The sequence below is a fragment of the Terriglobus sp. ADX1 genome, assembly GCF_036877645.1.
Classification (GTDB): Bacteria; Acidobacteriota; Terriglobia; order Terriglobales; family Acidobacteriaceae; genus Terriglobus.
Map to the genome: position 1 here is coordinate 57342 of NZ_JAEDXV010000009.1, position 57671 is coordinate 115012.

The window sequence follows — 57671 nt, forward strand, 5'->3', positions numbered from 1 at the left end:
ACGACCCAGCCGCTCTGCGCTGATCGGTTCCTCCTAACTCAGAAAAGGGGGTGCAATCGCACCCTTTTTTCTATGTTCATCGAGAGCGTTGTTCTGAGGAGATCGTTCTTCGGCTGGTCATTCTGAGCAGAGCGAAGAATCCCGACGAACCCTCATCATGCCACTACAGCCTGAAGCTTCAGCCAGAGAACCCAAACCAGCTTCGCAACAACGAAGCTCATACGGTTGAAAGACCGTAATCCTGAGCAGAGTCGACGGACACCAGCCTCTTACTCCATCCGCAGCGCCGTCATCGGCTCCACATTCGCCGCCTTCGCAGCCGGCACGGCACTCGCCACCAACGCACTCATGATCATCACGCCGCAAGCCGCCAACAATGCCCACACGTGGATGCCCTTCACTTCATACAACTGCGATTGCAGAAAGTGCCCCGCCAGCAACGCCAGCGGAATACCCACGGCAACACCAATCACTGTCTGAATCGCTGCACCGCGCAGAATCAGCCGAACCACGTTGCTGCGATCCGCACCCAACGCCATCCGTACGCCAATCTCCGGAATCCGACGCTCCACACCATACGCCGTCACGCCATACAGCCCAATCGAAGCCAGCAACAACGCCAGCGTGCCAAAGATCGTAGTCAACCGCACCATCAGCTTCTGCTGCGTGAAGTAGTTGCTTACCTGGTCGTCATATGTCGTCAACCGCGTCACCGCAATATCCGGATTGATCTGGTTCAGAATCCGCCGAATTGTCGCCGTCGCAATCGAAGGATCGCCGTCATACCGCGCAATCAGGTTTGACGCAAAGTGTTTGTACTGCTCGCCCTTCACCGCCTGCTCCAGTACCGCCGCCGGTGCATTCACATTGCTATAGTCCGATGTCTGACTCATCGGCGTGAAGAACATCGGCCGAGTCTCCCGCGAAGGATTCCCGTACTTCGAGTCATCCACCACGCCCACAATCTGGAACTCACCCGTCATCCTGCGGTCTTCACCAAACCGCTTTCCAAGCGGATACCCACCCTTCAAAATCTTCTTCACAAACTGTTGGTTCACAACAGCCACATGCGTGCTGGTCGCAGAATCATGTTCCGTAAACGTCCGGCCCAGCATCAGCTTTTGGCCCACCGCATCAAAGAAGTGCGGACTCACAGACGTATAGCTCACATTCAACTTGTCGTCGGGATTGCCGCCTTCCAAGGCAATATTCGTACCCCAGTTGTTGAACGCCATAGGCCCGTACGTTGCATAAGAAACATCGTGCAAGCCAGGTAGCCCTGCAAACGCCTGGTCCACCTGTCGATACAAACCATCAAGCTGTTCGTACTTGTACCCCGCCGCCGCCAGATCAATGAAGGCAATCACTCGGCCCTTCGTTTCAAAGCGGAAGTTCTGCGACTCCAGCTTGTTCAAACTCATGATCAGCAGGCCAGCCGTACTCAACAAAGCCACAGACAACGCCGCCTGCAACACCACCAGCGTCTTTTGCATGCCACCGCTGTGCCCCGTAGCCCGATTCGCACCACGCAATGCCTCCGCAGGATTCGTGCGTGAAGCAATCAGCGCGGGCGCAATCCCAAACAGCACCCCCGTCACGGTCGACAGCACCAATGCAAATCCCAGCACCGGCAGCGAAGGCGAAGCACTCACCGGAACAATCTCCGCGCCACGCATCGCTAGCGCCAGAATGCCTCTTACGCCCACATACGCCACCAACAGTCCCAGCGCACCGCCCGTTACGGCAAGCAACACAGACTCCACCAGCATCTCGCGAATCAGCCGACTCCGACTCGCTCCCAACGCCGACCGCACGCTCAACTCCTGCCGTCGCGCCACACCGCGTACCAACATCAGGTTCGCCAGATTCGCGCAGGCAATCAGCAAAACAAAGCCCGCAATCATCTGCAGCATCGTCAGGCTCTTCTCATAGTCACTGCGCAGATCGTTAATACCACCGCTCGCAGGTGCCAGCTCCGTGGTCTGCTTACGAATCTGTTCTACCGTATCGCGCGACTGCGGATCGCGATTCGCCAACAACCACTGCACCAGCGTCCCCCGCATCGCATTCTGAATCTGCGGCACCTTCGCAGCATCCGGAACCCTCACCAGCAGATCCATCCAATGCGAAGTTGGCTGCTTCGAAAGTGTTCGAACAGAAAAGACTGGCTCCTGCGCCACAGGAATCCATACACCCACCGGATCAGCAGAGTTGCGATCCCCAATGAATCCCTCCGCGGTAATGCCAACCACGGTGATCGGGTGCCCGGTCAGAATCAGCGTCTGCCCAACAATACTGGGATCTCCATGAAACTTCGTTTGCCACACCGGATAGCTCAACACCGTAACCGGCGCAGCGCCTTCATGATCATCATCCGGATGGATCAGCCGTCCGGCATACGGATGCACACGCAACACATCGAAATAATTCCCGGAAACCATGCGGACTTCCAACGGCTGTGTAGCCGTCTCATTCGCACGATGCGCAGACACAGTCGTCGATCCAGCCTGCACCGCCGCCATATCCTGCGCGTTCGGCACATGATCTCGGAAGGTGCGATACAAATCGGTGGAGAAGATGCGCCAGTCATCCTGAAGGCCGCCATCCACGCAGCACTCAATCTCCTTGCCCACCTTGTAAATCTGTTCCGGGTGCTCCACCGGCATGGAACGAAGGATGACCTGATAGATCAGTGTGAAGATGGCTGTCGTCGCACCAATACCCAAAGCCAACGTAAGCAACGCAGTCGCTGCAAACCCCGGTGAGCGCCGCAATCTCCTGATTCCGTAACGCACATCTTCCGCAAAAGCAGCCATCCGTCACTCTCCTGTTCGAGTGTTGCTACGCAAAATCACGCCACTTGGCACTACGCCATTTTCCGCCACTGTTTCTTTCATCTATGCTTCTCAACAATGACCAAATCGTTTGCACCAACCGTATCTGCCGTATTCAGCAAGGATTAAGCTTCTTTTCTGCAATCTGAATGCGTGATTGCAAAAGCCTTCATCCCCCCTTCCTTCCGTCAAAAGGAGCTCGTTCCCTCTTACCTGTCACTGGCGCTGCTCCTGACTTTTTCGGCCCAGGCTCATGGACAGGCCAGCGATATATTGCCCGATGCACCGTCCGCACAGTCGCAGCAAACGCAAGCGTCCGAGCACATCCCCTTGGAAGACCAACCACACCCCCAGGTCACACTTCTCGGTCTCCCCAGCAGCATGGCGTCCGACGCCGTGCACATCTTCACGTCTCCCGCATACATTCGCACGCGCGATCTAACGTGGTTACTCCCGCTCGCCGGCGCCTCAGGTGCAGCCTTTGCCACAGACACACACACCATGCGCGATGTGGTGAGCCGCAACCCTAGCCTCAATCAAACCGCAGTCAACGTCTCTGATGGCCTTCTGTACACCTCCATCGCCACACCTGTTGGCATGTACGCATGGGGCAAGATCAAGGGAGATGAGCGTTCCCGCGAAACAGGCATTCTCGGCTCCCAGGCTATAACGGAGGCGTATGCCGTAGGTGAACTCGTCAAAGTCATCACCTCCCGCGAACGCCCCAACATCGACAACGCAAATGGAAACTTCTTCTCCGCTCCCTCCAGGCTGGGTTCCTCTTTCATCTCCGGCCACAGTGTCATCGCATGGTCTTCCGCCGCAGTTATCGCAGGCGAATATCACAATCCCTGGGCTCAGCTCGGTGTCTATACCGCAGCAACCGGTGTCAGCCTCACCCGCGTCCTTGGCCAGGAACATTTCCCGTCTGACGTTCTGATCGGCTCCAGCGTAGGTTGGCTCATCGGGCATTACGTCTACCGCGCTCATCACCACGTACCGCGCAAAAGTAAGTAATGACAAAAGGCTCCTGACAACAGTGGGAGCCTTTTGAATCATGCACGCAAACACTTATTCCATTCGCAGTGCCTGCATGGGTTCTACATTTGCAGCTTTACCTGCAGGAACTGCACTCGCCACAATCGCGCTTAGCACCATCACACCGCACGCGACCAGCAGCGACGGCACATTCACGCCCTTCACTTCATACAGCTGCGACTGCAGCAGCTTGCCTGCAAGCAGAGCCAGAGGGATACCAATGCCCACGCCAATCGCTGTCTGAATCGCAGCGCCACGCAGAATCAACCGGACCACACTACCGCGATCTGCACCAAGCGCCATCCGCACTCCAATCTCAGGAATCCGGCGCTCCACACCATATGCAGTCACGCCATACAGCCCAATCGAAGCCAACAAGAGAGCCAGCACGCCAAAGATCGTCGTCAATCGCACCACCAGCCGATCCTGCGTGAAGTACTCGCTCACCTGCTCGTCGTAGGTCGTCAACTGCAGTATCGGAATCTGCGGTCCCACCTGGTTCAGTACACGTCGCATCGTCGCCGTGGCCGCGGCAGCATCGCCGTCGTAGCGAGCCACCACATTGTTGGCATAGTGCTTGTACTGTTCAGACTTAGTCGCCCTCTCAATCACCTCAGCCGGAGCATCGATATGGCTGTAATCAGTGGCCTGCGCTATCGGAGTAAAGAACATCGGCCGCATCTCTGCAGACGGATCGCCGTACTTTGTATCCTCCACCACACCCACAATCTGGAACTCGCTGGACATGCGCATATCTGGGCCAAAACGCATGCCTATCGGTTGCTTGCCATTCAACACCTTCTTCACAAACTGTTGGTTCACCACAGCCACATGCGTACTCGCAGCAGTGTCATGATCCGTAAGCTTGCGCCCCATCAAAAGCCGCGTACCCACTGCATCAAAGAAGTTCGGGGTCACAGACGTGTAGCTCACATTTTCATCGCTATTCTTGCTTGCACCTTCAATCGCAACACCGGTGCCCCAGTTATTGAATGACATCGGTGTGTACGTCGCATACGCCACGTCGTGCAGGCTTGGCGTTGCCGCAAACGCCTGGTCCATCTGCTTGTACAGGCCATCCAGTTGCGAGTATTTGTATCCCGCTGCTTCCAAATCGATGAACGCCAGCACGCGTCCCTTGGTCTCAAAGCGAAAGTTCTGGTGTTCGAGTCGATTCAGACTGAAGATCAGCAACGCAGCCGTACTTAACAACGCCACAGAGAGTGCCGCCTGCAACACAACCAGCGTCTTCTGCATGCCGCTACTGTGGCCCGTTGCACGATTTGCTCCACGCAGCGCTTCTGCTGGATTCGTGCGCGAAGCAATCATGGCCGGTGCAATCCCAAACAGCACACCCGTCACCGTCGAAAGAAGTAGCGCAAATCCCAGTACAGGCAGTGAAGGCGAAGTGCTCAGCGGAACAATCTTCGCGCCGTGCATGGCCAGCGCCAGAATCCCCTTCACGCCCAGGTTGGCTACGAGCAGCCCCAACACGCCACCAGCAATTGCCAGGAGCAGGGACTCCACCAACATCTCGCGGATGAGCCGGTTCCGGCTCGCTCCCAATGCCGACCGCACACTCAACTCTTGTCTGCGAGCCACACCACGTACCAGCATCAGGTTCGCCAGATTGGCGCACGCAATTAACAGAACAAAGCCGGCAATCAACTGCAGCATCGTCAGGCTTTTCTCATACTGATCGCGCAAATCGTTAATACCGCCGCTGGCGCTTGCAAGCTCCGTCGTCTGCTTTTTGATCTCCTCTACCGTCGTTTGCGATTTGGAATCACGATTGGCCAGCAGCCACTGCACCAGTGTTCCGTGCAGACCATTCTGAATCGCCGGAACCTTGCTCGCGTCCGGGATCCGAACCAGCAGATCCAGCCAGTGCGAGCTCGGCTGCTTGTACAAACCGCGCGTGGAGAACAGCGGCTCCTGCGCCAGCGGCAACCATACGCCCGCTGGATCGGCAGCGTTCCTATCACCCAGGAAACCTTGCGCCGTCACTCCCACAACCGTCACCGCATGCCCAGTCATAATGACCGTCTGCCCGATCAAGCTCGGATCGCCATGAAACTTTGTCTGCCATATCGGATAGCTCAACACCGCCACGGGCGCAGCGCTCTCACGGTCATCCTCGGGTCGTAACAACCTGCCCATGGCAGGCGTCACGCCCAACACCTCAAAGTAATTGCCCGAGACCATACGCAGATTCAACGGTTGCGATGCTGTCTCATTCTCACGATGGGCTGATGTCGTCAGCGTGCCCGCCTGCACCGCTGCCATCTGCTGAGCACCCGGTACGTTGTCCAGCAACGTGCGATACAGGTCGTAGGAGAACATTCTCCAATCACCCTGCAGTCCGCTGTCGACGCAGCACTCAATCTCTTTGCCCACCTTGTAAAGCTGTTCGGGATGCTCCACCGGCATGGACCGCAGAATTACCTGGTAGATCAGCGTGAAGATAGCGGTCGTTGCGCCAATACCCAGCGCCAGCGTCAGCAGTGCTGTCGTCGCAAATCCCGGCGACCGCCGCAGCCGCCTGATTCCGTACCGCACATCTTCCGCAAGTCCCGTCATCGATCTCACTCCAGCTTTGAATTAGTGTCAGGAACTATCCATGCAAGCCCAATACCATGCATGGATTCACACAATCATCTGAATTAACACCCCTTATCGGACTGCAAGAAGCAACGTATTCTGTCCGGTTCCGGAATCACCGTCCACAATCGAACATCGGCGTATCAGAAATGCTCATACCAAATAGAAAGGCCCTCGCCGAAGCGAGGGCCTTTCTGAAACCGCGATCGCGGCAGATTGCTTACGCAACCTTGAGGAAGATGATCACGAACGTGAACAGAGCCAGCGATTCGATGAAGGCCAGGCCGAGGATGAGGAACGTGAAGATGCCAGGACGTGCACCGGGGTTGCGAGCCAGAGCTTCAGCAGCCGAAGCGGTTGCCTTGCCCTGAGCCAGGCCGCAGAGGCCAGCAGCCAGAGCCATGCCCAGACCGGCAGCGATGTAATACAGGCCCTTCGACGATGCATCAGCACCCGTCTGCGCGAACACAGGAGATGCGATCAGCAACATGGCCAGCGTCATAAATACATACTTCATAACCTTCATGGTCGTACTCCAATGTCTCCAAAGTGCCGAATCAGTGGGTGGTTGAGGTTCACCGTGCTGACCCCCTCACGCTGATTCGGATGAAACCCATCGATAGCGGAGACTGCTCCATCGACGTCAAACTTAGAAACTTCGTGCTTCCACTTCACGGTAGCTCTGGGCTTTAGCCCAGAGTGATCCGCGTTAGCGGATCAATGCTCGTGGCTGACAGCCAGGCTCAGGTAAATCGTCGACAGCAGCATGAACACATAGGCCTGAATGATCGACACGCCAAGGTGAAGTCCCAGGAACACCAGCGGCACACCGATCGGCACCAGCGAGAAGAACGCCAGCGTCACCAGGTCACCCGCGAACATGTTCGCGTAAAGACGAACCGTCAGCGACAGAACACGTGCGCAGTGCGAAACGATTTCGATGATGAACATCAGCGGAGCCAGCCACCATACAGGTCCAAGGAACTGCTTGATGTAACCAGCGCCGTTCGAACGGATGCCGTGGTAGTGGTAGTACAGGAACGTCACCAGTGCAATGCCAAGTGGCACCACCGGGTTCGCCGTCGGCGACATCAGCCCCGGGATCAGTCCCAGCAGGTTCATCACCAGGATGAACAGCAGCAGCACAGACAGGTAGCCAACAAACTTTTCGTAGCCGTGGCCCACAATGCTCTCAGCCTGTCCTGAGACAAACTCGTGCACCATCTCAGCCGAGTGCGCAATGCCATTCGGCTTATCCACGCTCAGGCTGGCCCGCACCGCCACAAAGTATGCAATCAGCAGCAGTCCAACGATGATTTCCATCGCAACTGCGTTTGAAATCGGGGCCTCGGGGTAGACCACCTTCACGTGCACCGCACGCAACAGCGCATCCACCGGACCGGCGAAATGCGCATTCAAAAATCGAGTGAAAACGAGCTGTTCCGGCATGATTCTTTCTTGTCGGCCTGGGCCTTTGAAACGTTGTCTGAAATCCCTTAAATCGTACCGCTGCGCAACAGCCGCAAGCCTTCGATTGTCAGTGCAATTACACCCATCGCAAGACCCGCCGCCAGCGCCAGCGCGGAGCCATTCAGATACTTAAGGCTAACATATAGAACCGCAATTACGACGAATAAACGGAGAAAGAAACCCACCAGCGCGAACCCGATCGAAGGCCTCCGTGCACCCACAATGTGCTCACCCGGCAGCGGCTCCATTCGTGCCGTCAACGCGGCCATCAGACGCCGCCACTCCCACAGGCCACTTCCCGCAATCACCGCGCCAATCAGCAACAATAACGCCGACCGCCAACCGCCCTTAATCCACGCCGGCACCACTCCAATGACCGCCAGCACGGCCACAATCTTCACACTCCGCGCAATCACCGCGCGTGCATCCGCGTCCGTAAAGCCCGCGGGAATCTCTGTTGGTTCCACTTAATTGTTGTCCTTCATATACTTCTGCGCGGTCTGGAAAATCTTGATGAACCCGCCAATCGCCCCAATCACAATCCCGATCACGCCGCCATACCGCGTGCCATAGTGATGGTCCACCAGCGACCCCAGCAACCAGCCCACCACGCAGCCAATTGGCAGCGCAATCGCAAGCTGGATCATCGTCTCAGCCTTTACCAGATCGCCAAGTGCGCCCTTCGGTTTGCCCGGAATGTTGCTGTCTCCGCTCATCGCGACCTCCATTACATCACGCCGCCGCGCTACACCGCACAACCCGCAAAGTTGCTCACAACCTTCTGTAATCTTTGTGTCCTAACCGAGTGACGCAAAGGAGCGTTCCGCATGCCACTCGCCCGCACTGCCACCACTGCTTCCCTCGCCCTCGCGGCAATTGTTGCGCTCACCGGCTGCGCCAGCCAGCCACGTTACGTCGCAGTCGCCCCGCCGCCGCCACCCGCCTACGGCCCCAGCCCCATCGTTCAGGTCGCAGAGCAAAACGGCTTCCGCGACGGCCAGCACGACGGCGCCCGCGACCTCGTCCAACGCGCCGCCTACCGCCCGCAATACGACCGCCGTTACGCCACCACACCCGGCTACGACGGACGCCTCGGCCCCTATCCCGTCTACCGCGACACGTATCGCAACGCCTACCTCCGCGGCTACAACAGCGGCTTCCGCCGCGCCGAAGGTGCGTACTAACGCCAAAGAACCACGCGGCGCACGTTGCACCCCGCAGCGTGCGCCGATACGATGTTTCCCATGAGTACTGACACACCAAAACCCACCGCACCCCGCGTCACCGGCCTCGGCCCCAAGGCGCAGAAGCTGCAGGCACTCCGCGAAAAGCTGGAAGCCCAGAAGAACGGCGGAGGCAAGCAGAACTTCAACCACGGCAGCACCGGCGGCAGCAAGTCCGCCTCCGCTGGATTCAAGAAGACCAGCTTCCAGCGCAAAGCGACTTAACCTTGACAGGCGGATCGACGTTTTCGTGAGCCCAAGAACACGCGAAGCGTCGAGAACGGCACGAAGCACCTGATCAAAGCGAAGCATCCCGACGCACTCGACGAGTGCGTCGCGCTTTTTACCACCAGACTTTTGCCACCAAACCAGCGAAGCTCCTACGAACGAAGTTCGTCATCCTGAGCGAAGCCGAAGGACCTGCTTTCCTATCCCAATCTGCAACGCAACAGGAAAGCCACACCAACTATGGCAGCAAGAACCCGCACGGCATATGCGACAGGAAAGCCAGAACCACACATGCACACCACAACAATAAGCGCCAAAGGCGCGACCAGATATTAGCCTGGGCCGAAGGCCCAGGTAGAGCACAACAGAGCGCATAAGGGCCAAAGGCCCGCTCTATTCCGCCCCGCGAATTTATACTGAGCCTCGTAGAGAAAGAGGCTCACCGTTGTTGTTCGCATCCGACTTTGAAGAGCGCTTGTTCAAAGAGCGCCAGGAAAAACTCGACAAGATCGCCGAATTAGGCGCACAAGCAGGCTTGTCCCGGCTCGAAGCCACCTACCCCAACAGCTTCGCCTTCACCCACACCGCGCCGCAGATCATCGGCACTTACGCCGACACCACCGGCGAACTCCTCGAAGCCGACAAGCCTCACGTCGCCATCGCCGGCCGCGTCATGGCGCATCGCCGCCAGGGCAAGGCAGGCTTCGCGGTGCTGCAGAACAACGGCGCACGCATTCAGATCTACGTCCGCAAAGACGACGTCGGCGAACCGGCCTTTGAGCTCTACAAACTCCTCGACCTGGGCGACCACATCGGCGTCACCGGCTTTCTCTTCCGCACGCGCACGGGCGAACTCACCGTCCACGTCGAATCGCTGACCTTCCTCTCAAAGGCAATGGTCGCGCTCCCCGACAAGTTCCACGGCCTCACCGACATTGAACTGCGCTACCGCCAGCGCTACGTCGATCTCTTCATGGACAACGGTGAAGACGCCGCCGAGCCACCTGTAACCACCGACGAAACCACAGAGCCGGGTGCCCCACGTCTCGATTCTGAGACGTGGGATTCCAACAACGCCGAAGCCATAGCCGCAGCAACAGCACCCATGAAGCGCCTCCCCGCGCGCGAAGTCTTCGTCAAACGCGCCCAGATCCTAAAGGCCCTGCGCACCTTCTTTGACAGCCGTGGCTACATCGAAGTGGAAACGCCCATGATGCAGCCCGTCGCAGGCGGCGCCGCAGCACGCCCCTTCGTCACGCATCACAACACGCTGGACATGGAGCTCTTTCTACGCATCGCGCCAGAGCTCTACCTCAAGCGCCTCGTCGTAGGCGGCATGGACCGCGTCTACGAGATCAATCGCAACTTCCGCAACGAAGGCATCAGCACCCAGCACAACCCCGAATTCACCATGCTGGAGTTCTACCAGGCCTACGCCAACTACCACGACCTGATGAACCTCACAGAAGAGATCATCACGTTCGTAGCCAACGAAGTGAACGGCACCACCGTAGTCGACTTCCCACTCCCCAAGGGCCCACGCGCAGGCGAAATGGTTCAGATTGACCTCGGCAAGTGGACACGTCTTTCGATGAAGGAAGCGATCATCAAATGGTGGGATGATCGCTTTGGCTCGGCTCCGTCTGAAGAGGATTTTGCAGACTCCTCAAAATTTGCAAACTTCCTGCTGAATGCTCAGAGAGCATCCATAGCCTGGTGGCAAGCCAACAATCCCGAAGGGAGCAAGCCGGAACTGCGGTCCGAATTCAATTTCAGAGGCGGTGAATTTCTTGGCTGGCACGCCAATCTAATGAACGGTGGCAGCCTAGGAAAGGTGATTTCGGATTTGTTTGAGTTACTGGCAGAGCAGCACCTGATCCAGCCCCATATCATTTACGACTTCCCGCTAGCCGTCTCACCACTCAGCAAGGTAAAGCCAAACGAACCCGAATGGACCGAACGTTTCGAGTTCTACATCGGCGGCTTCGAAATCGGCAACGCCTTCTCCGAGTTGAATGACTCGGAAGACCAGCTCGCACGCTTCGAAGACCAGATGGCCCAGAAGAACGCAGGCGACGACGAAGCTAACGACATGGACGAGGACTACGTCAAAGCCCTCCGCTACGGCCTTCCGCCCACCGGCGGAGAAGGCATCGGCATCGACCGCCTCACCATGCTCCTCACCGGCTCACGCTCCATCCGCGACGTCATCCTCTTCCCCCTCCTGCGCCCCTCCAAGAAAGCGCAGGACAAGGAAGAAAAGCAAACAGAAGAGACAAAGTAGCGACAATCAAACGAACAAGAAAACGGCCTCGCAAGAGGCCGTTTCCTATCGCCCTCAAAAAACGGACGCCCACATCTCGATTCTGAGATGTCGTGTTCTGATCAACTGATCCTCTCCTGCGGTCTTCTCGAAGAAAGTCCATCACTTAAAACAATCGGGTAGGTAAATTCTTTTGTCATACGGCGAAGACACGGGACGTCTCATCTCACCGCAGAGGTCACACCATGCGGAAATCGACAATCTCGGATTTTGGAAGCAGCAGTGGCTTATCAGCGGCTGGCTCCTGGCTTGATTTGGAAGAGATTGCCACTGCGGAACTCTCATCCGAAGACCCACAGCATCCCTTTGAGCGGGCACTAAGAACGGGCACAGTGGAGGGATGGAGAGCCGCGGTTCCAGGACCACAACTGATACGGCTTCGCTTTGACAGCCCACAATCAGTTCGCCGTATCCGTCTCCAATTCCATGAAGAACAAGTAGGCCGCACCCAAGAGTGTGCATTGTTCGCAACGTCTAAGACATCAAGAAAGGAATTGGTCCGTCAACAGTGGATGTTCAGCCCCTCTGGCTCAACCAGCGAGGTCGAAGACTATTTCTTCGATCTGAAAGACGTGACATCAATTGAACTGGAAATTGACCCCGGACGCCACGATAAAACCGTGTTCGCATCTTTAAGCTCCATCCAGGTTGGATGAACGCAGCAAACAACCGCAAATCAAGTCTTCCCCGCTGCCCTCTACCTGCCCAGCTTAAAACGAGGCGTCCCACCATGGCTGTACACCTGATTAATCCCAGCGACAATTCTTTCGGAACTGCGGTCATTACGCCGCGTTGGCTGTTTGTTCTCGCTGCCGCAACACCGGCGTTTATGGGCGATCCGATTTTGGTCGATGAATCTTTGGAACCGCTCGATCCCACAACCATTCATGCCGGAGATGTCGTTGGAATCAGCGTGCATACAGGGAATGCCTTAAGAGGCTATGAAGTCGGCAGGCTCGCACATGACCGCGGTGCCACAGTCGTCTACGGTGGGATCCACGCCACACTGTTCCCGGAAGAGCCTTTTGAACGCGGCTGGGCAGATGTGGTTGTGAAAGGCGATGGGGATGTCGCATGGGGGAAGGTGCTGCTGGATCTGAATGCAGGCTGCGCGGGACGCATCTACGAAGGCGGAAAGCTTGAAGGGGACCAGTTCCTTGCGGCCCGATGGGATCTGATGCAGACCGATAAGTACATGTGGGCTTCCGTGCAAACAATTCGTGGATGTCCCAAGCACTGCTCGTTCTGTTCCGTATGGCGAACTGACGGGCAAAAGCCACGGCAAAGAACTTTCGAAAGCGTGATCGATGAAATCGTCGATTTAAGACGCAGAGGGTTTCGCTTCATCGCGCTCGCAGATGACAACTTCTATCCAGTCACGCTGACGGACTTAAAGCTGGCGCGTGAGCAGAACAACCCGGAACGAGTCGAGTCCCTTCTGCAGACGCGGAATGAACGGTTCTCGCTGATGGCAGAGCTCGCAAAGCTCCCCAAGGACATGGTCTTCTTCACCCAAATCACAATGGAGTCGGCAGAAGATCCCGAATACCTGGACGCCATGCGGAAGGCAAATATCAAGGGAGCTCTGGTAGGGGTGGAAGCCGTTACACCCGAGGGATTAAAGGCCGTATACAAGGACTTCAACTATTCGGGCGATCGCCTGGTGCAGCAGCTGCAGACGTTCCGAAAACATGGCTTACATGTTCTCGGGTCATTCATCTTCGGTCTCCCCACGGATAAGCAAGACACCTTCGGAGCTACGGTTGAACTTGCGCTCAAGGCGGATGTAACGTTTGCCCAGTTCGTTATGATGACTCCATTTCCCGGCACCGTTGACTTTGGCCGATGGGAAAAAGAGCAAGCCACAAAACCGGAAATGGTAGACGGCACTCCGATCACTCGCTACTGGCTGATCCCGACAGCGATCCGGCCCAAGATGTTCACGCCTCATCCTTCAATGTCTTCGGACGAGATCCGCGATCGGACACAGAGAGTATGGGATCGGTTCTATGAGTTCGGAGCCATTTGGAAAAGATCTGCCTGCACTCCCACGCTGCGCGCACGGCTCGCATTTGTGCTGCTCTCAAAGCTCTATCGGCAGATGTATGCAGGGACGGGAATTTCAACAGATAGTGCGCGCCGCAAGAAGGCGAAAACGTCTGCTCGATGGATCGCGCGGCAGACACGGAAGATCTTCCAGGCGAAGCCAATGCCCGAACTAACATCTCCGCTATGGGCACCACGTCCCACGCGTTCTGGACTCATTCAGCTCACAACGCAAGCTCCTGAGGCGTAGGGCCGTCGAGCAAACGCTGCCTCTTTAGATTCATGCCGTCCCGAACGAAGGTCTCCAGTTCGGGATGGCTACTTGAAAATCGATGCCGAGATAGTCGGGAATCCGGATCATCGCACAAAATGCGACCTCTTTAAGACGGGCAAAGCTTCTGCCTTGTCGTGAAACACACCCAAGGTAGGGCCCCCTCAGGACACCAAAAAGAGGTGCCCCTCAGGCGATATCCACCAAAACATCATCCCCATCCACCCGAACGGGAAACACATCCACATGCCCCTTCTCTTCCGGGCAATTCCCCGTAGTCACCTCAAAGCCCCACGCATGCCAGGGACAGACCACTCGATCTCCCTCAACCCAGCCTTCTCCAAGAGGTCCGCGCCGATGCGGGCACCAGTTATCCATGGCATGCAGTTCCCCACCAATATTCGCGAGACAAACATCCACACCCTGCGCCTCAAACTGTCCCACCTTACCCGGCTGTGGCACATCCCCCGCCGCACACAAACGAACCCATTGCGCCATCCAATACTCCTTCCTCCATCCTAGCGAAGCTGTGGGCGGGCACTCAAAGGCTGCTGCGCAGAAAACGTTGTCAATGCCTGAATCGCTCAACCCCAACAAATAAAACGACATAGAGCTGGCATGGTATTACGATGTAACCGCTAAAATAGAAACAGAGTGAAAAGGGCTGCGCAAACCGCGCGGCCCTAACTCTTTTAGAAAGAAGATTTTGCCCCTAACCCCAACAGATAGACGATTTTACAGCCACTAATCCGTAACCCCATTAGAAAGACGATTTTAGAAAAACAGGGGGAGGGGGGAGGGGTGTGGCTGGACACAAAAAAGAAGGCAAGCCCGAAAGCTTGCCTTCTCTTCAAACTAGCCGCGATCTAGCTACCGAAATCCACCTTCGGTGCAGACTTCGATCCGGGATCAGCCTGATAGTAAGTCGTCTTCGGCTTGAATCCCGCAATGGAAGCCCAAAGGCTGTTCGGGAACACCGCAATGGTGTTGTTGTAGTCCAGAATCGCATCGTTATAGCGCTTGCGCGTCACAGCAATGCGGTTTTCCGTACCGGAGAGTTCATCTTCCAGACGCATGAACTGCTGATTGCTCTTCAGGTCTGGATAAGCCTCCTGCATGCGCATGAGCGGCAGCAGCGAAACGGACAGACGATCGTTTGCCGCCAGCTTCTCATCCGGCGTGTGAGCCTGTAGCAGGCCGCTGCGAGCCTCAGCAATCTTGGTCAGGATGTCCGTCTCCACCTTGGCATAGCCCTTCACGCTGGCCACCAGGTTCGGAATCAGGTCCGCCCTGCGCTGCAGGTCCACATCAATGGCGCTGAACGCTGCGTCCACCTGGTTGCTCTTCACTGCCATGGAGTTGCGCGCGGAGATATAGCTCATACCTACCAGCGCAACCAGAACCACCAGCACAATGATGCCAATCAGTCCCTTCTTCATCGTTCCCCCGTTCGTTCCTGCTGTTGTACTACCTTCCAATGTCTTCGGCATATCGCTTCCCAGTTATCGTTCCTGTCCGAGTAAGTCGCCCATCGCTTCGTCTCAGTGGGTTGCCGATGACCGTGTCTCTGGCGCGTCGCCTACCAACTGCCACCAGCGCCGCCGCCACCCGAACTTCCACCGCCACCGCCGCTGAATCCGCCACCTCCTCCACCGCCCCAGCCGCCACCGCCACCGCCGCCCCAACCGGAGTCATCATCACCCCAGCCACCACGTCGACCGCCGCCCAGGATGTTGCCCAGGATCATCCCGGTAAGGAACCCTCCTCCGCCACCGCCGCCCCCATACCGCCCCCCACCACCGCCGCGCCCACCGCGCGAAGCCAGAAAGATGAAGAACAGAATGGCAAGGAAGATAAGAATGCCGGAAAACGGGCTGCCAGAACTGCGCTGTTTGCGGCGATTCGTCTGTAGCGGCTGCGAGGTGGTAAGTGTCACTCCCGCATCTTTGGCAATCACATCCGAGACTTCACCAACCGCCGTACGCAGCGCCCCGTTATAGTTTCCCGCCTTCAGGTCAGGAACCATATCGCGGCCAATGTCACCGGTCTTGCCGTCAGGCAGGATGCCCTCCAGCCCATACCCGATCTCGAACTGGTACTTGTGATCATCCACGGCAAGGACCAGTACCACCCCTCGGTCCTGCCCCTTCTGTCCCGGCTTCCACTTCGCCAGCAGTTCGTTTGCGAATTCAGCAGGCGAAGAAGCGCCTTCAATCTTGTGAATGATCGCAATGAACATCTGCGCATGCGCCTGCGTATCCAGCGCGCGCAGTTGGTCGTTCAGGTCAGATTTGGTGGAATCATTGAGAACGCCCGCGTAGTCGTTCACATATGCCGTGGGCATCGGCATATCTTTCACGGACTCCGCCACTGCGGGGAGTACCCACCCCAGCAGCACTACCGCAACGACAAAGCCCCAGTACCGCAGGATGCGTCTAGCCATCACGAATGATGATACGCCGACGCGCAGGAAATGGTTCCATAAACAAATAAACAAGAGGCGGACGCAGCTTATGCGTCCACCTCCGTCATAAATCAAAAGCGATCGCTTACTATCGCTTACTGCAATCCCATCTTGCCGGCAATCCCGTCGATCATCTTTGTGTGCTCGGCAATCACGGAAGAAGCATGTTCCGTTAGTCGTTTGATATCCGGGTTGTTCGTCGCCTGATTCTCCTGCTTCATCTTGTCCAGATCTTCGTGGTGATCGCTCACCATCGACTTCACGTAGCTCTTGTCGTAGGTCTCACCGGTAAGGACCTTCAACTTGGCATAGGTTGCATCTTCGCCAATGGACGGCGATGTTGGCAGAGTCACACCGGCCTTCGCCGCCACCGGCTTCATGCCGTTGTACAGTGCACGATGATCTGTGATCATCTTCTGTGCGAACTCCTTAACCTCCGGGTTCTTGGTCGTCTTTACCGTCAACTCGCCCATCTTGACTTCAGCCAGATTGGCTTCTGCGGCGTCCTTAAGGAAACTCTTGTCGTGATCGCTGAAGGCTTGCCCGAAAGCCGCTGGAACAGTACATGCGAACAGAGCTGCCGAAAGTGCAATAGTACGAATGGTCATGGTCGTTCTCCCTGCGGTCTGCTTATTGCAGTTTCCGCACAAATCTCAGCCCGTAGGGTGCATTCCATGACAAAGCAGTTGCCGCGCCACACCGCGCCGTTGTGTCTGATGGAAAGCACAAGCACTCGTTGCGTATCCTTGAAAGTGATGAGCAACCTCCTGAACGCCGCCCCGCAAGACGCCAAGCCTCCAATTACAAAGCGCATACCGCATCCCACGCACATTCACGACACCACACTGGAAGACGACTATTTCTGGCTGCGTGAAAAAGATGCGCCTGAAGTTCGCGAATATCTTGAAGCAGAGAATGCGTACACCGAAGCGGTGATGGCATCCACAAAGGATTTGCAGAAGACGCTGTATGACGAGATGCTCTCGCACATCAAGGAAACCGACACCTCTGTTCCCTATCGCGACGGCAATTATTACTACTACACACACACTGTCGAAGGCCTGCAGTACCCCATCTATTGCCGCCGCATCGCAGCAGCCGATCAGCGCCACGACGCAAATGCGACGGAAGAAGTGATTCTCGACGTCAATAAGCTAGCCGAAGGTCAACCGTTCATGTCGCTCGGTGGACTTAGCGTTAGCCCTTCTGGCACGTTACTCGCCTATACGACAGACAATACTGGTTTCCGTCAGTACACACTGCATATCCGCGACCTCAATACTGGCAATGATCTGCCGGATACTGCCCAACGCGTTGGCTCAATTTCATGGGCAGCCGATTCGAAAACCCTTTTCTACAGCACGGAAGACGAACAGACGAAACGCCAGGATCGTGTCTTTCGACACACGCTTGGCGAAGCGCAATCAAGTGACGTGCAAGTCTTCCACGAAGAAGATGAACGCTTCAATGTTGGTGTCGGTCGCACACGAGACCGCAAATATCTCTTTCTGGAATCTGGTTCACACACCACCAGCGAATGCCGCTTCGTAGATGCTTCCCAACCTACAGCGGAATTCACGCTGATCGCCCCGCGCATCAATGATCAGGAATACTATCCCGATCACCGTGATGGCTTCTTCTATATCCGCACCAACGACACAGGAAAGAACTTCCGCTTGGTCGTCACTCCAGTAGCAACGCCATCGCGCGAGCACTGGCAGGAGCTGCTACCTGAAGATAAAGACGTACCTTTGGAAGATTTCGACGTCTTCCAGAACTTCGCGATTGCATCGGAAACCGTTCTTGGCCTCGATCGTATGCGAGTCTTTCGCTTTGAAGGTGAACAGCTCGCGGCGAATCCTGTGACAGTTGCCTTCCCCGAACCGACGTATTCTGCGGGTCTCAGCGTAAATCGAATCTTTGATGCGAATAGCTTCCGCTACAGCTATACCTCACTCGTCACGCCTGCATCAGTCTACGAGTACAACGTAAACACCAACGAAAGCACGCTGCTGAAACAGCAGGAAGTGCCCGGCGGATTTGACCGCACACGTTACGCAGCGGAACGCATCTGGGCCACTGCAACCGATGGCGTGAAAGTTCCTATCTCACTCGTGTATCGCCGCGACACCTTCCACAAAAACGGCACCAATCCGCTTTACGTGTATGGCTATGGTTCGTACGGCTATGCACTGCCCGTGGGTTTTGGATCAAGCCGACTTTCATTGCTGGATCGTGGGATCGTGATGGCGTACGCACACATCCGTGGCGGTGGCGACCTGGGTGACACGTGGCATGACGCCGGCAAGATGATGCACAAGCGCAACACCTTCACCGACTTCATTGCGTGCACTGAACATCTGGTTGCAGAAGGCTACGGAGCCAAAGATAAAGTCATTATCGAAGGTGGCAGTGCAGGCGGCTTGTTAATGGGCGCGGTTGCGAATCTTCGGCCCGATCTTTTCCGCATCGTGCTTTCCCATGTTCCGTTTGTGGACGTGATGAATACGATGCTGGATGCATCGCTGCCGTTAACGGTGGGCGAATACGAAGAGTGGGGTAATCCCAATGAGTCCGATGCCTTTGCTTACATGCGCAGCTATTCGCCGTACGACAATCTGGCTGCAGGCGCATATCCAGCGACACTCATCAAGACCAGCCTGAACGATTCGCAGGTGATGTACTGGGAGCCTGCAAAGTTCACAGCGAAGCTGCGTACGTTGAAGACGAACCACGAAGCCCCGCTGCTGCTCCACATCAACATGGATGCAGGTCATGGCGGAGCTTCCGGTCGTTATGACTACCTGAAGGAAATCTCTATGGACTATGCCTTCGTTCTTCGCGAACTTGCTATCGAGTAATGCGGCGAATGCCTGTGTCGGCTACTCTACCGGCACAGGCTCCTCGCCAGGCGCAAGAAACAGATTTTGCTCCAGGCCATGCTGGCGGTCATATAACTCGCGATAACGGCCATGCAATGTATACAGCTCTGCATGCGTACCACGCTCCACGATGCGTCCCGCTTCAATCACAAGAATCTGATTTGCGTTGCGAATCGTGCTGAGACGATGCGCGATGACAAATGTTGTACGGCCCTGCATCAGGTGATTCAGTCCCTGCTGGATCATCGCTTCGCTCTCGGAATCCAGTGAGCTTGTCGCTTCATCCAGAATCAAAATGCGCGGATCAGCAAGGATGGCGCGTGCGATGGAGAGACGCTGCCGTTGACCACCGGACAGCTTCACGCCACGTTCACCAACGATCGTTTCGTAACCTTCTGCAAAGTTTTCCGCAAACTCGTCGACACGCGCAATACGGCAGGCTTCCAAGAACTGCTCTTCTGTAGCATCGGGGCGTGAAAACTTCACATTGTCACGAATCGTGCCATCGAACAGGAAGGTCTCCTGCAACACCACTCCCAACTGTGAACGGAAACTATCCAGGCGCACCGTCGACAGGTCTATGCCATCCACCAAAACCTGTCCTGATGTCGCATCATGAAACGCACATACCAGAGAGATGATGGTTGATTTACCAGAGCCGGACGATCCCACCAATGCTGTCACGGAACCAGCGGGCGCATCAAAGCTGATGCCGTGCAACACTTCTTTGCCCGGCTCATATTCAAAGTGAACATCCTGAAAGAGCACATCGCCGGTAATCGGCCCGAGTTCTATCGACCTGCGCGGTGACGCATCTTCATCACGTTCATTCAAAATTTCGGCAGTACGATCAAGGCCCGCCAACGCCTCTGTAAGCTGGGTACCAATGTTCACCATGCTCATCAGCGGAGCAACCATGAACGTCAGGAACATGGTGTATGTGACATAGCCACCAGTGGTGAGATGCCCTGAGGCTACCTGTCGCGCACCAAGATACATAATCAGTGCGCCCACAACGCCCATCATGACCTGCGATGTGAGAGCCATTACTGATTGCGCTGTCAGCGAACTGATCACATTCTTCAGCAAGCGTTCGGCACCCGAAGCAAACACCTTCGCTTCGGCCTCTTCCGCGTGATATCCCTTCACCACACGGACGCCGCCCAACGATTCGGTAAGACGTCCCGTCACCTCTGCGTTAATGGCACCGCGTTCACGAAAGATTGGCCGAATTACCTTAAATGCGCGGAAGATCACCAATCCAAACATACCCAGAATGGCAAAGCTCAAGAGCGTCATGCCGGTCGATAGCCGCATCAGGTACAGGAAGGAAAGCCCTGCCGTCAGCACCGCACCGACGAAGTCCACAAGGCCCGTGCCAATGATGTTGCGCACGCCTTCCACGTCGGTCATGATGCGTGCGACCAATGTACCCGAGCGGTTAGCATCGTAGTACTTCACCGGAAGTTTGCCGATGTGCGCCTGCACCTTCACGCGCATCTCTGCAATCAGTTTTTGCCCTTCCTTGGACAGCATCTGCGTCAGCGCATACGTCGTGATGCCCTGCAGGATCGTCGCACCTGCAACGGCTGCAACAATTTTTGGTAGCAGCGACATCTGGTGTTGCCGCATTACGTTATCGATAAGAAAGCGCGTAGAAGCGGGCAGAACCAATCCGCACACACGATTGATGATGAGAACCAGGAAGCTAAAGATCAGAAGCGGGAGCCGTGGCCTTACCAGCTTCATCACCTCCGGCATCACACGCTTCATGGGAGGCAACTTCTTTTTCTTTGTCATCTCCGCAGAGATGGCTCGAGAATGATTCCGGCTCGTGCGTTCCGCATTGTGAAGATGCCTTCCCCCGCCCAGCGATCCCATAGAACCCATGTGTTTGTGCCCCTCCCTCATGGGCTTTCTTGCGATCGTTGAAAAAACGCGCGTTACTTTGCAGTAAGCGCTTTCATCTTTGCGTAGACATCGGCAGGATCCCACTCATTACCAGGGAACCACTCCGCGATATGTCCGTCGCGATCAATCAGAACAGTCGAAAGCGAATGCGTCAGGCTACCGTTGCTTTCCGGAGTAGCACCCACGTTGAAGAACTGCTCCATTGCCTTCAGCTCTTTGTCATTCTTCGGACGAACAAACTGCCAGTGTGAAAAATCGTCGCTGCCAACATAGTTCTTTCCATACGCACGCAATACGCTCGACGTATCAAACGCAGGATCAAACGAAGCCGAAACAAAATCAGCATGGTCACGTACAGCAGCGTCGTTCTGCATCATGCTGCGAATCGCCTGAAAATTGCGGCTCATCTTCGGGCAGTAATCCCCAATGGGGCAGCGCGTATAGATGAACGTCAGCAACACTGCCTTGCCCTTCAACGAAGCAAAACGGAACGGCTTCCCATCCTGATCGGTCATTTCAAAATCAGGAATTGCATCACCCTTAGCGGGAACGTGATAGTTCGCCGTCGGAGTTACATCAAGATGCTTTTGCGCCAGAATAGCAATCTCATTCAGGCGCGTGTGCTGATACACGCCATCGGAGTCCTTCTCCGTCAGCAGACGTGCACGGATGATATCGCCGGGATGAAACTCCTTCGCCATCTCAGGTCGTTCCAACTTGTAGGGCATGGTCATGGCTTCCATGAAGCCGGGAATGGCTTCATGCTGAAGGGTGAGTTCGCCCTTTTCCTGATCCACGGCCAGTACAGTGCCTTTGATTGTGAAGGCCTGCGTCGTACTGCTCAGGTGCTCCGTTGACTTACGGCATCCCGCCAGCCCTGCAACAGCGGACAACACAACGGCAAATACAGCATTCCGGAAAAACCACTTCATAACATCCATGATACGTTGCGAGAGGTAATAGGCAGTCGAGCGCCGCGGTGGCGACGGCCAGCCGGGAGGAACCATGTCTGCATTTCAGGCTGCGCCGTCCGAGCGCACGCCGGAGCCTTCGCTATCGCTTTTTCACGCAGCCATGCTGCTCTCGGGGTTCGGCACCGTCTTTCTCGGCCCTGTTCTTCCGGCTCTCGCCGCCAGCGCCCACGCCACAGACTCTGGCAGCGGCCTCTTTTTCACCGCGCAATTCATCGGTGCATTCTTCGGCGGAATCACCACATCGCATCGCCTGTATTACTGTCTCGTTCGCGGAATATCCAGCGCAGCCGCTGGCTTTATGTTTCTTGCGCTTTGCGCCGGGTTGCATGCGGGAGTTCTTTGGGATGCCGTAGCGCTCATCCCGCTTGGCTTCGGCGTGGGACAGATGCTGACATCTGTGAACCTGCTTGCGGCACACCGCTATCAGGAGCAACGCAGCTCCGCACTGTCTTTCATCAACTTCACGTGGAGTTTAGGCGCAGTCACCGCACCGTTTTTCCTGGGAAGCATTCTGTCGTCGATATCACTGCCCACGGTTCTTGTCGCAGCGACCATTCTCTTTGTCATCGTCCTTACGTGGGCCGTATGGTCTGTTCGCGGAAGCCTATCGCAGGAGCAACAACAGACACAAAGCACGGAAAGCCATCTTCCCCGCATCGCATTTCTATCCTTTGCCGCAATGCTTCTCCTTTACGGCGGCGTGGAGACGTGCCTTAGTGGATGGATCACCACATTCGGCACGCGTTACGGCAATGCCACTCTCCGTATCAGCACCCTGGGCGCAACGGCACTTTGGATCGGCATTACAGGCGGTCGAGCGCTCGCTCCCCTACTGCTGAAGTTTCTCCGCGAGCGCGTCTTCCTGATCACCACGTTGTGTACCGCTACAACGATCGTTGCGCTGTTGAGTCGCTCCAGTGGGGCTGTGTCGATCACACTACTATCTGCTTTGCTTGGACTCTCTCTCGCAGCATGGTTTCCACTGGTTCTGTCAACGATGCTTGGCCGCGGGGCTTCGGCACGCGAAACCGGCATCATCATCGCCCTTTCCGGAATAGGCGCAGCCATCCTTCCTCTGCTACTTGGCGTGGTCTCCCGCAGCACCGGATCGTTGCGCACGGCCCTCGCCATTCCATTCATAGGGCTGCTCCTGTTGATCGTATTGGCGGTATTTACCCGCTCTTCCACACAAGCTAAAAGCGTATAAAAGGAGAATGTCAGCCGCCGCAACGAATCTGCAAACCAACCGCCTCGGCGACATCATGACGGCCATGCTGCGCGGCGCAACAGTTCTGACACCCAATGTCCGCTCCGCACGCACGCTGACCAAACTCTATGACGAGGAGCAGCGCAACGAGGGCCTCACCGCTTGGCAACCGGCGCGTATGTTCTCGTGGAGCGCCTGGACCTCTTCGCTTTGGAACGACGCCATCCTCCACGGCCATGCCTCTGCGGTTCTGCTAAACAGCCTTCAGGAGCAATCTCTGTGGATGCGAATCCTGGACGCGTCCGGCGATCTGGGTTTGCAGTCCGCACGTTCCGTTGCTCGCCAATGCAGTCGAACTCTACGGCTTCTTGGTGCGTATGACCTGGAAGACAGCTTTGCCCGCACACCGGCGAACACACTCTCGGACACAGCAGCATTTCACGGCTGGTATCGCGATTTTCTGAGCGCATGCCAAAGCGAACAACTGCTACCCGCCTCGCATCTCGACGCGGAACTCAGCAGCCTTTTCCGCCGCAAGGTTCTCACACCGGACAAGGAATACGTTCTTTACGGCTTCGATGCCCAGTTGCCATCACAACGATCGCTGCTGAATGCGCTGGAACGTGCGGGAGCAACCATCGAGCATCTTCCTGCACACATGCCACAGCAGGCGCCACCAACGCTTGTCCGCTGCAGTGATCCTCATGCAGAAATCGACGCATGCTGCCAATGGGCGCGCGACATGCTAGGAGTCAATCACACCGCAAAAATCGCCATCGTCGTACCTGATCTGCAAGAATGCCGCTCTGTACTGGAACGGGCTCTTCGCGCCACAGTTGCACCGTGGTTAGATGACGTCACACAGACTCACAACAACGCGACCTACGAGTTTTCAACCGGGCGCCCACTACCTCAACTTCCCATGGTTGCGGATGCACTGCTTCTGCTTCGCTGGTGCACAGGTGCCGTCTCCGTCGAAGATGCAGGAGCGATTCTCCGCAATGCCTTCTTCTCACTGGCGCCATCCCCTGAGCGTGGAGCTGAACTGGAAGCCTGGACGCTACGCAATACACGCAAATTTCGCAGCGTAACTGGCCTTAGCGGAACCATCACCCTGCGTGAAGCGCAACGCCTTCTGCACAAAGAAGATCTCCAGACCTCTAACCGTTTGGAAGACCTTGCAAAAGCAGCTGCCCCGTGGACACAGGCGACGCATAGTTTTGCCAGCTTCTCCGACGGCGCTCGCAAGTTGCTGGAAACAGCAGGATGGCCTGGGAATGATCTGAACAGCGCAGAGTTTCAAGCGCACCAGCGTTGGAACGAAACACTTGATCGCGTAGCGACACTTGATCTTCTCGGCGGACACACCACCTTCGCAGAATGGCTTGAGACACTCGTGGCCACATTGCACGAGACCATCTTCGCTCCGGAAAACACTGGCGCTCCCATTCAGGTGATGACGCATTCCGAAGCTGCCGGAAACACTAGCGACTTCCTCTGGTTTCTCCACGCAGACGAACAGACATGGCCGCAATACACCTCGCCGAGTCCATTGCTTCCAGCTCGCTTTCAACGCACATTGAACATGCCTGGAGCAGACACTCTTGTTGACGAAGAATCCGCTCAACAGATCACGCTGCGCTGCCTCAACAGCACAGGCACCGCCTGTTTTAGCTACGCTGTAGCCCGCCCGGAAGGAGAATTGCGTCCCTCGCCACTGGTGTCTGCACTTCCTGATCTCCAACGCGAGAACGCATCTGTTTTCGGCGTTCCAGCCGCGATCCCACTCGATGAAACCGTCGACCCACTCCCGCTGCCGAGTCTCTCCGGCATCGCGTCGGGCGGTGTTGGAATCCTGACAGAACAAGCCCAATGCGGCTTCCGTGCCTTTGCGCTGCATCGCCTTCAGACTCGCGAGATGGAAACTATAGAAGCGGGTCTTTCCGCCGGAGAGCGTGGCGACGAAGTTCATACGGCACTTCAGCTATTTTGGGATAACTGCAAGACACACGAACAGTTATCAACACTTAGCAAGACTCGATATGCGGATGGCACGACAGCACGCGATACCCTCTTGGCCGAATGCGTTGCGCACGCTCTACCAACACGCCCCGCCGCCGGATGGGACAGCGCTTACATTGAAGTGCAGCGCAAACGCCTCCATCGCCTGCTCTCCGACTGGCTCGACTTCGAGCTCCTTCGCAAGCCATTTCGCGTGGAAGGCATGGAAGTAGAAGTTGGCGAAGCCAGGATTGGTCCACTTGCCATGAAACTTCGCGTGGACCGTATCGACCGCGTTCCACTTGCGGATGGCAGTGAAGCCACGCTGCTCATCGACTACAAAACAGGCGCAGCAGAGCGTAAAGATTGGTTTGGCGACCGTCCCGACGCACCTCAACTTCCGCTGTACGCCATCGCCAGCGGTATCCCGGATGTGCAAGGCATTGCGTTCGGGCGTGTTCGTGTTGGCAAATTCGGCATGAACTTTGAGGAGATGCTCAGCGATCGTGCACTCCTCGGCGATCAGGCCTCCAAAAACCGCCGCACCGAACCCGGCTTTCAGGAACGGATGGAAGAGTGGCAACGCGATCTCACAGCGCTTGCCGAAGCCTTCGCCAGAGGCGAAGCCGTCGTGGAACCCAAGGACTACCTCACCACCTGCAAGCGCTGCCCAAGTCGCCTGTTGTGCCGTGTCGATGTAACACGACTAGAACCCGACGATGACACGTTGGAGGAGACGGATGAGGAGGGCGCAGCATGATTGTCCCGTTCCCCACAGCCGAAGCTCTGCCGCACGAGATTGCTGACCTGCGCGAACGCGAGGCTGCGTTAGACATTGCTTCGTCCTGCATCGTGGAGGCGCCCGCAGGCTCGGGCAAAACGGGGTTGCTGATTCAGCGCTTCCTCAAGCTGCTAGGCACTGTAGACGATCCTGCAGAAGTCCTTGCTCTTACCTTCACAACGAAGGCCACGGCAGAAATGGTGGAGCGTGTTCTGAAGGCGCTCCGCACTGCCAGCATCGCCACGGAAGCTCCGAAGGACGAGTTCGCGTTACTCACGCATCGTTTGGCTCAAGCCGTATTGCAGCGCGACCGAGAACGCGACTGGCGCATCCTCGACCGTCCGCACCTTCTCAACATCCGCACCATCGACTCACTCTGCGCGCTGATCGTGCAGTCGCTGCCGATCACCTCTGGCGGCATGTCCTCCGTCAGTCCTGTTGCTGACCCGCGGCCGTTCTATCTTCAAGCAGCGCACGCCGTCATGATGCGCTTCGGCGGCGGCGATCCGGTACTGGATGCGGCAATCGAAACTGTACTGCTACACCGCGATGGCGATCTTCCGTTTTGCGAACGCGTCCTTGCCGAAATGCTTGCCACACGCGACCAGTGGGGTAGCCTCATTCCCCTCGGCGAGCGCCTCACGGAAGAGCACCTTGAAAACGTCACACTGCCGCGCCTGAACACATCACTGCGCCGCACGATTGAAGCGGCGCTGACTGAAGCCTGTGAAGGCTTCGAGGACAGTACGCTTGACGAGATTGCTCGCATCGCCGAGCGCCACGCCTTCGAGCCCGGTTACAAGGACGAGCCCAACCCGCTACTGCCTTGCGCAGGTCGACAGAATCGGCCCGGCAGCACGGTGGAAGACCTCCAACACTGGCAAGCCCTTGCGCGCCTCATGCTTAAAGCAGATGGCTTCCGCGCTGCATTTAGCGTCAATCACATCGGCACAAAACTCTTCAAAGATGACGCCGACCGGCTCAAAGCCATCTTCGAAGATATCGCTTGTGACGAACTCTTTCGACGCGTGGACGCTGTGCGTGCGTTTGCTCCGGAGGCCACCTATCCGGAAGATCAATGGCGCGTCTCCAAAGCACTCTTCCGACTGCTGGAACACGCACTCGTCGAGTTGAAACTGCTCTTCGCCCGCGAAGAGGTCTGCGACTTCACTGAAATCGCTCTGTCTGCTCGCGCCGCGCTGCAAACCCAGGAAAACGGCCTGCTGGAAGTATTCGGCACCCGTCTGCACCACCTTCTCGTCGACGAGATGCAGGACACATCCGCAGGCCAATACGATCTCCTGGAACAACTCACCGCCGGATGGGATGGTCGCAGCCAAACAGTCTTCCTCGTCGGCGATCCTAAGCAGAGCATCTATCTCTTCCGTCAGGCTCGCGTGGATCGCTTCCAGAACTGCATGTCCGACGCGCGGTTGGGTGATATCCCTCTTCAGGTGCTGCCGCTGACAACCAACTTCCGTTCCGGTGGTCGCATAGTCTCGCAGTTCAATGAGATCTTTCGCGCGATCTTTCCTGCGGATCATCCGGCCGATGGTGACGTCGTATTCCATGACGCCACCGCAGCCAATCCAGCGCAACCCGGCGAAGGCATGGACTGGACCATCGAGGCTGTTCCCACCTCTTCTGATATTTCAGAAAACCGCCGCAATCGCCGCTTCGCCATCCGACGCGAAGCTCGCGAGACTGTCGCCGTGGTGAAAGCCGCACGTGCCGCATGGCAACAGGAAAAACAACGCCGTATCGACGCAGGCAGCACGAAGGACTTCCCCTTCAAAGCCGCAGTGCTGACGCGCGCGCGCAACCATGTAATCGAGATTGCCAAGCAACTTGAGCGAGCCGGCATTCCCTATCGCGCCGTCGACCTTAAGCCTCTCGCGGAACAACAGGAAGTTCTCGACCTGGTCACCATCACACGCGCTCTGCTCCATCCCGCGGACCGCATTGCATGGCTGGCGCTACTGCGTGCCCCGTGGTGTGGCATCGAACTCGCACACCTGCACACGCTCGCTGCAGGTGATCGCCCCGAACATCGCAAGGAATCGCTGCGTCATCGCCTTCGGGAGCGCGCTGGAAATCTTCCTGAGAATGCAAAGACTCGTGTTCTGCGCACGCTCGACGTTCTGGACGGCGCGCTTCGCCATACTGGTACGGAATCGTTAGCAGACCGCGTGGAACGCACATGGCGTTCCCTTGGTGCGGACCTGTACCTGACACCCACCGAACGCGAGAATGCTGCGGACTACCTGCGCGTTCTCGACGCGATGGAATCCGAAGGCGAAGCATTCACCCTGCCGCATCTCAACCGGCGCCTCGATCGCCTGTTCGCTCGGTCCGGCAACGCGCCGGACGCCATCGACATCATGACCATCCACCGCGCCAAGGGGCTCGAATGGGACACCGTCATCGTCCCCGGCCTGCATCGCGTCCCCACACGCGATACTTACTCCGCTCTGGAGTGGCTGGAGCTGCCCACCCGCGGTGAAGACGGCTCCGGCGACGTCCTCATGGCGCCACTCCCAGGCAAAGGGGGCGAACCCGGCGCTCTGCTGAACTTCATCCGTACACGCAAACGCGCGCGAACCTACGCTGAGATTAAACGCCTCTTCTACGTCGCCGTTACCCGCGCACGTACCTCGCTGCACCTCTTTGCCTCGCCCGAACTTTCTCAGAAGGGCGAGGTTATCAACCGCGCTGGAACGCTCCTGAAGGCAGCATGGCCAGCCGCACAGAACTACGTGGTCATCCCCGTCGTCACGGAAGCAGAAAAATCGGAAGAAGCAGAAGCGGAGACACTCGCCCTTGCAGCGGCCGCAGAAGTCATTCCGTTCCCTGCACCTGCGGCGCGAGAAGTCCGACTGCCAAACATTCAACGTCTACCTTCGGATATTCACGCCGTAGAACGCCTTCGCTCAACGACACCTCCCGGCGCAAACACCACTCCCGCTACGCAGCCATTCGCCCGACCCGCCGGAACATTCGGCGCGCGAGCGGTTGGCAATGCCATTCACGCATTTGTGGACCGCCTCTCCAACGAACTGGCAGCGCGCATCGTAACTGGCGAAACCGTTACAGAAGCTGCGCATTTCCTGCTCCACGCCGTGCAGTCCTGGCAACCCGCTATCCGTGCCACGCTGCGTGCAGGTTCACTGCCGCCATCGGTTGTAGAACGTGCCTCCGCCACCGTCCTGCGGGCACTGACGGCCACACTGCAAAGTCAGGAAGGACGCTGGATTCTGACACCTCACACCGCTGCTTCCGGCGAATCCGCCTGGCACACCGGCGCGGCCGGTTCGGAGACACGCATTCGTCTCGATCGAAGCTTCTTCGCCGGTTGCGAACCGAATCTGCCCGGCGACGACATCTTCTGGATCATTGACTTCAAAACCGGAGACCGCACTGGTCCCAACGAAACCGAAGCGGATAGGAACGCCTATCTGCAAGAAGAACGCGCCGCATATGAAGCGCAGCTCCGCACTTATGCAGAAGTTCGCCGTCTGACCCTGCCGGCAGGCACGCCAATTCATCTGGCCCTGTTCTATCCACTGATGGATCGCCTGATCTGGTGGCCCTACGAAAGTGCCACAGAAACACTGACTCCAGTCGCCACTGATATTGCAGAGTCAGAACCAGATACCGACGGCCAGTATTCACTGTTCGGCTAAGATTATCGACACAAGGAAAATGCCTGCATCCTGAAGATGCAGGCATTCTTTTCTCCGATTGAACTTCGTTAAAAGATCTGGAAGTTCACAGCAACATTCAGTTCTACCGGGACAGGCTGACCGCCCTTACGAGCCGGACGGAACTTGTACTGTGCCACCGCCTCACGTGCCTTTTCATCCAGCCCCATACCCACCGGGCGAATGACCTTCACATTCGTAGGCCGTCCCTGCGCATCCACAATCAGGTGCACCAGAACTTCGCCCTGGAACTTTGCCTTGCGAGCCTCTTCACTGAACTCTGGATCCACCTGGTAGATCAGCACAGGCGCGGAGACATCGCCACCAATTCTGTAAGCACCGCCGCCGGTATTGCCACCGCTGCCGGGTCCAAGGCCATTGCCGTTACCGCTGCCCAGACCGCCACCACTGCCATTACCCAGCGATGCCACGCCAACATTCGGCGCATTCGGAATACCCAGGTTTGGCATGTTGTTGTTCGTCATATGCAGGTTCGTCTGCACATTGATTGATGGATCCACCGTCAGCTTCGGTTCAATCTTTGGCGGATTCGATGGTGGCACAATCGGGTGTGCCTCAAACTTCGGCAGACGTCCCTTGGTCACAGGAGCGATATCACGCGCACCACCACCGCCACCCATAGCCTGCTTGGCAGGTGCTTTGATGGGAGGTTGCGGCGCAGGCGTGTCAAACGTGACTTGCGTAAGCTGCGGCTTCTTGGCCACCACCACGGTGATGACCTTCTTGCCGATGTACCAGATCAGCAAAAAGATAAGCGCATGGACGACGACCGCGACCGCGGTCGACTTCGGGTCGCGCTTGACGTCCATCGGGTTATCGACCGCGATGGGTTTCGACTGCAGTTCGAGCGGCGGAAGCTTCTCCGGAAAGAATACATCCTTGATGTTATCCACCAGCGACGTAAAGGGGCTGGTGGATTTCAGCTCTTCCGGTTCGCCGAGGTTTGGTCCGGCGTCGGTACGGCGGCTATGTTCGGTGGGCGGTTCCTGAAGTATTGTCGCCATCGCCTCTTGATCTCTATCACTCGGCACGCTTCAACCGCGTGCGGAAAACTTTCTGTGGCCGTGCTCCGGATTCGTTTCGATCCACCGGCTCACAAACAATGCCGGATTTCAGAGTACACAAGCCAGGGTGCGGCGTCTTTGGCGTCCGTCCGCATTGTACAAAAGCGAATACCCCGGCGTCAGGTCCGGGTACACGGCAGCGCCAACTGACGTGTATCTGTTTGACGCGCGAAACCCCGCATAAGTCACAACGCAGAGGTACGAAGTATGAGATGCAGAAGTTCCAATTGTTCCGGCGATGACACAAGACCGCTTACAATAAGAGTTTGGGCGCTGTGACGGGAGCGACTGGCCGTAAGTGCCGGTACGTCAAAGCCGGGGCCCACGAGGAACAGGATGGATCAGGCGAATACGCCGCAGCAGTTGCCCGTTCAGTTGAAAGACACGCTGAACCTGCCCAAAACCGCCTTCCCCATGAAGGCCAACCTGCCCGGCAATGAACCGGCGCGCCTGCAGGGTTGGAACGAGTCAGACCTATACGGCCAAATTCGCAAAAGCCGCGAGGGCCGCGAAAAATACATCCTGCATGACGGGCCACCGTATGCAAACGGCGCTATTCACCTGGGCCATGCGCTGAATAAGTGCATTAAAGATTTCGTTGTGAAGTCGAAGACCATGGCCGGTTTCGACGCCCCCTATGTCCCCGGATGGGACTGCCATGGCCTGCCGATCGAAATCAAAGTAGACGAACAACTTGGCCGCAAGAAGCTGGAGATGGACGCGCTGACCGTCCGCCAGCAATGTCGTGAATATGCGCAGAAGTACGTCGATCTGCAGCGCAGCCAGTTTGTGCGCATGGGCGTGCTCGGTCGCTGGAATGATCCGTATCTGACCATGAGCTTCGGCTACGAAGCCCGCATCCTGGAGACGTTCTACGCCTTCTTCGAGAAGAACTTTGTCTACAAGGGTTTGCGCCCCGTGTACTGGTGCATGCACGACAAGACCGCTCTCGCTGAGGCGGAGGTCGAGTATGAGATGCACACTTCGCCCAGCGTCTACGTTCGCTACGGGCTGACCTCTGCACCCGAAAAGATCGATCCCGCACTGGAAAACCTGAGTGTCTTCGGCCTGATCTGGACGACCACACCTTGGACTCTGCCTGCATCGCTGGCCATCGCGTTCCATCCTGAGTTTGAGTACGCGGCCATCCAGATTGCGGAAGACAATGCCACATGGGGCAAAGGCAACGTGTACATCGTTGCCATGGACCTACTGGAGTCGTTGAGTGCTGCGGCGCAGTTGCCTGCGTTCGAAATCCTTGCTCGCTTCCACGGTCAAAAGCTGGAACGCGCAACCTTTGCGCACCCGTTCCTGCCGCGCGAGATCCTTGGCGTCATGGCAGAGTACGTCACCACGGAACAAGGCACCGGCGGCGTTCACACCGCTCCCGCGCACGGTCCGGACGACTTTGCTACCGGCAAGAAATATGCGTTGAGTCAGGCATGCGATGTCGATGAAGCAGGACGCCTTCGCAATGGCCTTCCGGAATACGACAACCTGAACGTTCACAAAGCAAACGGGCCCATCATCGAGTTGCTGAAGGATCGTGGCGCGCTCATGGCGCAAAGCGAAATCCATCACAGCTATCCGCATTGCTGGCGTTGCCACCGGCCCGTGATCTATCGCGCCACGGAGCAGTGGTTCATCGGCATGGAAACGCAGATGCCCGACGGCCGCACCTTCCGCCAGAGCGCGTTGGATGAAATTGCCAAGGTCACATGGGATCCGGCATGGGGACAGGAGCGCATCAGCAACATGATTGCGACACGTCCGGACTGGTGCGTTAGCCGTCAGCGCATCTGGGGCGTGCCCATCGCGGTGTTCCTCTGCCAGAAGTGTCATGAACCGCTGAACGATGCCGCGATCAATGCGTCCATTGTGAAGAAGTTCGAAGCGGAAAGCGCCGACGCCTGGTACAAGTACACCGCCGAAGAGCTTCTGCCCGCAGGAACAAGCTGCAAGTGCGGCAAAACAGAGTTCCGCAAGGAAATGGACATCCTTGACGTCTGGTTTGAGTCGGGTTCATCGTGGCATGCCGTGCTCGAAACAGAACCGGAGCTGCGCTTCCCCGCCGACATGTACACCGAGGGCGGCGATCAGCATCGCGGATGGTTCCATTCATCGTTGCTTGCAAGCGTCGGCATTCGCGGCGTTGCACCGTACAAGTACGTCGCCACTTCTGGCTGGACGCTGGACGAGCAACGTCGTGCCTTCTCGAAGTCACTTGGCAACGGCGTCGATCCGGTTAAGGTGATGGATGAACTTGGCGGCGATATCGTTCGCCTATGGGTGGCATCGGTCGACTTCCGCGAAGATGTCATCGCATCCGTACCGCTGATGAAGCGCCTTGCCGAAGAGATCTATCGCAAGCTGCGCAACACCTTCCGCTTCCTCCTCGCCAACCTCGACGGCTTCGTTCCTGCAACGGACGAAGTGGTGGCATGGGATCAGATGGAGGCGCTTGACCAGTACATGCTGGCGCGCGCTTCTGAGCTTGTCGAAAAGGTTCGCAAGGCATACGACGAATTTGAATTTCATCGTGTGTTCCACGCACTCAACGAGTTCGGCAACTCGGAACTTTCTGCCTTCTATCTCGACGTGCTGAAGGATCGACTCTACACATTGGCGCCGAAAGACACGCGCCGTTTGAGCGCACAGACTGCGGTGTGGAAGATCACCGAAACCTTGGTGCGGTTGATCGCTCCCATCCTCTCGTTCACTGCGGATGAGGTATGGGGTTATCTGCCGGAAGTTGCGGGACGCGCGAAGAGTGTTCACATTGCGGAGTTCCCTGCGGCTTCTGATCTTGCGCCTGCTTCGTCTGAACTATTGAAGGACATGGCACAGATCCGCACCGTCCGTGAAGCTGCGCTGAAAGTGCTGGAAGCTGCGCGTGCGGCAAAGGAGATCGGCAAGGCGCTCGAAGCTCGCATCGAAGTCGAGGTACCGGCCGGTGAAACCGCAATCGCACTGGCAAAGTACGGACGTCACTTGCCAGAGCTGTTTGGTGTATCGCAGGTTGTTCTGAAGCAGCTTGAAAACGCTCCCTTGCAGGTTCGTTTTGTAAAGGCTGAAGGAACGCGCTGCGAGCGCTGCTGGCGCTATACCGATGACGTTGGCAGCGAAGGCCGCTATCCCACGGTGTGCGCGCGGTGCGCCGATGCGCTGGAGAAGATCGGCTTTCAACCCTACGCACAGGAGTAGACATCTTGAGCGAGATGCTGCATTCCAAATCCAGAACGTCACGTGATGCGCGATGGTGGCTACTGCTAATCGCAGTCGCCGTCATCGCGCTTGATCGGATCACGAAGATTGTTGTGGCAACGCATATCGAAAGCGGCACAGGCATTGTCGTCATTCCGAAGGTGTTTCGCATTACGCATGTGCTGAACACGGGCGCGGCGTTTTCCATGTTTGCGGATTCCGCTTCGCCCATTGCGGTACGTCTTGGCCTCGTGGTGTTTTCGCTCCTCGTCACAATCGGGATCACATTCCTGCTATGGCGTTATGGAAAGACATGGTCTGCGGCAAGCGTTGGTTTCGCTCTGATTCTGGGTGGAGCGATAGGTAATCTATACGACCGCGCCGTGCTGCATTACGTGGTGGACTTTCTGGAAGTACACATCGGCACGTATCACTGGCCGGACTTCAACGTTGCAGATTCGGCCATCTGCGTGGGCGCAGTACTGCTGCTGGCAGAGATGATCTGGCCACAGGAAGATGCCGCCTCTGCATCTGAAGGAGAAGTTCGTGGCGCCTGAAAAGAAAACAGGTCCATCTACTCCACTTCACTCTGATCAGGAGGGGAGCGTCGCGGTGGAACAAAAAGCAGTCTCCCCCAACGATCACATCGTGATCCGCGGAGCACGCACGCATAATCTCAAGGGCATCGACGTCAACATCCCGCACAACATGCTCACCGTCGTGAGCGGCGTGTCGGGATCAGGTAAGAGTTCACTTGCATTTGACACTGTGTATGCCGAAGGCCAACGCCGTTATGTCGAATCGCTTTCGGCATACGCGCGTCAGTTCTTAGAGCGCATCGAAAAGCCTGATGTGGAGCACATGGACGGCCTCGCACCGGCCATCGCCATCAAGCAAAAGAATCAAACACGCAATCCGCGCTCGACCGTAGCCACTGCTACCGAAATCTACGACTACATGCGCCTGCTATACGCGCGTTGTGGCACCGTGACCTGCATTCACTGTGGCGGCATCGTGAAGCGCGACACAGTCGATGAGATCGCCACTGCGGTATTAGCAATGGAGGAAGGCTCGCGACTCTATGCGCTGTTCCCCATTGTGCGACGTGAGGTAGTGCTGGAGCCCATGCAGGAGTTTGCCGCTCCTGTCGAGGAAGAATCTCCTAAGCCAAAAGCAAAGAAAACTGCGGCAAAGAAAGCAAAGGGCGCGGAACAAACGATCGTAGACCCTTCTGAGCCTTTGAAGGAGCGCCTTGTTGAGCTACGTCGCAGAGGCTTCAATCGTCTCTTTCAGAACGGCAACATCGTAGAGTTCTCCACGCCGGAATCGTTGCTGGAACTGAACTTCAGCGAACCGATCTATGTCCTCGCCGATCGTCTGAGTGTGAGCGCGGATGTGCGTTCGCGCATTGTGGACGCAATTGAAACCGGCTATCGCGAGAGTGGCGAGATTGTCTTTCTTACTGCCCCACGTGACGAGAGCGAACCACAGCGACTGCGCTTCTCTGCTGCATTTGAGTGCGTGAACTGTCATCGTGCTTATCGCGACCCGGAGCCGCGGCTGTTCAGCTTCAACAATCCCTTCGGCGCATGCCCCCGCTGTCAGGGCTTTGGCAACACTATCGACTTTGATCCGGACCTCATCATTCCCGATAAGTCAAAGACGTTGGACGAGGGCGCGATTGATCCGTGGACGAAGCCGAAGTATCGCGAATATCACGGCGTGATGAAGCGTTTTGCGCAAGCCAACAACATCCCACTGAAGACACCGTGGTATGACCTGACACCGGCACAACAGAATGCAATCTGGGATGGCGGCACAGGCTTTCCGGGCATTCGTGGCTTCTTCCGGTTGCTGGACACGAAGAAATACAAGCTGCATGTGCGTGTATTTCTTTCACGGTATCGCGGCTACGCGCCGTGCCCGGATTGCCGTGGCCAGCGGCTGCGTGCAGAAGCACGCGCAGTATTGCTCAATGAAAAGAACATATGCGAAGCCGCAGGTCTGACGATCAGTGCAGCACGTGCATTCTTTGATGAATTAAAGCTCTCGCCTGCACAAACTGAAATCGCCGGAAAGATCCTGGAAGAAGTACGACAGCGCATTGGATTTCTGGAACAGGTTGGCTTGGAATACCTGACGCTGGACCGCCTCTCCTCCACGTTAAGCGGTGGTGAATCGCAGCGTATTCAGCTCGCAACATCACTGGGCTCACGCCTGGTCGGAGCACTCTACGTGCTGGACGAACCCTCCATTGGCCTACACTCTCGCGATACCGCAAAACTGGTTAAGATTCTTCACGAACTGCGCGACCTCGGCAACACCATCCTTGTCGTGGAGCATGATCCCGACGTTATCACCAGCGCCGACAGGCTGATTGACCTCGGCCCCGGCGCAGGCGAGCTTGGCGGCCAGTTGCTGGCGACTGGAACCGTTGCAGAGATCCGTAAGGACGATCACTCCATCACGGGCAAGTACCTCTCCGGACGTTCGCGTATTCCTGTGCCTGCGGAGCGGCGTGAACCAACGCGCGAAATGATCAAGCTCAAGGGCGCGCGCATCCACAACCTGCGTGGCGTCGATATCGAGATTCCGTTAGGAATGTTAACCGTCGTCACAGGCGTCAGCGGCTCTGGCAAGAGCACCATTGTTCACCAGGTGTTGCATCGTGCACTGGAGTTTTCGCTTGGTGTAGAAGGCGTAAGCAGCGACGTACAACAGCTATACCGCGAGATCACCGGAACACACTTCATTCGCGAAGTCGTCCTCGTTGATCAATCGCCGATAGGCCGCACGCCGCGTTCCAACCCGGTTACTTACATCAAGGCGTTCGATGCCATCCGCGAATTGTTCGCCTCCCAGCCGGATGCACGGCGCAAGGGATACACTGCTGGCTCGTTCAGCTTCAACGTCCCCGGGGGCCGTTGTGACACCTGCGAAGGCGACGGCACCGTCACAGTGGAGATGCAGTTTCTTGCCGATGTCGAACTGCCATGCGAAGAGTGCAACGGTACACGCTACAAACCGGGCATTCTCGACATCAAATATAAGAACCGCAACATTCACGATGTGCTGAACATGACCGTGCGCGATGCAGTGCATTACTTCGCGGGAAATCCGAAGATCGTGGAACGATTGCAGGTGCTGGAAGAAGTCGGCCTCGGCTATGTCCGTCTTGGGCAGTCGGCGACGACGCTCTCAGGCGGTGAAGCACAGCGCGTCAAGCTGGCCTCACACCTGGCCAACATTCGTTCCACCTCAAGCCGTGGTGAGACGAAGAAGTCCGCAAGCCGTGTGCTCTACATCCTGGACGAACCAACCACCGGCCTGCACTTTGCCGACGTAGCAACGCTTCTGCAAGCCTTCCGCAAGCTGATCGATGGTGGCGGCTCACTCCTTGTGATTGAGCACAACATGGACATCATTAAGAGCGCCGACTGGATCATCGACATGGGCCCGGAAGGCGGCTCCGCAGGTGGTCAGGTCGTGGCAGTAGGCACACCGGAAGAGATCGTGCGTGTGCCGGAATCGTACACCGGGCGCTTCCTGAAACCCGTATTGGGAGGCGCAGTCGCATGAGGATTCTGGCTGCAGTATTACTGTTTTCCCTCCCCGCAGCGGCGCAGATGGAAATGCCTCCTGGCACCACATCGGCGGTTCCACAGGAACAGGCTAAGCCCCCCGCTTCGCAAGCAACGCTAGCGAAGGCCGAGGACGCTATCGCCAACGGTAAGTATGCCGACGCAGTCACGCTGCTGACTCCACTGGCCACGGAGGCGCAGTCCAACGCGCGTGTGTTCTACGATCTCGGATTTGCCCAGGACACATTAAATCACGACATAGAAGCTGCCGCTGCTTACGCAAAATCCATTTCATTGAAGAGCGATGATGCAGGAGCACGAATTTCCTTGGGCCTGCTGTATGCGCGAATGGGTGAAACGCCAAAAGCTGAAGAGCAGCTACGCGCTGCAACGAAGATCGAAGGTGCAGAGAAGGATTTGCTGGCACGAACGTGGCGTGCTCTTGCAGAGATTGATCTGAAATCGAACCCGGAAATGGCGCGCAATGATCTGCTTTCAGCGCTGAAGTACGCCCCCGAAACACCAGATGATGCCGCCACTGCTGCTGAAATCGCCGAAGCGATGGGCGACGATGCCGCCGCAGAGCAAGCTTATGCACACGCGTTCTCGCTTAGCCCAGCCAGCGTGGATGTAGCCCTGGGATACGCCCGAATGCTGACCCGGTCCAAGAAATTTTCCCAGGCAGACCAGGTGTTGACCAGTGCGCTCGCGCAACATCCAGGTAATCATGCGCTGATGGCGGAGCGTGCGTCGGAGCAGTTACTGCAGGGCAAAACGGAAGCCGCAGTACCGGTCCTGGAGTCGTTGCATGCAGACGAACCCGGAAACGCGGCCGTAACCATGCTTCTGGCGAGGGCATACTCGGCAGCGGGCTCCCCGGAAAAGGCCGAGCCGATCTACACCGCGCTCCTGAAAGCTTCGCCGAACGACGTCACATTAATGACGGAAGCGGCAGATACGCTTATCCGGCTTCGGCGGTCGCCGGAAGCAGAACCGCTATTGCAAAAGGCGGTATCCCAGCCGGACAAATTCCCCTCCAAAGCGGCCCTGGCGCAGGCGGCGGGGGAACTGGCGTTCGCGGCTTCCTCCAATAAGGACGCCGTCACGGTGCTGAAAGCGTTAGCCATCCGGGAACCGCTGGCCCCCTCATCTGCCCCCTTTACATTTCTGGCCGCATCGGCGCATGATACTCTGCATCACACGAAACAGGCGGCAGAAGCATACCGCCAGTTTCTGTCACAGTCTGGCGGTAAGTATCCGGATCAGGAGTGGCAGGCGCAGCAGCGGCTGCAAGTCCTGTCTAGAACCAAGTAGGCCTCCGTATGTGCCCCGGCTTTGGGGAGGTGTGCTATGCATTTCGCAGTGCCCTCGCAGTTTCGGTCTCACGTAATTCCCCCTTCGCTACCCTCGCGTCTTCGTGCCGCCGCATGCTGCGGCGCCATGATGGCCTTGATGCCGCTGGCTCTGCATGCAGCGGATAATCTTGCAACGATAGATCCCTCAATGATTGCCACGCTGCAATTGCGCGCGGAACAGGCTCCACCGCGCGAGCAAATGCAGATGTTCGCCGATCTGGCAGACAAAATCAGCCTACTGGCTACGAAACAGCTCGCTGATGGCGACGAAGAACAAGCGCAGGCCACGCTGAAACAGTTGGAAGCCTGTACGACGCAGATGCAAATTACGCTGAAACTGGACAGCAAAGGTCTGAAAAGGGCCGAAATGCTGTTGCACACCACGAATCGACGGCTGAAAGACCTGGTGCGCGAAGCTTCCGGCGATATGAAACCCGTGGTGCAGTCGGCTCTCAAGCGACTGGATCAGGCGCAGACATCGTTGTTGAGTGCGGTCTTTGCCAAATAAGCAAATGGTGGCGAAACGCGTTCTCCGTTTATGTGGCTGGGTCATACTGTGTGCCCTTTCCGCACATGGTCAGAGGCATTCCACGGCCATATCCGAAGCAGAAGAAGAAAAGATCCGCGATGCCGCCGCCGACCCGGCGCATCGCGTGGTCGTATTTCAGGAGATCATCGAAACCCGCGTGCAGCGCATGCAATCCATCCTGGCCGACAAGCGTGCGCAGGGCCGCCGCGAAGACCTGAAACAGAACATGGAAGAGATTGCAGGCTTGGTCGATGAGTTTGAGGACAATCTCGAAGAGTACGACAAGGCCCATCGCGATCTGCGAAAACCACTCCCCAAGCTGGTAACAGCAATGGAGCGGTGGGAAAGCGTGCTTAAGCAGCCTCCGGTCGACGATAGCTACGAACTGACGAGGAAGTTGGCGCTGGAAACCGTCTCCGACGTAAAGTCCGAGGTCACCGAAATGATTCCGGCTCAGGCTGCATACTTCAAAGCGCATCCGCCCGATAAGGATGCGAACCCGGGTGGCGTCGGCGAAATTCATCACGAATAACGTGGGGATTTACACTACTCGCAGTGACACCGTTGGAACTGCAGCAGATATTTCAGGTTGCGTATCGCGATCTTCGCCCGCGTGCGCCTATGCCTCCGTTTGAAATCAAATTCCGGCGATTTGTCTCACTGAATACCACCATCCGTCTGCGCGAAGGCCGCCTGCATGTCAGTCTCTCGGACTTGCTGGAAGGCGCACCACCCTCCGTGCTGCAGGCCATCGCACACATCCTTCTCGCCAAGCTCTACCGCAAGCCGATCGAGGCATTTCATAACGACCGTTACCGCCGTTACACGCAATCTGATGCGGTAAGCCGACAGGCAGAACAGGCGCGGCAAACGCGTGGCCGCAAGCAGATTCACACGCATGTGGGCCATTATTACGATCTGGAAGAGGTCTTCGAAACCATCAATCGCCGCTTCTTTCACGGCTTACTCGGGCGTCCTGTGCTGACATGGAGCGCACATCGCGCCCGCAGAATGCTTGGCCATTATGACGCGGCACACAACACCATCGTCGTGAGTCGCATCTTCGATGGGCCAAAGGTGCCACGCTATGCGATTGAGTACCTGATGTATCACGAGATGCTACACCTGAAGCATCCGGTGCGTGTGCGTGCCGGGCGCCGCTGCGTACACTCTCGCGAATTCCAGGCCGAGGAACGTCTGTTCCCCGAACTGGAAGAAGCGAAGGCTTTTCTGAAGCAGCTTTAGATCGCTTCGGCAGGTTCAACTACAGGCTGACGCTTTGCAATCACGATCAGAATCAGACCGATCACAATCGTCAGAAGCGCGGCAACCTGAGCGTTGCTCATACCGAAATAAAGCTTTTCATTGCGGCGAATGATCTCTACAAGGAAACGGCCGACACCGCTAATAGCGAGGTATTCGCCGGTCAACTGGCCAATGGGCAGATTCTTCCGTCCACGCACCCACAGATACCAGCCAAGCGCCACAGAAAACAGGAACTCGTACACCGGCGTCGGGTGAACCAACAGGTCCGGAGGATTCGGCTGCGGCGGATCGAGCGCGTCGTCATGAATGTGAACGCCCCACGGCATCTTCGTGGCAATACCGTAGTCGCCATCGCCAGAAGTCAGGCAGCCAATACGCCCCACACCATAGCCGACAGCCGCTGCGGGAGCAGCAAAATCGAGAATGCGGACCGCGCCAATCTTCAGCGACCGTCCCTGCCACATTAGCGTTCCCACGCCGAACAAAAGGCCGCCGAACCACGCAAAGCCCGCCTGAAACCAATGCAGAAAACGCAGAATCACCTGCCCAGGCTCATGCCATCCGGGCAGAATGATCTCCTCCATCTGCATACGCAGCGCAAAGGGATTCTGTAGTTCGTGCCAAACTTTGGCGCCGATTACACCAGCAATCATGACCGTGGCAACCACCACAATCGCATCTGCTGTAACGCCGGCACGGACAAAAGAACGGTGCAGCACCCAGGCCGCGGTCACGGCCGCAAGCCACATCAGGATGCCAAAGGTGCCCAGGGTGACTGAGCCGAGGTGAAGATACGGAAACATGCGCTTCATCCAGTATATCGAGGATGCGCCGTGGAACGCCTCCATCGGTTACGCTATACCTCATGGCAAAGCCCACCATACCCGCCGTTCCCGCCTCTGAGTGCGAGATTCTCTTTTCTGCTGACCAAATTGCCGAACGCGTCAAAGCCATCGGCAAACAGATCAGCGATGACTACAAAGACGAAAGCATTGTCCTCGTTGGCGTGCTGAAAGGTGCCGCAATCTTCCTCGCGGACCTTGCGCGAGCCATTGAAGTGGACAACACCTTCGATTTCGTCGCCGTGTCCTCCTACGGCAAAGGCAAGACCTCCAGCGGCGCGGTCAAGCTCATTAAGGACCTGGATACTCCCATTGAAGGCAAGCATGTCATCGTGGTGGAAGACATTCTTGATACCGGCCTGACCCTGAGCTATTTGCGCCGCTTGATGCTGCAGCACAAGCCCGCATCGCTGAAGATCGCCACCTGCCTCGACAAGCCGGAGCGCCGTCTCGTTCCCATTGAAGCGGATTATGTTTGCTTCAGCATTCCCAATCGTTTCGTGATTGGCTACGGCATGGATTACGCAGAAAAATATCGCAACGTGGCGGACATCCGCCTATTCCCTGAAGACAAGGCATAAACGACAAAGCCCATGCAAAGCATGGGCTTTTCTCATGACCAGAGTTTTCCAACGCCACTGCCGGTAGGATGAACGGGTATGGCTGAAGTGCAACCCCTCGCTCCCGAAATCCTCCTCCACATTGCCCAGGAACTGAATATCCCGCTCAGCGGCGTGCGCGCCGTGATGGGGCTGCTGGATGAAGGCTCAACGGTTCCCTTCATCGCGCGCTATCGAAAGGAAGCCACCGGCAACCTGGACGAAGTGCAGATTCGCGATCTTGCCGAAAAGATCACGTACTTCCGCGAGTTCGTCTCTCGGCGTGAAACCGTTCTGTCTTCCATCACGGAACAGGGCAAGATGACCGATGAGCTAAAGGCAAAGATCATGGGCACGCTGGATCGCAGCGAGCTAGAGGATCTGTATCTTCCTTACAAGCCCAAGCGCCGCACCAAGGCCACCATCGCACGCGAGAAAGGCCTGGAGCCGCTGGCAGATTACCTCTGGGCTCAGGAACCTGCGGAACTTGATCTGATTGCCCTTGCCACTTCGCTGGTCGATCCCGCGAAGGAAGTTGCCACCATAGACGATGCCCTGGAAGGTGCGCGACATATTGTTGCCGAGCGCATCAGCGAAGATGCCGAGGTGCGGCGCTCCACGCGCCACGTGATGTTTGAAGAAGGCCTGATCGTAAGCCGCAAAATCTTCGATGCCAAGGACGAGCAGGAAAAGTTCAAGATGTACTACGAGTATCGCGAGCCGGTGAAGACTATCCCATCGCATCGCATGTTGGCAGTACGTCGTGGTGAAGCCGAAAACATCCTCTACTGGCTCATCGAAACGGAAGAAGAGCGCATGCTGGCACTGATCCGCTCGCGCGTTCTGAAGAACGACGGCGATTGGACTGCACAGCTCAACCTCGCCATTGAAGACTGCTGGAAGCGGCTACTGAACTCATCGATTCAGGGCGAACTGCGTCTGGAACTGAAACGCCGTTCAGACACGGAAGCGATCGATGTCTTCCGTGAGAACCTGCAGCATGTGTTGATGGCGTCTCCGGCTGGACCGATTCGCGTATTGGGCATCGACCCCGGTCTACGTACCGGATGCAAAATTGCGGTCGTGGACGAGACTGGCAAATTCCTCGCGCACGACGTGATCTATCCCCATACCGGTCGCGAGAAAGAAGCATCGCAGAAACTGGCAGCAATGGTGGCATCACAGAACATCCGCGCCATCGCCATCGGCAACGGAACGGCCTCGCGTGAGACAGATGCTTTTGTGCGCGACTTCCTTGCAGAACACAAGCTTGGCGGCATCTTCAAGGTCACTGTCTCTGAATCAGGTGCCAGCGTCTACTCTGCATCGGACGTTGCTCGTCAGGAGTTCCCGGACCTCGACCTGACGGTGCGTGGCGCTATCTCCATTGCGCGTCGCTTGCAGGATCCACTTTCAGAGCTGGTGAAGGTCGATCCCAAGTCCATCGGAGTTGGTCAGTATCAGCACGATGTGGATCAGCGACAGTTAAACCAATCGCTGGAAGCCGTGATTGAAAGCTGTGTAAACCGCGTTGGTGTCGATCTGAATACTGCGTCATGGACACTGTTGCGTTATGTCGCCGGCATTAGCGAACGTATCGCATTGAACATTGTTCAGTTCCGCGACACCAATGGCCGCTTCCAGTCACGGAAGCAGTTGCATGAGGTCTCCGGTATTGGCCCCAAGACGTTTGAGCAGGCAGCAGGATTTCTCCGCATTCGCGATGGAGAGCAGCCGCTGGATTCAACCGCGGTACATCCGGAATCGTATGCGCTGGTGGAACAGATTGCATCTTCCCTAAGCACTTCGATTGATGACCTGATTCGCAAACCGCAACTGTTAACCGGGGTGAAAACCGACGGGTTCGGCGCAGGCGCTTACACGCTGAACGACATTCTGGAGGAGTTGAAGAAGCCGGGACGCGATCCTCGCGACACATTCGTCGCCCCCACCTTCAATGAAGCTGTGCGCGAAATTCAGGATGTGGAACCTGGCATGGTGATGGAAGGCGTTGTTACGAACGTGACGAAGTTCGGCGCATTCGTTGATATTGGCGTGCATCAGGATGGCTTGGTCCACATCTCGGAAATCTCGCATAAGTTCATCAAGGATCCCAGCGAAGCTCTGAAGGCCGGACAGTTGGTTAAGGCCAAAGTTCTGAGCGCAGATGCAAAGACGAAGCGCATTTCGCTCTCTATCAAGGCACTGGAACCAGCACCGGGCGGAAAGGGGCCGCAGCGCGGAGGCAACCGTCCGCAACAACAGCGGCAACCTGAGCCATCGTCCATGGCGGATAAGCTTGCCGCTCTCAATACAAAATGGCGGAGTAACGCTCCAACCGGGCGGTAGCTCTTATGAAATACCCAAATGCCCTCACGATTCGTGGGGGCATTTTCGTTTGATTTACAGAGCTGCGAGCTGATTCCAGCCGGATCAATCGATGAACTTTCACATATCGTATTCGCCATTTATTCGCTATCATATTTACAGCGCTATGGCTTCGATGACGGTCAAGCAGAAGCTGGAGATTCTTGCCGATGCGGCGAAGTATGACGCATCGTGTGCCTCGTCCGGTGCCAAGCGGAGCAGCAATGGCAAAGGTGTCGGACACAGCGACGGAACGGGAATCTGCCATAGCTATACCCCGGATGGCCGCTGTATCTCCCTGTTGAAACTGCTTCTGACGAACTTCTGCACATACGACTGCGTATTTTGCGTCAATCGTGTCAGCAGCGATATTCGTCGCGCCCGGTTTACTCCGCAGGAAGTCGTGCAACTGACGCTGGATTTCTATAAGCGGAATTACATTGAAGGGCTGTTCCTTTCAAGTGGGATCATTCAGTCGCCGGATTACACCATGGAGCAGCTTGTCGCGGTCGCAAAGACTCTGCGGACAGTGCACCATTTTGGGGGATACATTCACATCAAGGCGATTCCGGGTTGCGCGCAACGTTTGATTGACGAGGCTGGTTTATATGCTGATCGCCTGTCAGCGAACATCGAACTGCCTACGCAACAGGATTTGGTACAGCTTGCCCCGGAAAAGAAGTCGGACGTTATTGAAATGACAATGACGCAGATTCGATTTCGGAAGGAAGAAGCAGACTACGACCGCAAACACTTCGCGCATGCCCCGACGTTTGCACCGGCAGGTCAGAGTACGCAGATGGTCATTGGAGCGACGCCCTCGACGGATCGCGAGATCATTGCGCGCGCCAATAGCCTGTACAACAACTACAAGCTGAAGCGGGTGTATTACACCGGCTTTTCACCATATCCAGAGGCTGATACACGACTGCCATTGAAAGCTTCGCCGATGCTTCGTGAGCATCGCTTGTACCAGGCGGACTGGCTGATGCGGCATTACGGCTTCGCTGCTGAGGAAATTACGACAGCAGAGGCCCCTGACCTTGATCTTGCGTCCGATCCGAAACTGGGATGGGCGAGACGACACCCGGAGTTCTTCCCTGTAGACGTGAATACGGCTCCGAGAGAGGCCCTGCTACGAGTTCCCGGATTGGGATACCGCAATGTTGATAGGATTTTGTCGATACGCCGTTACCATCGGTTGACGAGCGATGATTTGCGTAAGCTGCATGTTCGCTGGCAAGACGCTGCACAATTTGTTGTAACCGCAGATCATCTGCCGTTGAATAGGACTCCGTCCGAACTCATTGACAAGGACACACAGGCACATCCATCACGCGGCGATACATCATCCATGCGGCAGATGACATTGTTTGAAGATGCGGCGCGATCTGCCATGTGGGGTTCGTTGTGAATGCCGCAGGCGTGATGCGTATTCGGATTGCTCAGGAATTTGCGGAGTGGCGAAAGTTAGCGCGCGCGGCCGTAGCGAAGAGCATTCCGCCTGAAGCGATCGACTTTTACGACCCAGCGTATGCCGGTACGTCAGAATTGTTTTCCGCAGAGGATATTTGCTCGGCAGACCTGACACAGGATGTACCTGACACAAGGCCACATGTTCCCAAGAGCTTCATGGAGATGGCGGTCATCGCGGCATATCATAACGATCCGCAGCGGTGGAATCTCCTTTACAGGCTCTTGTGGCGATTACAGAGACAACGGGAGCTGATGAAGGTGCAAGTCGACGCCGATGTAAATGCCCTGTTCCGCCTGGCAGAACAGGTGCGGCGCGACGAGCACAAGATGCATGCCTTTGTCCGCTTCAGGCGGGTGGAGGAGCAGGACGGTGAGGAGCGGTTTATTGCGTGGTATGAGCCGCAGCACCACATCCTAAAGCTGGCAGCACCATTCTTTGCGGAGCGATTTGCCGTTATGCGGTGGTCCATCCTTACACCGGATGGATCTGCATCCTGGGAACCGTCTACGAAGCAATTGCAATATGGGCCACCTGTGACGCGGGAACAGGCTCCATCCAGCGATGAACTGGAGGAACTATGGAAGAGTTACTATGCGAGCATCTTTAATCCGGCTAGGTTAAATCCGGATGCAATGCGTGGGCACATGCCAGTACGTTACTGGGGCAACTTGCCGGAGATTGAGTTACTCCCACAGTTGATGACAACGGCAGCGAAGCGCGTGGAGGGTATGGTCGCAATTCAGGCTGGCAAGCCAAGCGCCGCTCCATTTGTTCCCGCGAAACACACGCTGACTTTGATCCGCGAAGCTCTGCCAACATGCAAGGGGTGCGAACTTTACAAGCATGCGACGCATGTCGTGCCGGGTCGTGGCGCTGGACATGCTCCGCTCATGCTGGTGGGTGAACAGCCGGGTGACCAGGAAGACCTGCAAGGCTTGCCCTTCGTTGGGCCGGCAGGAGGCGTGCTGAGAAAAGCGATGGCGGAAGCAGGCATAGCCGACAGCGACATCTTTATGACAAACGCGGTGAAACACTTCAAATTTGTGCAACGCGGAAAATCGCGTCTTCACCAGAATCCCAGGATGAGTGAGATTACCGCGTGCAAGCCGTGGTTGTTAGCCGAACTGGATGCCCTGAAGCCCAAGCTGGTACTTTGCCTCGGTGCTTCTGCCGCAAAATCTCTGCTGGGAGGGACATTCGGACTGATGCGTGATAGAGGCAAGGTGCTTTCAACGCCGTTTGCGGAACACGTAATGGCAACGATCCATCCTTCAGCGGTCCTGCGCGCGCCTGATGAAGAGATGCGCCATACGCTGTATCAACATCTCCTCAATGACCTGTTAGCGGCATATAGGTTTGTCATGAAGGCCGCCTAGGTTACGTTTGCCATTGACATGAACAGGCTGCCGCGTCTGAGGATATGATGTCCTTTGGGCCTTTTGACGGCCTTCTGAATAGAGAGTTTTTACATGATGGAATCGACATACACCCCCGAGAGCTTTTACGAACATGCCGTGAGCAGCCCGCGCGCACTGGCGGCAACGCTGGATCATACGCTGCTGAAGGCGGACGCCACACGCGCACAGGTCCTGCAGATCTGCGAAGAGGCGGCACAGTATCGCTTTGCCTGCGCCATGGTGAATCCGTTCTGGGTATCCACCGCTGCAGCAGCACTGGCTGGCACGGGTGTGCCTGTGGGTGTTGTAATCGGATTTCCGCTTGGGGCTTCCCTCGCCGAATCGAAAGTGGACGAGGCAAAACGCGTCATTGCGCTGGGCGCTCATGATGTCGACATGGTGTTGAACATTGGTGCTCTCAAGGGCGGCGAATATGACACCGTGGCCAATGACATCCGTGGCGTAGTCGACGCTGCGCACGAACGCGGTTCCATTGTGAAGGTCATTCTGGAAACGGCGCTGCTGAACTTTGAAGAAAAGCTGCGCGCCAGTGAAATTGCCGTAAATGCGGGCGCGGACTTTATCAAAACCAGCACCGGCTTCTCTACCGGCGGCGCCACCGTTGACGACATTGCGCAGATGCGCAGCGTCGCTGGCCTGCGCTCAGGTGTAAAGGCATCTGGTGGTATCCGTTCCCTGGCCGATGCGAAAGCAATGTTGAAGGCAGGGGCAAACCGCATTGGCGCAAGCGCAAGCGTGCGCATTGTGCAGGAGCTGACAGGAACGGCCAAAGGTGACTCCGGCGGTTCCGGCTACTAAAAGTAAGACCTCACCTCTGCTACAAAGGCAAGCAGGTATATGACCGCACTTGGGGACAAGGGAAAGCGCGAAGGTAAGCCGCTGCGTGTGGTCACGCAGTCGCGTGCCTCTGATGCCTCCGAAGTGCGGCTGCAAGGCCCCGAAGAAGCGGAGACGCCTTCCCATTACTTTGAAGGTGACTATCGTCCCAGCCCCGGCGCGCAGGCAGATGATACCGTCCGTGTCGACATCCCGAATCACGACATGGTGATAGACCCGGTTTCGCCTGGACACCCGGAAAACCGCATCCGCGTGCATTCCGAGCATGTCGACTTCCTGCTGCGTCTTGCCGATGCGCTGAACAACACGCTGGATCTACAGACGCTGATGCTGCGCGTGGCCGAACTGGTGCGCGCCGTGGTGGACTACCGGATCTTTGCCATCTTCCTGTTGAACGATCGCACGCAGGAATTATGGATGCGCTTTCAGGTGGGCCATGCTCCTGAAGTGGAACGCATACGCCTCAAAATGGGCCAAGGCATCGTAGGACAGGCTGCGGCCACACGTATGTCTGTTCTGGTGGACGACGTTACGCATGCCCCGCATTACATCTCCGCCAATCCAGCGGTGAAGAGCGAACTCGCCATTCCGCTCATCATCAAGAATCGCGTGATTGGCGTGATCGATCTTGAGAGCGAACAACTGAGTGCATTCACTCAGGACCAGCGGCGTTTATTAGAACTGGTTGCTTCGCGTATGGCGGTGGCAGTGGAGAACGCCCGCCTATATACGCGCCTCTCACGTCAGGCACAAACGCTGACAGTACTGGCTGAAATCAGCCGTGAACTTACGTCCATCCTTGACCTCGACACGCTGCTGGAGCGCATCGGCACCTTATTGAAGCGCGTCGTCGACTTTCAGATGTTCACTATTTTGCTATGGAGTGAAAGTCGACAGCAGTTCATGCATCGTTTCTCCACGCGCTTTGGCGAACGCGTGCAGCGCGATCGCAATGCAGAGATGGGTAAGGGTATCTTTGGCCTGGCAGCCGCGGAACGCCATCCCATTCTGGTGCCGGATGTACGCAAAGACCCGCGTTATCTAGGCGACAGCACTCCTGGCGGCGAACGCGGATCTGGCGAAGTTCGCTCCATGCTTGCTGTGCCACTGATCTACAAAGAGAAGGTCACCGGTGTCATTGCGCTGGAGCACACACGCGTCAACTACTACAACGAAGATCACCAGCGCACACTGACAACGCTGGCTGGACAGATTGCCATTGCCATCACCAACGCACGCTTGTACGAACGCATCTTCGAAGAAGAACAACGCATGGAACGCGACCTTCAGATGGCGCGCGAAGTACAGATGCGCCTTCTGCCGCCGCCACCGCAACCGCTGGCACACGCACAGTTTGCGGCAACGTTCCTGCCTGCACGGTCCATCGGCGGCGATGTCTATGACTTCATTGATTACGGCAATGGTCGCGTCGCCATTGCTGTAGGTGACGTGAGCGGGAAGGCTGCGCCTGCCGCTTTGTACGCCGCGTTGGTCAGTGGCATTCTGCGCTCTGTGGCCACGCAACATCTTTCCCCAGCAGCGATGTTGGCGGAACTGAACAACCAGCTGCAGGAGCGGAAGCTGGATTCGCAGTACGTCACCATGCTCTTTGCCGTGTGGAATGACGACGAACGAACGCTCAGCATTGCGAACGCGGGTTCAGTACAACCGATGCTGGTCTCCTCTGATGGAGAGCAAATGCGAACTCGCGTCATCGAAGCGGAAGGCTTCCCTCTTGGACTCTTTCCCAACGCGGAATATGAAGAGTTCACCATCAGCACACGCCCCGGCGACCTGCTGGTCTTCTTCTCCGATGGCATTGTCGACGCCGAAAACCGCGATGGAGAAATGTTTGGCAATGATCGTCTCATTGAAGTGCTGGACAATCTGCATGAAACAGATGCAGAAACAGCCGTAAAGACAGTTCTGGAAAGCGTCTCGAAATTCCAGGATGGGCACGAGCATTTTGATGACGAAACCCTGCTGGTTCTGCAGGTTCGCTGATCCTTCACTCATACCCAGTAGAATGGTAACCATGTCACACAACGGAACCACGGAAGTTGTGCGTCCAGCACGCACCGTCCGCGGCAGTGTTCGACTGCCCGGCGACAAAAGCATCTCGCACCGCTATGCCATGCTGGCGGGATTGGCCAAAGGCACCTCGCGCTTCGCAAACTTCTCCACCGGCGCAGATCCGCACAGCTCGCTGAGCTGCATGGAAGCGCTTGGCGCAACCGTTGTAAAGCGCCCGGATGGCGTTATTGAAGTCACTGGCGTGGGCGGCACATTTCAGCAGCCGTCACGTGACCTGGACTGCGGCAACTCTGGTTCCACTATGCGCATGCTCGCCGGTCTGGTTGCGGGCCACAAAGGAACATATCGGTTCATTGGCGATGCCTCCCTCACCAAGCGCCCCATGCAGCGTATTAAAGGCCCATTGGAACAGATGGGCGCGAAGGTCGAATTAACCGAAGGCCATGCGCCAATGACGGTTCACGGCGGTACATTGAAAGCCATTGAGTTCACCGCCCCCATTGCCAGCGCGCAGGTGAAGACCGCCGTCCTGTTCGCAGGACTTGGAGCCGACGGTACCACCACCTTGCAGGAAGCCGTACGCACACGCGACCACTCGGAACACGCACTACGTGCGTTTGGCGCGGAGTTGGAACGGGGTAAGGATTCCATCTCAATTCGCGGTGGACAGCAACTTCAGGCCATTGAAGCTACCGTCCCAGGCGACCTTTCTTCTGCAGCATTCTTCCTGTGTGCGACGGTTCTCTTCCCCGATGCTCAGCTTGTGCTGGATGACGTGGGAATGAACCCATCCCGCTCCACACTGCTCGACGTACTCGCATCCATGGGACTTCAGGTGAAGGTTCTGAATCTGGAAGAAAAGCACGGTGAGATGATCGGCACGATTCAGGTAAACGGCGCTGCGGAACTTAAAGGCGCTGAGATCGTTGGTGATCTTCCAGCACTCATCATTGACGAGCTTCCTGTCCTTGCAGCGATCGGACCATATACAAGCACCGGCGTGACCATTCGGAATGCGAAGGAACTTCGCGTGAAGGAATCAGATCGCATTGCTCTCGTGGTACAGAACCTGCGAGCCATGGGCGCTGAAGTGGAAGAGTTCGAGGACGGCTTGCACGTTCCGGGCAACCAGAAGCTTCGCGGTGGCGTTGTCGACTCTGCTGATGACCATCGTATTGCGATGGCGTTTGCCGTTGCAGCACTGCGCGCGGAAGGTGAAACCACCATCCATGGTGCAGAGGCTGCTGCCATCTCCTTCCCGGAATTCTTTCCATTGCTCAACCAGATTTCGGAGCGATAGAAGCGCATGACGACCGTGCCGCCGGTAGAGATTTTCATCGCAGAGGTGGAGGCTTTCGGCGGCGCGGAGCGTGCCGATCTCGCGCTGTCGCGCTGGCTGTATGAGCATGGCATTGCGAATCGGATTCTCACCTACCGAGATTCCGTCGGACTTTCAAAGTATGTATCGCATCCTCTGGAAGTCGTCGCGCTCAATCCAGGCGGAGGATTCCGTAGCAAACTCGCAGCGCTGAAACAACACTTTGCAGGTGGTTCAGAACAGTCGCGGCTTATCGTCTCCGGTTATCAACCCGCGCTTCATGCCACATTGGCTGGCGCACGCGGCTTCCATTGCCTCATGCACGATACGCCTGCCCTTTTCAGCGATGCGGCCCATCGGACTCTGAAAGCAAAACTGCGTATTCAACTGCAGAACTTTCTGATTGCGCGTGGTCTTCGCTCGGGCGGCACAACCATCGTAACCAGTGAGTTTTTACGCAGAGAGTGCCGCAAAGACTTCGGTATCGACGCCAAGATTGCACGTATGGGCGGCCTTCCTTCTGCAGATGGTTTTCATGAGCGCGTGTACTCCGAAACGCTGAATCTGCTCTCCGTATCTCGCATTGAAAGGAACAAGCGCATCGACTGGATGCTGCAGTCGCTCGCAGCGCTCGAGCAAGACACGACTCCACTTTCTTCGCGCTTTGACTGGCATCTCCGGCTGGCAGGTAAAGGCTCTCAAATTGACGTGCTACGAACGATGGCTGAGTCACTCGGTATCGCACAGCGTGTCCATTTTCTTGGCTTTGTCTCCGACGAGGACCTTCGCCAGCTAATTCGTGAGTCTCATTTGTTTCTGATGCCTGCGTTGCAGGGCTTTGGTATTCCCGCAGTGGAAGCACTGCAATCTGGTATGCCTGTACTGTTGCATCGCGAAAGCGGCGTTAGCGATATTCTGCTTGATACCCCATGGGCAACTGTTTTTGAGGGAGGAGTAGAAGCCATGACGCCCGCTCTGCGACAAGCAATGTTCAGCACCGCCGAAGGCCGTCACTTTGGCCAACCTTTACCTCCGATCAATTCCGAGGAGGAATGGGCCGAACGCGTCGCCAAGCTTTGCCACTGGGTCTGACCGCGAATCGACATCCGCGATGTAGTTCTTTCACCAAACGAACTACATCTTGTATTGGCCCATATCGTCGTCGCCCAAGCCCTCAAGCCAGCGGCGAAGCTCGTCCGAGTTCACATCGCGGCTTCCCTTTTGCCCCGCGCGCGCAGCGTCCATCACGGTTCGGTTGACATAGATCGGGCAGTCCGTACGCATAGCTAAAGCCAGCGCATCAGATGGACGAGCATCCATCGTCAATACTTCGCCGTTGCGCTCCATCCAGAGGATCGCGAAGAATGTGTCATCCTTCAACTCTGAGATCACAACTCGTGTCACACGCACATCAAGCGACCGCAGAAGATTGCGCATCAGATCATGCGTCATCGGCCGAGGCGGTGCATTCTTCTCAATCTCCAGAGCAATCGCATTCGCTTCGAAGATGCCGACCCAGATTGGCAATACGTCATCGCCGTTGACATCTTTCAGCACCACCATGGGCATGTTGGTGACAGGGTCCATCATCAGCCCACGGATGCGGACCTCAATCTCCTCCCGCGTGTTTTCGGAGGCGATGGAATCGCGAAGCTGCTGTGCGGAATCGCTCATTCTGCGCTCACTGCCTCACCCACAAGGCTGTTCGGATACGTCTTTGTCACGCGCACATTCAAGTAGCTGCCGATCGCCGGCAAAATGGGTGACGCCGTCGTGAAGTTCAGCGTTTTATTCTGCGACGTGCGGCCGGTAACCTGACCTCGTTGATGGTTATATCCCTCCACCATCACTTCCACAATCTGGTCTAGATGACGTTCGTAGCTGACACGTTGCCGTTCGCGCTGAGCATCAAGCAGACGCTGCAGACGAGCAGCTTTTACCTCATCCGAAACGGTCTCTGACATTCCAACTGCCGGGGTGTTTGGCCGGGGCGAATACTGAAACGCAAACACGCCATCATACCCAACTACATCGAGAAGACTCATCGTCTCCTCAAAGTCTTCCTCGGTCTCACCGGGGAAACCGACAATAATGTCCGTCGTCATGCTGATGTCACGTTTCGCAGACTTGATCCACGCAATACGCTCCAGGTACCACTCACGCGTGTATTCACGCTGCATGGCCTTCAATACAGCGGACGATCCGCTTTGTACCGGCAGATGTACGTGATCGCAAACCGTCGTCATGCTGTCGATTACCTGCACAATGTCCGGCGTAAAGTCCCGCGGATGCGACGTGGTGAAACGTACACGCCGAACACCGGACAGTTCGCCTACCATCGCCAGTACATCGGCAAAACTCTTCTTGCCTAACGGATCATGGTAGCTGTTCACATTCTGGCCCAAAAGCTGAATATCCGTGTAACCAGCCTCCGCCATGCGCTTTGCCTCAGCAAGAATACTCTCTGACGAACGCGACCGTTCTTTACCGCGCGTATAGGGCACGACGCAATAAGAGCAAAACTTATCGCAACCTTCGATGATGGTGATGTAGCCGCGATGCGGGTTAGAACGCGCGGTGAACTCGGTGTCAAAGGTTTCTTCCGTCTGGCGATCATCCAATCCGGTAATGCGCTTTTCGCCTGCTTCGAGCCGCACCAGCATCTCAGGTAGGTTGCGGTAAGAAGCCGAACCAGATACAAGCGACACAAACGGCGCCTTCTCAAAAATCTTGTTGCCTTCCTGCTGCGCGACACAGCCCAGCACGGCGAACTTCTTTCCTTCGCCTTGCATGCGCTTGTATTCATTCAGACGATGGAAGACCTTCTGCTCCGCCTTGTCGCGGATGGAACAGGTGTTGTACAGGATGAGGTCAGCGGCCTCCTCATCTTCCACGCGCGAATATCCTTCATGCTCCAGTGTGCCAATGACTTTTTCCGAGTCATGGGCATTCATCTGGCAGCCAAAGGTTTCGATATAGAAGGTCTTCGCGGGGGTACTCATCACCCTTAAAGTATACGTCCCGCGAAGATCAAAGGCGAATCTGCGGCGAAAACATGGTCTCATTCATGCTAAAGCCGCTTGGATAGCACGCCCTTTCATTTACGTCGGCCACACAATAGCCTCTCCATGGCCGATGTAGAGGCTTATCTCCGTCTTCTCTTTCTCGGACTTGAACCAACCTTGATGATGGATATCGCGTGAATTAGCTCTAGTGAGCGTAATGAGTGAAGACGTAGTCATGCTGCTTCGCTGGCGTGTGGCAGGAATAGCACGACTTCACAGGATCAATCGCTGCAGGCTTGCCATCGGTGAACTGGGCGTAACCCCAACCACCGGTTGAGGCAAATCGCTTTGTATCCTTCACCATGAGCTGAACGTTTGTGGGAGTGCCAGCGACGAAAGACTGTTCCTGGCCGAACGCCTTGTTGTTCTCCTCAGATGGCGTATACGTCCATGCCAGCCGAGCAATGATGGCTCCATCAGGAAAAGATGTAGCCCCGTCGCGATACGCGTCGATGGCCAGATCATTCCCTAATACAGCACGCAGATCGTTCAGCTTTCCTGCCTCGTGAGCCACTGAGACCAATTTCCAATCTCTGTAATCAAGAGGAAGCGTAATGGGCGCAGGCGTGTTCTGCGTCACGTCCGCCTTAACGAGATTCTGGCCGCGGGACCAGGTGATGCCAGCTAAAGCAGGCGCGCCAAATGCCAGCACCGCAATCAACTTCAGGGTTACTTTCTCTATCGTGCGCAACTCTTTCGCCATGGAGTGATCTCCTGTCCAATCCTGTTTTCTATGTACTTGGTTACAGCTTCGCCACATCGGTAATTGCCTTTGCAAGCTTCCGGAGCTTCCTGCGGCAGGTTGTGTCCAACACCACCTCGGATCAGACGATGCTCATACTTGCCAGAAAACTTCTTCGCATAATTGTTGCTGTCCGGGTGGGGCGCGCCGTTCGCATCGCCTTCCATCGTGATCGTGGGCACGGTGATTACCGGTTCAGCGGCCAACTTATATGTCGTAAGAGTCATCGCGCGCCTCGCACAGAGCAAGCATATCCGTCGCTGTACTATTTTCACGACGTAGACAAAGGCGGGCACTTTGCTGCCTGGGAACAACCTGATGTACTCACTGCTGAAATCCGCGCGGCCTTTCGATCACTCCGTTAAGACCCGCTGAAACGGGCAATGATCTGCGATGCACGACGCGGGCCTCAATAGGAAGCCGCATTGTGCATGTTTGCACTCTTGTAATTACAGCTGAGTAAGCTCCGTTCATTTGATCAATACGAATGCAACGTATTCTTTAAACACACCTACGCCTGCAAGAGCGAGATAGGCACTGAAGTTGTTTTTGCAGGATGCTCGTATTGCCTCTGTAGGAGATGTTGATTCATGGCTATCAGCTGGAATGTAAGCCGACGGCAGTTTCTCGCCGGTTCAGCGATTTGTCTCGCGGACAGCTTCGTCGGCTCTTTTGGACAAAGGCCACGCCAGCATTTGAAGCTGAATCTAGCTTTATCTTCAATAGAAATCGCAGACAATCGATTCATCCGTGCAACAAGCTATATAGATCATCCACCGGGTTCAGTGATCCGCTTGCAGTCTGATCATCCTACGGAGATTCGGATCACCAACAACACAAACGAAGAAGAGTTTGTGCACTGGCATGGCCTACGCGTGTCTGCTGCATTGGATGGAACGCCGGAAGAGAATAGCTTTGGCGTACTTGCTGAAGGCGTTCTTAACTACACTTTGCCTCCAAGCGAGCCGGGATTTTACTTTGCGCACTCGCACGCTATGTGCGAACACGATCTCACCCGTGGCCCTTACAGTGGGCAGCTCGTTCCGATGGTCATTGGTTCTCTGGCATGCGCTGAATCTTTTGATCAAGAAGTCTTTCTCACCAGTCATGAATGGGAGCCGCGCATCTTTGACACCGCAGGCAATGAGCGGTCGCTGGAAGAAATGCATCACCTGCGCATAGACAATGAATCCGAAGAAGGCGAAGAGATTCCTGACGATGGATGGGACATTGTGTATCGCGCTGCCACCATCAATGGAAAGATTCTTGGAGCGGGCGAACCTATTCGCGTTCGCAACAACGAGCGCCTTCTCTTTCGCATTTTGAATGCCAGCGCAACAGAACATCTGAAGCTATCTCTTCCAGGACACTGCTTCCTGATTGTTGCACTCGATGGATATCCAGTTCCCAAACCCGCTTTGGTTGAAGTTCTTGAACTGGGAGTGGGTGAGCGCCTGGATGCAATCGTTGTCATGGATACTCCTGGCATATGGGTTCTGGGCTCACCGGACGACCAACATCGTGCACTTGGAATGGGCGTTGTTATTGAATATGCAGATCGTGCAGGAAAGCCGATCTGGAGTCCTCCTGCAGACACCACCCCCTGGAACTATCTTCGTTTCTCTGCTGTGACCAAAAACGAGGAGCTGAGTAATAACAATCTTTCTTACCGCATAGAACGTCGGCCTTCAGGTCCTGACGGATTCGAACGGTGGGCGATGGTTCCTCTGTCTTCTGTGCAACAGAAGCTAAGAGTGGGAGAGCGAAGTCGGATCACACTCTACAACAACTCTGATGAAGCCCATCCCATGCATCTCCATCGTTTTCCTTTTGAATTGACCAGCATTGCAGGACAGCCATGTGCAGGCATTCGGAAAGACACCGTGGTCGTGCCTCCCTTTCAACAGGTTCAATTCGATGTTCTGCCGGATAACGGTGGGCCTGCACTACTCCATTGCCACAACCAGATGCATATGGACTGCGGCCTTAAGACACTT

At 56.4% G+C, this 57671-nt stretch carries 45 protein-coding genes (2 of these 45 cut by a window edge); 26 read left to right on the plus strand and 19 right to left on the minus strand.

Annotation, left to right across the window (positions count from 1 at the left end):
• Nucleotides 1-23: the final stretch of an NADH-quinone oxidoreductase subunit N gene (locus JAO32_RS07940; RefSeq protein ID WP_334239227.1), read on the plus strand. It extends 1528 nt beyond the left edge of the window; only the last 23 of its 1551 coding nucleotides appear in the window; its start codon lies beyond the left edge, outside the window; it ends in the stop codon at nucleotides 21-23.
• A 246-nt stretch (nucleotides 24-269) separates the two neighbouring features.
• On the opposite strand, the gene JAO32_RS07945 is transcribed toward JAO32_RS07940, so the two are convergent.
• Nucleotides 270-2816, minus strand: coding sequence for an ABC transporter permease (locus JAO32_RS07945; protein WP_334239229.1), 2547 nt, complete (start codon nucleotides 2814-2816; stop codon nucleotides 270-272).
• A 399-nt stretch (nucleotides 2817-3215) separates the two neighbouring features.
• Between JAO32_RS07945 and JAO32_RS07950 the strand changes: the two genes are divergently transcribed.
• Nucleotides 3216-3851, plus strand: a complete 636-nt coding sequence (locus JAO32_RS07950) for a phosphatase PAP2 family protein (protein WP_334239231.1) — start codon at nucleotides 3216-3218, stop codon at nucleotides 3849-3851.
• A 54-nt stretch (nucleotides 3852-3905) separates the two neighbouring features.
• Here the strand turns inward: JAO32_RS07950 and JAO32_RS07955 are convergent, their stop codons facing one another.
• The 6 genes from JAO32_RS07955 to JAO32_RS07980 form a co-directional block, all read right to left on the minus strand.
• Entirely contained in the window at nucleotides 3906-6452 is a 2547-nt protein-coding gene (locus tag JAO32_RS07955) for an ABC transporter permease (protein ID WP_334239233.1), read from the minus strand.
• Nucleotides 6453-6693: 241 nt separating this feature from the next.
• Nucleotides 6694-6990, minus strand: a complete 297-nt coding sequence (locus JAO32_RS07960) for an ATP synthase F0 subunit C (protein WP_443082579.1) — start codon at nucleotides 6988-6990, stop codon at nucleotides 6694-6696.
• A 200-nt stretch (nucleotides 6991-7190) separates the two neighbouring features.
• Entirely contained in the window at nucleotides 7191-7922 is a 732-nt protein-coding gene (gene atpB, locus JAO32_RS07965) for a F0F1 ATP synthase subunit A (RefSeq protein ID WP_334239237.1), read from the minus strand.
• Nucleotides 7923-7969: 47 nt separating this feature from the next.
• On the minus strand, nucleotides 7970-8410 hold the full coding sequence (locus tag JAO32_RS07970) for a hypothetical protein (protein WP_334239239.1): 441 nt from the start codon (nucleotides 8408-8410) through the stop codon (nucleotides 7970-7972).
• Nucleotides 8411-8659, minus strand: a complete 249-nt coding sequence (locus JAO32_RS07975; RefSeq protein WP_334239240.1) for an ATPase — start codon at nucleotides 8657-8659, stop codon at nucleotides 8411-8413.
• Nucleotides 8660-8740: 81 nt separating this feature from the next.
• Nucleotides 8741-9133 (minus strand): hypothetical protein, encoded by a 393-nt coding sequence (locus JAO32_RS07980; protein WP_334239241.1) that lies wholly within the window; start codon nucleotides 9131-9133, stop codon nucleotides 8741-8743.
• A gap of 54 nt (nucleotides 9134-9187) precedes the next feature.
• Between JAO32_RS07980 and JAO32_RS07985 the strand changes: the two genes are divergently transcribed.
• The 4 genes from JAO32_RS07985 to JAO32_RS08000 all read left to right on the plus strand — a co-directional run bounded on the left by JAO32_RS07985 (nucleotide 9188) and on the right by JAO32_RS08000 (nucleotide 14013).
• Complete coding sequence (locus tag JAO32_RS07985; protein WP_334239243.1) at nucleotides 9188-9391, plus strand: hypothetical protein; 204 nt, start codon at nucleotides 9188-9190, stop codon at nucleotides 9389-9391.
• A gap of 451 nt (nucleotides 9392-9842) precedes the next feature.
• The gene (locus tag JAO32_RS07990) at nucleotides 9843-11678 is read left to right on the plus strand and encodes a lysine--tRNA ligase (RefSeq protein ID WP_334239365.1); all 1836 of its coding nucleotides are present in this window, start codon (nucleotides 9843-9845) and stop codon (nucleotides 11676-11678) included.
• A gap of 224 nt (nucleotides 11679-11902) precedes the next feature.
• On the plus strand, nucleotides 11903-12373 hold the full coding sequence (locus tag JAO32_RS07995) for a hypothetical protein (protein WP_334239245.1): 471 nt from the start codon (nucleotides 11903-11905) through the stop codon (nucleotides 12371-12373).
• 74 nt (nucleotides 12374-12447) lie between these two features.
• Complete coding sequence (locus JAO32_RS08000) at nucleotides 12448-14013, plus strand: B12-binding domain-containing radical SAM protein (RefSeq protein WP_334239247.1); 1566 nt, start codon at nucleotides 12448-12450, stop codon at nucleotides 14011-14013.
• A 210-nt stretch (nucleotides 14014-14223) separates the two neighbouring features.
• Here JAO32_RS08000 and JAO32_RS08005 read toward each other — a convergent pair whose 3' ends face one another.
• From JAO32_RS08005 to JAO32_RS08020, 4 genes are all read right to left on the minus strand, one after another.
• On the minus strand, nucleotides 14224-14532 hold the full coding sequence (locus JAO32_RS08005) for a Rieske (2Fe-2S) protein (RefSeq protein ID WP_334239249.1): 309 nt from the start codon (nucleotides 14530-14532) through the stop codon (nucleotides 14224-14226).
• A 368-nt stretch (nucleotides 14533-14900) separates the two neighbouring features.
• Nucleotides 14901-15524: a LemA family protein gene (locus tag JAO32_RS08010; protein WP_334239251.1), complete on the minus strand. Its 624-nt coding sequence runs from the start codon at nucleotides 15522-15524 to the stop codon at nucleotides 14901-14903.
• Nucleotides 15525-15613: 89 nt separating this feature from the next.
• Entirely contained in the window at nucleotides 15614-16477 is an 864-nt protein-coding gene (locus JAO32_RS08015) for a TPM domain-containing protein (protein ID WP_334239253.1), read from the minus strand.
• A 116-nt stretch (nucleotides 16478-16593) separates the two neighbouring features.
• Complete coding sequence (locus JAO32_RS08020) at nucleotides 16594-17106, minus strand: DUF4142 domain-containing protein (protein WP_334239255.1); 513 nt, start codon at nucleotides 17104-17106, stop codon at nucleotides 16594-16596.
• A 147-nt stretch (nucleotides 17107-17253) separates the two neighbouring features.
• On the opposite strand from JAO32_RS08020, the gene JAO32_RS08025 reads away from it, so the two are divergent.
• Nucleotides 17254-19359, plus strand: coding sequence for a S9 family peptidase (locus JAO32_RS08025; protein WP_334239257.1), 2106 nt, complete (start codon nucleotides 17254-17256; stop codon nucleotides 19357-19359).
• Between the two features lie 21 nt (nucleotides 19360-19380).
• Here the strand turns inward: JAO32_RS08025 and JAO32_RS08030 are convergent, their stop codons facing one another.
• Nucleotides 19381-21270 (minus strand): ABC transporter ATP-binding protein, encoded by a 1890-nt coding sequence (locus JAO32_RS08030; protein WP_334239259.1) that lies wholly within the window; start codon nucleotides 21268-21270, stop codon nucleotides 19381-19383.
• A 53-nt stretch (nucleotides 21271-21323) separates the two neighbouring features.
• Nucleotides 21324-22223 carry an SCO family protein gene (locus JAO32_RS08035; protein ID WP_334239261.1) on the minus strand — a complete coding sequence of 300 codons (900 nt, stop codon included), beginning with the start codon at nucleotides 22221-22223 and terminating at the stop codon, nucleotides 21324-21326.
• Between the two features lie 73 nt (nucleotides 22224-22296).
• Here JAO32_RS08035 and JAO32_RS08040 point away from each other — a divergent pair, with 73 nt between their 5' ends.
• Genes JAO32_RS08040 through JAO32_RS08050 form a run of 3 tightly spaced genes read left to right on the plus strand, consistent with a single transcriptional unit; the run spans nucleotide 22297 to nucleotide 29937 of the window.
• Entirely contained in the window at nucleotides 22297-23472 is a 1176-nt protein-coding gene (locus JAO32_RS08040; RefSeq protein ID WP_334239263.1) for an MFS transporter, read from the plus strand.
• A 7-nt stretch (nucleotides 23473-23479) separates the two neighbouring features.
• A complete protein-coding gene (locus tag JAO32_RS08045) occupies nucleotides 23480-26233 on the plus strand; it encodes a PD-(D/E)XK nuclease family protein (RefSeq protein WP_334239266.1) in 2754 nt (917 codons plus the stop codon).
• Nucleotides 26230-29937: a UvrD-helicase domain-containing protein gene (locus JAO32_RS08050; RefSeq protein ID WP_334239268.1), complete on the plus strand. Its 3708-nt coding sequence runs from the start codon at nucleotides 26230-26232 to the stop codon at nucleotides 29935-29937. The genes JAO32_RS08045 and JAO32_RS08050 overlap by 4 nt, the downstream gene beginning before the upstream one ends.
• Before the next feature lie 68 nt (nucleotides 29938-30005).
• Here the strand turns inward: JAO32_RS08050 and JAO32_RS08055 are convergent, their stop codons facing one another.
• On the minus strand, nucleotides 30006-30980 hold the full coding sequence (locus JAO32_RS08055) for an energy transducer TonB (RefSeq protein ID WP_334239271.1): 975 nt from the start codon (nucleotides 30978-30980) through the stop codon (nucleotides 30006-30008).
• A 396-nt stretch (nucleotides 30981-31376) separates the two neighbouring features.
• Between JAO32_RS08055 and ileS the strand changes: the two genes are divergently transcribed.
• Genes ileS through JAO32_RS08090 form a run of 7 tightly spaced genes read left to right on the plus strand, consistent with a single transcriptional unit; the run spans nucleotide 31377 to nucleotide 40954 of the window.
• Entirely contained in the window at nucleotides 31377-34244 is a 2868-nt protein-coding gene (gene ileS / locus JAO32_RS08060) for an isoleucine--tRNA ligase (protein ID WP_334239273.1), read from the plus strand.
• A gap of 14 nt (nucleotides 34245-34258) precedes the next feature.
• The gene (gene lspA, locus JAO32_RS08065; RefSeq protein ID WP_334239367.1) at nucleotides 34259-34801 is read left to right on the plus strand and encodes a signal peptidase II; all 543 of its coding nucleotides are present in this window, start codon (nucleotides 34259-34261) and stop codon (nucleotides 34799-34801) included.
• A gap of 55 nt (nucleotides 34802-34856) precedes the next feature.
• On the plus strand, nucleotides 34857-37823 hold the full coding sequence (uvrA, locus tag JAO32_RS08070; protein WP_443082580.1) for an excinuclease ABC subunit UvrA: 2967 nt from the start codon (nucleotides 34857-34859) through the stop codon (nucleotides 37821-37823).
• Complete coding sequence (locus JAO32_RS08075) at nucleotides 37820-39139, plus strand: tetratricopeptide repeat protein (RefSeq protein ID WP_334239277.1); 1320 nt, start codon at nucleotides 37820-37822, stop codon at nucleotides 39137-39139. Before uvrA ends, JAO32_RS08075 begins: the two co-directional genes overlap by 4 nt.
• 36 nt (nucleotides 39140-39175) lie before the next feature.
• Complete coding sequence (locus JAO32_RS08080; RefSeq protein ID WP_334239279.1) at nucleotides 39176-39688, plus strand: hypothetical protein; 513 nt, start codon at nucleotides 39176-39178, stop codon at nucleotides 39686-39688.
• On the plus strand, nucleotides 39678-40241 hold the full coding sequence (locus tag JAO32_RS08085; protein WP_334239280.1) for a hypothetical protein: 564 nt from the start codon (nucleotides 39678-39680) through the stop codon (nucleotides 40239-40241). Before JAO32_RS08080 ends, JAO32_RS08085 begins: the two co-directional genes overlap by 11 nt.
• A 23-nt stretch (nucleotides 40242-40264) precedes the next feature.
• The gene (locus tag JAO32_RS08090; RefSeq protein WP_334239283.1) at nucleotides 40265-40954 is read left to right on the plus strand and encodes a M48 family peptidase; all 690 of its coding nucleotides are present in this window, start codon (nucleotides 40265-40267) and stop codon (nucleotides 40952-40954) included.
• Here JAO32_RS08090 and JAO32_RS08095 read toward each other — a convergent pair.
• Nucleotides 40951-41778 (minus strand): prolipoprotein diacylglyceryl transferase, encoded by an 828-nt coding sequence (locus tag JAO32_RS08095; RefSeq protein WP_334239285.1) that lies wholly within the window; start codon nucleotides 41776-41778, stop codon nucleotides 40951-40953. The genes JAO32_RS08090 and JAO32_RS08095 overlap by 4 nt on opposite strands.
• 62 nt (nucleotides 41779-41840) lie before the next feature.
• On the opposite strand from JAO32_RS08095, the gene hpt reads away from it, so the two are divergent.
• The 8 genes from hpt to JAO32_RS08135 all read left to right on the plus strand — a co-directional run bounded on the left by hpt (nucleotide 41841) and on the right by JAO32_RS08135 (nucleotide 52959).
• Entirely contained in the window at nucleotides 41841-42398 is a 558-nt protein-coding gene (gene hpt, locus JAO32_RS08100) for a hypoxanthine phosphoribosyltransferase (protein ID WP_334239369.1), read from the plus strand.
• A gap of 78 nt (nucleotides 42399-42476) precedes the next feature.
• Entirely contained in the window at nucleotides 42477-44765 is a 2289-nt protein-coding gene (locus tag JAO32_RS08105) for a Tex family protein (RefSeq protein ID WP_334239287.1), read from the plus strand.
• Between the two features lie 145 nt (nucleotides 44766-44910).
• Nucleotides 44911-46197, plus strand: coding sequence for a putative DNA modification/repair radical SAM protein (locus JAO32_RS08110; protein WP_334239289.1), 1287 nt, complete (start codon nucleotides 44911-44913; stop codon nucleotides 46195-46197).
• Between the two features lie 14 nt (nucleotides 46198-46211).
• Nucleotides 46212-47636: a UdgX family uracil-DNA binding protein gene (locus JAO32_RS08115; protein WP_334239292.1), complete on the plus strand. Its 1425-nt coding sequence runs from the start codon at nucleotides 46212-46214 to the stop codon at nucleotides 47634-47636.
• Nucleotides 47637-47729: 93 nt separating this feature from the next.
• Nucleotides 47730-48476, plus strand: coding sequence for a deoxyribose-phosphate aldolase (gene deoC / locus JAO32_RS08120; protein ID WP_334239294.1), 747 nt, complete (start codon nucleotides 47730-47732; stop codon nucleotides 48474-48476).
• A gap of 39 nt (nucleotides 48477-48515) precedes the next feature.
• The gene (locus JAO32_RS08125; RefSeq protein ID WP_334239296.1) at nucleotides 48516-50519 is read left to right on the plus strand and encodes a SpoIIE family protein phosphatase; all 2004 of its coding nucleotides are present in this window, start codon (nucleotides 48516-48518) and stop codon (nucleotides 50517-50519) included.
• A gap of 31 nt (nucleotides 50520-50550) precedes the next feature.
• The gene (gene aroA, locus JAO32_RS08130; protein WP_334239298.1) at nucleotides 50551-51849 is read left to right on the plus strand and encodes a 3-phosphoshikimate 1-carboxyvinyltransferase; all 1299 of its coding nucleotides are present in this window, start codon (nucleotides 50551-50553) and stop codon (nucleotides 51847-51849) included.
• 6 nt (nucleotides 51850-51855) lie between these two features.
• A complete protein-coding gene (locus JAO32_RS08135) occupies nucleotides 51856-52959 on the plus strand; it encodes a glycosyltransferase family 4 protein (RefSeq protein WP_334239299.1) in 1104 nt (367 codons plus the stop codon).
• A 42-nt stretch (nucleotides 52960-53001) separates the two neighbouring features.
• Here the strand turns inward: JAO32_RS08135 and JAO32_RS08140 are convergent, their stop codons facing one another.
• From JAO32_RS08140 to JAO32_RS08155, 4 genes are all read right to left on the minus strand, one after another.
• Nucleotides 53002-53541, minus strand: coding sequence for a bifunctional nuclease family protein (locus tag JAO32_RS08140; RefSeq protein ID WP_334239301.1), 540 nt, complete (start codon nucleotides 53539-53541; stop codon nucleotides 53002-53004).
• Entirely contained in the window at nucleotides 53538-54869 is a 1332-nt protein-coding gene (miaB, locus tag JAO32_RS08145) for a tRNA (N6-isopentenyl adenosine(37)-C2)-methylthiotransferase MiaB (RefSeq protein ID WP_334239302.1), read from the minus strand. Before miaB ends, JAO32_RS08140 begins: the two co-directional genes overlap by 4 nt.
• Before the next feature lie 208 nt (nucleotides 54870-55077).
• The gene (locus JAO32_RS08150; RefSeq protein ID WP_334239304.1) at nucleotides 55078-55635 is read right to left on the minus strand and encodes a cytochrome P460 family protein; all 558 of its coding nucleotides are present in this window, start codon (nucleotides 55633-55635) and stop codon (nucleotides 55078-55080) included.
• The gene (locus JAO32_RS08155; protein ID WP_334239305.1) at nucleotides 55611-55901 is read right to left on the minus strand and encodes an alpha/beta hydrolase; all 291 of its coding nucleotides are present in this window, start codon (nucleotides 55899-55901) and stop codon (nucleotides 55611-55613) included. The genes JAO32_RS08150 and JAO32_RS08155 overlap by 25 nt, the downstream gene beginning before the upstream one ends.
• Before the next feature lie 363 nt (nucleotides 55902-56264).
• Here JAO32_RS08155 and JAO32_RS08160 point away from each other — a divergent pair, with 363 nt between their 5' ends.
• Nucleotides 56265-57671, plus strand: partial view of a multicopper oxidase family protein gene (locus JAO32_RS08160; protein WP_334239307.1) — the 5' portion only. Its footprint extends 15 nt past the window's final position; only the first 1407 of its 1422 coding nucleotides appear in the window; its start codon is at nucleotides 56265-56267; its stop codon lies off the right edge, out of view.

Excerpts from the sequence above, each read along its gene's own strand:
- JAO32_RS07945 (WP_334239229.1), bottom strand. The coding sequence starts at position 2,816 with ATGGCTGCTTTTGCGGAAGATGTGCGTTACGGAATCAGGAGATTGCGG.
- JAO32_RS07950 (WP_334239231.1), top strand. The coding sequence starts at position 3,216 with ATGGCGTCCGACGCCGTGCACATCTTCACGTCTCCCGCATACATTCGC.
- JAO32_RS07955 (WP_334239233.1), bottom strand. The coding sequence starts at position 6,452 with ATGACGGGACTTGCGGAAGATGTGCGGTACGGAATCAGGCGGCTGCGG.
- JAO32_RS07960 (WP_443082579.1), bottom strand. The coding sequence starts at position 6,990 with ATGAAGTATGTATTTATGACGCTGGCCATGTTGCTGATCGCATCTCCT.
- atpB (WP_334239237.1), bottom strand. The coding sequence starts at position 7,922 with ATGCCGGAACAGCTCGTTTTCACTCGATTTTTGAATGCGCATTTCGCC.
- JAO32_RS07975 (WP_334239240.1), bottom strand. The coding sequence starts at position 8,659 with ATGAGCGGAGACAGCAACATTCCGGGCAAACCGAAGGGCGCACTTGGC.
- JAO32_RS07985 (WP_334239243.1), top strand. The coding sequence starts at position 9,188 with ATGAGTACTGACACACCAAAACCCACCGCACCCCGCGTCACCGGCCTC.
- JAO32_RS07995 (WP_334239245.1), top strand. The coding sequence starts at position 11,903 with ATGCGGAAATCGACAATCTCGGATTTTGGAAGCAGCAGTGGCTTATCA.
- JAO32_RS08000 (WP_334239247.1), top strand. The coding sequence starts at position 12,448 with ATGGCTGTACACCTGATTAATCCCAGCGACAATTCTTTCGGAACTGCG.
- JAO32_RS08005 (WP_334239249.1), bottom strand. The coding sequence starts at position 14,532 with ATGGCGCAATGGGTTCGTTTGTGTGCGGCGGGGGATGTGCCACAGCCG.
- JAO32_RS08010 (WP_334239251.1), bottom strand. The coding sequence starts at position 15,524 with ATGCCGAAGACATTGGAAGGTAGTACAACAGCAGGAACGAACGGGGGA.
- JAO32_RS08015 (WP_334239253.1), bottom strand. The coding sequence starts at position 16,477 with ATGGCTAGACGCATCCTGCGGTACTGGGGCTTTGTCGTTGCGGTAGTG.
- JAO32_RS08020 (WP_334239255.1), bottom strand. The coding sequence starts at position 17,106 with ATGACCATTCGTACTATTGCACTTTCGGCAGCTCTGTTCGCATGTACT.
- JAO32_RS08025 (WP_334239257.1), top strand. The coding sequence starts at position 17,254 with ATGAGCAACCTCCTGAACGCCGCCCCGCAAGACGCCAAGCCTCCAATT.
- JAO32_RS08030 (WP_334239259.1), bottom strand. The coding sequence starts at position 21,270 with ATGGGTTCTATGGGATCGCTGGGCGGGGGAAGGCATCTTCACAATGCG.
- JAO32_RS08035 (WP_334239261.1), bottom strand. The coding sequence starts at position 22,223 with ATGAAGTGGTTTTTCCGGAATGCTGTATTTGCCGTTGTGTTGTCCGCT.
- JAO32_RS08040 (WP_334239263.1), top strand. The coding sequence starts at position 22,297 with ATGTCTGCATTTCAGGCTGCGCCGTCCGAGCGCACGCCGGAGCCTTCG.
- JAO32_RS08045 (WP_334239266.1), top strand. The coding sequence starts at position 23,480 with ATGTCAGCCGCCGCAACGAATCTGCAAACCAACCGCCTCGGCGACATC.
- JAO32_RS08050 (WP_334239268.1), top strand. The coding sequence starts at position 26,230 with ATGATTGTCCCGTTCCCCACAGCCGAAGCTCTGCCGCACGAGATTGCT.
- JAO32_RS08055 (WP_334239271.1), bottom strand. The coding sequence starts at position 30,980 with ATGGCGACAATACTTCAGGAACCGCCCACCGAACATAGCCGCCGTACC.
- ileS (WP_334239273.1), top strand. The coding sequence starts at position 31,377 with ATGGATCAGGCGAATACGCCGCAGCAGTTGCCCGTTCAGTTGAAAGAC.
- lspA (WP_334239367.1), top strand. The coding sequence starts at position 34,259 with ATGCTGCATTCCAAATCCAGAACGTCACGTGATGCGCGATGGTGGCTA.
- JAO32_RS08075 (WP_334239277.1), top strand. The coding sequence starts at position 37,820 with ATGAGGATTCTGGCTGCAGTATTACTGTTTTCCCTCCCCGCAGCGGCG.
- JAO32_RS08080 (WP_334239279.1), top strand. The coding sequence starts at position 39,176 with ATGCATTTCGCAGTGCCCTCGCAGTTTCGGTCTCACGTAATTCCCCCT.
- JAO32_RS08095 (WP_334239285.1), bottom strand. The coding sequence starts at position 41,778 with ATGTTTCCGTATCTTCACCTCGGCTCAGTCACCCTGGGCACCTTTGGC.
- hpt (WP_334239369.1), top strand. The coding sequence starts at position 41,841 with ATGGCAAAGCCCACCATACCCGCCGTTCCCGCCTCTGAGTGCGAGATT.
- JAO32_RS08105 (WP_334239287.1), top strand. The coding sequence starts at position 42,477 with ATGGCTGAAGTGCAACCCCTCGCTCCCGAAATCCTCCTCCACATTGCC.
- JAO32_RS08110 (WP_334239289.1), top strand. The coding sequence starts at position 44,911 with ATGGCTTCGATGACGGTCAAGCAGAAGCTGGAGATTCTTGCCGATGCG.
- JAO32_RS08115 (WP_334239292.1), top strand. The coding sequence starts at position 46,212 with ATGCGTATTCGGATTGCTCAGGAATTTGCGGAGTGGCGAAAGTTAGCG.
- deoC (WP_334239294.1), top strand. The coding sequence starts at position 47,730 with ATGATGGAATCGACATACACCCCCGAGAGCTTTTACGAACATGCCGTG.
- JAO32_RS08125 (WP_334239296.1), top strand. The coding sequence starts at position 48,516 with ATGACCGCACTTGGGGACAAGGGAAAGCGCGAAGGTAAGCCGCTGCGT.
- aroA (WP_334239298.1), top strand. The coding sequence starts at position 50,551 with ATGTCACACAACGGAACCACGGAAGTTGTGCGTCCAGCACGCACCGTC.
- JAO32_RS08135 (WP_334239299.1), top strand. The coding sequence starts at position 51,856 with ATGACGACCGTGCCGCCGGTAGAGATTTTCATCGCAGAGGTGGAGGCT.
- JAO32_RS08140 (WP_334239301.1), bottom strand. The coding sequence starts at position 53,541 with ATGAGCGATTCCGCACAGCAGCTTCGCGATTCCATCGCCTCCGAAAAC.
- miaB (WP_334239302.1), bottom strand. The coding sequence starts at position 54,869 with ATGAGTACCCCCGCGAAGACCTTCTATATCGAAACCTTTGGCTGCCAG.
- JAO32_RS08150 (WP_334239304.1), bottom strand. The coding sequence starts at position 55,635 with ATGGCGAAAGAGTTGCGCACGATAGAGAAAGTAACCCTGAAGTTGATT.
- JAO32_RS08155 (WP_334239305.1), bottom strand. The coding sequence starts at position 55,901 with ATGACTCTTACGACATATAAGTTGGCCGCTGAACCGGTAATCACCGTG.